The sequence below is a fragment of the Rhodanobacter sp. BL-MT-08 genome (assembly GCF_054161255.1).
Window position 1 is genome coordinate 3989213 of sequence record NZ_CP167872.1, and the last position, 57671, is coordinate 4046883.

A 57671-nucleotide genomic window follows, 5' to 3' on the forward strand; every position below is an offset into this window, starting at 1 on the left:
GACGGCGAGTTCATCGTGCTGGTGGGGCCTTCCGGCTGCGGCAAGACCACCACCATGCGCATGATTGCCGGCCTGGAAAGCATCAGCGGCGGCACAATCAGCATCGATGGGCGCGACGTCAGCCAGGTGGCGCCCAAGGATCGCGACATCGCGATGGTGTTCCAGAGCTACGCGCTGTATCCGCACATGAGCGTGTTCGAAAACATGGCCTTTGCCCTGCGCCTGAAAAAACTGCCCGATGCGGAAATCACCGCGCGCGTGCAGGAGGCGGCCAAGGTACTCGACATCGCCCACCTGCTCGAGCGCAAGCCGCGTGCGCTGTCCGGCGGCCAGCGCCAGCGGGTGGCGCTGGGCCGCGCGATCGTGCGCCAGCCGCAGGTGTTCCTGATGGACGAGCCGCTGTCGAATCTGGACGCCAAGCTGCGTGTCGACATGCGCGCGGAAATCGTCAAGCTGCACCGCAGGCTGGCCGTCACCACGTTCTACGTCACGCACGACCAGGTCGAGGCGATGACCATGGGTCAGCGCATCGTGGTGATGCTCAACGGCAAGATCCAGCAGATCGACACGCCGCAGCGCCTGTACGAATGGCCGGCCAACATCTTCGTCGCCGGCTTTATCGGCACGCCGTCGATGAACTTTCTGCGCGGCAAGGTCGGCGCCGACAAGCGCAGCGTGGCGAACGAGCATTTCAGCTTGACCCTGACCGGTGCGCGCGGCGAAGCTTTGGCGGCGCACGCGGGCACCGAGGCGGTGGTCGGCATCCGCCCCGAGCATCTGAGCTATCTGGTACCCAACGACCCGATCACGGAGAACGTGCTGTCCGGCGTCGTCGAAGTGGTCGAGCCGCTGGGCTCGGTCACCATGATCCAGGTGCAGGTTGGACCGTATCGCGTCACCGCACAGATCGAAAGCCATCTGACGGTCGCGATGGGCGAGCCGATCCGCCTGCGCTGCCAGACCGACAAGCTGCAGGTGTTCGATGCCACCAGCGAGCAGTCTCTGCTGCAGGCGCCCGCGGCCAGCTGACAGGCACCGCATCGGCTTCGTTGTGCGCCGTTGACCCGCGCCCCCTTTCTCGATCCAAGAAGATTTTTCCATGCACAAGCTCAATGCCAGCACGCTCCATCAACTCGATACCGCCGTCGCCGTGCCCGGCTACGATCGCAGCAAAGTCGGCGTCGGCATCGTGCACTTCGGTGTGGGCGGCTTTCACCGCGCGCATCAGGCCATGTATCTCGACCGGCTGATGAACGACGGCAACGCGCTCGACTGGGGCATCTGCGGCGTCGGCGTGATGCCGGCGGATCAGCGCATGAAAACCGTGATGGACGCGCAGAACGGGCTTTACACGCTGGTCGTCAAACATCCGGACGGCAGCTACGAGCCGCGGGTCATCGGTTCCATCGTCGAGTACCTCTACGCGCCGGACGACGTCGAGACAGTGCTGGAAAAAATGGCCAGCCCCGAGGTGCGCATCGTGTCGCTGACCATCACCGAAGGCGGCTACAACTTTCACCACGTCAGCGGCGAATTCAATTTCGATAACGCCGACGTCAAGCACGATCTCGCCGAAGGCGCCGAACCGAAGACCAGCTTTGGCCTGGTAACGGAAGCGCTGGCACGGCGCAGGGCTCGCGGCATCACGCCATTCACTGTGATGTCGTGCGACAACATTCAGGGCAACGGCGATGTGGCCAAGGCTACTTTCACTGCCTACGCGCGTCGCAAGAACGCTGAACTTGGCGAGTGGATCGCCGAGCACGTGAAGTTTCCCAACTCGATGGTCGATCGCATCACGCCGGTGACCACCGATGCCGATCGTGACGAGGTGAGGCAGCACTTCGGCATCGACGACGCGTGGCCGGTCGTGTGCGAGCCGTTTACCCAGTGGGTGCTGGAAGACCATTTCAACGAAGGCCGCCCCGCGTTCGAGGACGTCGGCGTGCAGATCGTCGACGAGGTCATGCCGTATGAACTGATGAAGCTGCGGCTGCTCAACGCCAGCCATCAGGCGCTGACGTATTTCGGCTACCTCGCCGGCTACCGCTACGCGCACGAGGTCTGCCACGATCCGCTGTTCGTCGACTTCCTGCTCGGCTACATGGTCGAGGAAGGCTCGCCCACGCTCTCACCGCTGCCCGGGGTTGATCTCGATCTCTACCGCAAGACGCTGATCGAGCGCTTCGCCAACCCGCAGATCCGCGACACCCTGGCGCGCCTGTGCGCCGAAAGCTCGGACCGCATTCCCAAATGGCTGGTGCCGGTGATTCGTCACCAGCTGGCGCACAACGGCGAGATCAAGCGTAGCGCCGCCGTGGTCGCCAGCTGGGCGCGCTATGACGAGGGCATCGACGAACAGGGTGAGCCCATCGAGATCGTCGACCGGCTAAAGGATCAGCTACATGCAATTGCGCGGAACAATCGCCGCCATCCGCTGGCCTTTATCGAAAACCGCGAGCTGTTCGGCGATCTTGTCGAGCATCCGCGCTTTGTCGCCGCCTATACCTGGGCGCTGGACTCGCTGCATCGGGTTGGGGCGCGGGCCACGTTGGAAGCGTTGCGCTAGGCGATGTGGTAAACCTCTTTCGTATAACCACGCGGCAGGAGCACGCTGACTGATAAAATTTCAATATGGGACGGAATGACTGCGAGCGATCAGCATTCGCGCGCCTCCCCTGGTCAGCAGCAAGATCGCACGTTCGTGATACACCATCAAACAGACAGCAGTCGCATTAAAGAAAAAGCTGCCTCATGGCGCAATGCTGTTCACTTAAGCGGAGCAGCCTTTCGATTCACGGGGTAGCGAGTCTTGGATATTTTGACGGACCTCGGCCTGGAAGGCCGAGGTCGTCTATCCAGAAACAGGTTGCCGATTCCGGCCCTGAGTTGAGCCAGTCGTACTCCGGTGCGTGATAGAGGTTGCGCTGCCGCCATGACAATGAGTTGGGCGGCGATGTATTGATAGGCGAACTTGAAGCGCACTCGGGCTGGCTCTTGGCCGTGCGCTACGGCGGCCTGACTGGCCTCGCGACGGATCACGTTGTAGCCCAGGAGCAAACCCCAGACTTCCTGATAGATCAACGCGACGGTCTTGCTGCGCAGCGTGACGGCATTGTGTTGCAGGGAGCTCTTGATGTCCCGGAAGCCCAACTCGATTTCCCAGCGCTCCCGATACAACTGTGCAACGGCTTCGCTGGAGTAGTGCTCGGCTGGCAGCGAGGTGTAGACCGTTCTTCGCTGTCCCTTGTGCATGTAGCTCACGGCTCGCACTTCCCAGACCGCAGGCAGTTCGGGGTTACGTTTGCGTGCCTGCGGCGAGACCTTCATCTGCACCCACTGATCATCGGCGTGGTAAGTCTCCCGTGTCTCGCACACCAGATTTTTGCGAGCAGGAATCAGCCAATGCCGTTGTTGGCCGCCACCGGCCAGACGCAGCAGCAGGTCAGCGCTCCAGAAGCCCTTGTCCAACAGGGTGATTGAGCGGTCCGGTATGCGGTCGATGAACTCATCGGCCAAGCGAATTTCGCTGCGCCGATAAGGACTAAGCTGGGCATCCAGCATGACGTGCGAACGGACATTCATCAGGGCGACCAGTCGCATCATCGGGAACGGTGTCTGGCGATCGGTGCTGGTATTGCCCGAGCCGAAGTGTTCACGCAATGCCGGGGTGTCCGGGGTGCGCAACACCGCGCCATCGGCGGCCAGCACCTGCAAGCCGTGCCAGTCATCGCCGGGATAGCGCTCCTTGCCCCAGCACTCGCCGGTCTGACGGAACAGGCATTGCAGCGGCTCGGCGCCAAGGCGCTGACGCGCCTGAGAGACGCCACTGCGCGCCAACAGACTGTCGCTGGCCAAGCCTTGTGCGCAGATGTTCAGCCGACGAGCCACCTCCGAGATCGGCTCGTTACGAAACAGTGCCATGCCCAGCACCAGCCACAGCACCTGATCCAACGGTAAACGCCGGCGGCGAATTGTGGCCGAGGAGGAAAGGTCCAGCGCCGAGGCTACCCACTCGACAGGAATGTGCTGCGCGAAGGTACTCAGATCAGAGAACGAGTGCAGCTCATCGATATCAAACAGAACACTTTGCAGAGACACAAAAAAATCCGGCCTTCAACACGTGAAGGCCAGATTCTTGGGACGCCCTGGCTACGATGCAATGCTTAAGTGAACAGCATTACGGCATCTGCCGGGCTTTTTCTTTTTTTGGCGCTAAGCTCAGAGAATGTAGACGAACATGAAAAGGCCGAGCCAGACCACGTCGACGAAATGCCAGTACCACGCTACCGCTTCGAAGCCGAAGTGGTGCTCCTTGTTGAAATGACCTTTCAACACGCGGAACCAGATCACCGCCAGCATGATCGTACCCAGCGTCACGTGCAGGCCGTGGAAGCCGGTCAGCAGGAAGAACGTCGAGCCGTAGACGCCGCTGTGCAGGGTCAGGTTCAGTTCGCGATACGCCTCGATGTATTCGTGCGCCTGAAAATTCAGGAATAGAGCGCCCAGCAGCACGGTCAGGCCCAGAAACACCAGAATTTTGCCGCGATGCCCCGCGCGCAGCGCATGGTGAGCAATCGTGACGGTGACGCTGGACGAAAGCAGGATCAACGTATTGAGCAGCGGCAGACCCCATGCCGGCACGGTGCGGAACGCGCCGCCGATATGCTGCGGGCCGTTGCCGGCGTTGGAGCCCCAGGAAGCCGCGTAGTCGCTCCACAGAAACTCATGCGTCAGCACGCCATGGCCCTCGCCGCCGAGCCAGGGCAGGGAAAACATGCGGATATAGAACAGCGCGCCGAAAAACGCGCCGAAGAACATCACCTCGGAAAAGATGAACCACATCATGCCCATGCGGAACGAGGTGTCGACCTGATGATTGTAGCTGCCCGCCTGGGATTCGTTGATCACCGAACGGAACCAGCCGAAGAACATGCCCAACACGCCGATCACGCCGACGATCAACACCGTCTTGCCGAAGCCGGAATCGCCCGGAGGCGCATTGAGCCAGTGCGCGGCACCGAACATGGTGGTGAACATGACCACCGCGGCCACGAAGGGCCAGTAGCTTTTGTTCGGAATGAAATACGCGTCGTGCGACTGACCCATGGTTGAAACCCCGTGGACTTCTCTTGATGACTTTACCCCGCGTGGTAGCGCGGGGAACTGCAAACGGATCGGCCGCTGCCAGCGACCGAGCATAACCTGCCACTGCGACGATACGGCTACTTCATCAGCACGATCTGGATGAACGACAGCAGAAAGAACGCCACGACGATCGACACCAGGATCGTCACTGTGCGCCGCACACCCTTACGGCGCTTTTCGATCTCGTCACTGGTCAGCACGGGCGTCATGGGTGGTGGCTTGCCGATCAATCGTTGACGTGGCCGTGCGCGAGATCTTCATCGCGGATCACCGGCGGCACGTCGAAGGTATGGAATGGCGCCGGCGACGGTACCGTCCACTCCAGACCCTTGGCACCTTCCCAAACGCGGTCGGTGGCCTTCTTCTTGGAGAGCCACACGGCATGCACCAGCACGCCGAGGAAGATCAGCTGCGAGGCGCCGAACAGAAAGCCGCCGATCGAGCTGATCATGTTGAAGTTGGCGAACGCCACGTTGTAGTCGGGGATGCGACGCGGCATACCGGCCAGACCCAGGAAGTGCTGCGGGAAGAACAGCACGTTGACCCAGATTACGCTGTTCCAGAAATGCATCTTGCCCCAGAACTCGCTGTACATGTGACCGCACCACTTCGGCAGCCAGTAATAGGTTGCCGAGATGATTGCGAACAGCGCGCCGGTCACCAGCACGTAGTGGAAGTGCGCCACCACGAAGTAGGTGTCGTGGTACTGGAAATCCGCCGGCACCAGGGCCAGCATCAGGCCGGAAAAGCCGCCGATGGTAAACAGGATCACGAACGCGATGGCGAACAGCATCGGCGTTTCGAAGGTCATCGAGCCGCCCCACATGGTGCTGACCCAGTTGAACACCTTCACGCCGGTCGGCACCGCAATCAGCATCGTGGCATACATGAAGAAGATCTCGGCGCCCATCGGCAGGCCGACCGCAAACATGTGATGCGCCCACACGATGAACGACAGGAAGGCGATCGACGCAATCGCAAACACCATCGCCTTGTAGCCGAAGATCGGCTTGCGCGCGAAGGTCGGAATCACCTCGGAGATAATGCCGAAGGCCGGCAGAATCATGATGTAGACCTCGGGATGCCCGAAGAACCAGAAGATGTGCTGATACAGCACCGGGTCGCCGCCGCCGCCGGGGTTGAAGAAGTTGGTGCCGAAGTACTTGTCGGTCAGCAGCATCGTCACCGCACCGGCCAGCACCGGCATTACTGCGATCAGCAGGAACGCCGTGATCAGCCAGCTCCACACGAACACCGGCATCTTCAGCAGATCCATGCCGGGCGCGCGCATGTTGAGAATGGTGGCAATGATGTTGATCGCGCCCATGATCGAGCTGATGCCCATCAGATGCACAGCAAAAACCACGTAGGCCAGCGAGCTGCTCTGCAGCGACAGCGGCGGGTACATCGTCCAGCCGCCGGCCGGGCCGCCGCCGGGCAGGAACAGCGTGGACAGCAGCAAGATGAAGGCGAACGGCATGATCCAGAATGACAGGTTGTTCATGCGCGGCAGCGCCATGTCCGGCGCGCCGACCATCAGCGGAATCATCCAGTTACCGAGGCCGACGAAAGCCGGCATGATCGCGCCGAAAATCATCACCAGCGCATGCAGCGTGGTCATCTGGTTGAAGAAGTACGGCTGCACCAGCTGCAGGCCCGGCTTGAACAGTTCGGCGCGGATCACCATGGCGAAACTGCCGCCGATGAAGAACATCACCAGGGCAAACACCAGATAGAGCGTGCCGATGTCCTTGTGGTTGGTGGACATGCACCAGCGCTGGAAGAAATTCTTCGGCGCGCCGTGGTGATCATCGTGGTGATCATGGGTGGCTGCGTGGGACATGGGCTTGACCTCAACCTGATGGGAATGCGACGACGTGGATGACGTGTGCGAAAGCGTGTTTACAAAAGCGACGTTCAGCCCTGCTTGGCGACCGGGGTTTTAGCTGCTGCGGACACCGGCGCAATCTGCGCCGTCTTCGGCGCAGCAGCGCTCGCTGACGATGCCGGGGCAGCAGGCGGCGGATTGGCCTTCGCCTGCTCGTCGGCGAGCCATTTCGCAAAGTCCGGCTTGGACTTGGCCACCACGACGATCGGCATGAAGCCGTGATCCTGACCGCACAGCTCGGCGCACTGGCCGCGGTAAATGCCGGGCTCCTTGATGTTGGTCCATGCCGCATTGACGATGCCCGGGATCGCGTCGAGCTTCCAGCCCAGCGCCGGCACCCACCACGAATGGATCACGTCGGCGCCGGTGATGACGAAGCGGATCTTGGTACCGACCGGCACGACCAGCGGCTTGTCGACATTCAGCAGGTAAGTGCTTTCGTCGCCGACCTTCACCGCATAAGGATCCATGCCCGAACCGAGCTGGCGGGTCTGGTCGCTCTGCGTGTCGAGCTTGGACATGAAGCCGACCTTGCTGATCGGCTTGCCCAGATAATCCACGTAGTCGTAGCGCCACTTCCACTGATAGCCGGTCACCTTGACAGTCATCTGCGAGCCGGTGGTATCGGCCCAGGAGGTGATGCCGCCGGTGGCGAAGTAGGCCAGCGTAATCAGGATGAGCACCGGAACGGTGGTCCAGATGATTTCCAGCTTGGTGTTGTGCGACCACTTTTCGGCGACCGCGCCGCGCGATTTGCGAAAGCGGAACATCGCGATGAACATCGCGCCGAACACCAGAATGCCGATCACGACACACACACCGAACGACCAGTTGTTCAGCTCGTACGGCACGTGCGACCAGGTCGAACCGCCCGGCGCCATGTTCAATTGATATGGCTTCGGATCCGCGCTGGCCGCGCTGCCGAACAGCGCTGCCGCAAGGGCCGCCGCTGCCGTGATTGATCGCCTGATGCTGCCAGATGTCATGTGTTGCACCTTTGATGAACCTACTTGCGCTGCTGGTCGTTGATCGTGGCCAGCAACACCCTGAGTTTCTTTGACAGCTCGACGCGTTCCTGCTCTCCCAGAAAAACGCCGATCTCCATTTCGCGCCCGTGCGATGAAAGCAGCAGGCGCTGACGACCGTTACCCGGCTTCAGCAGCACGCGCACCCAGTAGGACTGGAATTGCATGCAGCGTCGGCTCGGCAGCAGCTGCACCTCCAGCGACGACGCGTCGAGGGTGATGCGCTCACTGCGATCGCCGGCCCGCCAGGCCACGCTCAACGCACACGCTACAGCGACAGATTCCACCAGGGCGAACAGCGGTGCAAACACATTGCCCTGCCACGCGCCCAGTCCCGCCGTTGTCAGCGCCAGTAACGCCAGCACCCCGATCAGTCGACGCATGCCGCGGCGGCTGAGCGAGCGATTGGGCTTGAGCCACATCGTCACACCCAGCAGATCGTCAGCAACCGGTCGAAGCACGATCATGAGGATCCAGCGTGCCAGTAACGTTGGAATGATAGGCCCCGGCGCGGCAGCGGGCAACAATGCCGCAGCAGACATTTGACAAATGATCTGCGCGTGCGGGCTCCCGCACACATCCACATGGCGCCTCGCAATGCACCGCACGGCCTGCACGATAAGACCGCGGGGTCTGGCTTTCCCGCCGGGGATGCGCCCGGATGACGCACGCAAAACGCGATGGCCAGCGTACAATCCCGCGCTCCCGTCCGCCTGCGCGGATTCTTTAGAAAAGCCCGTGACCCAGCCTATTCTCAGCTCCGAACTGCCCGGCGATCCGTCGCCTGCGCGTGCGCGCATCACTGCCGCCTGGCTGCGCGACGAAACCGAAGCGGTCAACGACCTGCTCGCCCAGGCCAGCCTGCCACCGACCGAGCGCGAAAAAGTCATCGACGTGGCCGCCGACCTGGTCAGCCGCGTGCGCCGGCGCGCCAAGGACCAGAGCGTGGTCGAGTCCTTCATGCGCCAGTACGACCTGTCCAGCGAGGAAGGCGTGCTGCTGATGTGCGTGGCCGAGGCGCTGCTGCGCATTCCGGACAAGGCCACCGCCGACAAGCTGATCCGCGACAAGCTCGGCGACGCCAACTGGAAAAAACATCTGGGTCAGAGCGAGTCGGTCTTCGTCAACGCCTCCACCTGGGGACTGATGCTGACCGGGCATCTGGTCAACCTGGCCGAAGAAACCCGTCATGACGTGACCAGCGCGCTGCGCCGCTTGGTCGGCCGCGCCGGCGAGCCGGCGATCCGGCTGGCGGTGCGCCAGGCCATGCGCATCATGGGCCACCAGTTCGTGATGGGCCGCACCATCGACGAGGCGCTGGATCGCAGCGCGAAGAAGGAGCATGCGGTTTATCGCTATTCCTACGACATGTTGGGCGAGTCGGCGCTGACCAGCGCCACCGCCGAGCGCTACCAGCAGGATTACCGCGACGCCATCGCCGCCATCGGTCGGCGCGGCCCGTTCGCCAACCACACCGACGCGCCGTCGATCTCGGTAAAGCTGTCCGCACTGCACCCGCGCTATGAGGTCGCCAAGCGCGAGCGCGCCCGCCGCGAACTGACCGAAAAGCTGCTCGAACTCGCGCAGCTCGCAATGAAATACGGCATTGCGCTGTCGGTCGATGCCGAGGAAGCCGATCGTCTCGAGCTGTCGCTGGACATCATCGGCGACGTGTTCGCGCACCCGTCGCTGCAGGGCTGGAACGGGCTGGGCATCGTGGTGCAGGCGTACGCCAAGCGCACACCGTTCGTGATCGACTGGCTGATCGAAACGGCCCGCGCCGCCAACCGCCGCTGGTACGTGCGCCTGGTCAAGGGCGCCTACTGGGACGCCGAGATCAAGCGCGCGCAGGAAAACGGCCTGCCCGGCTATCCGGTGTTCACCCGCAAGCCGAACACCGACGTGTCCTACCTGGCCTGCGCGCGGCGCCTGTTCGGTGCCGGCAGCGACCTGATCTACCCGCAGTTCGCCACCCACAACGCGCACACGATCGCGGCGATCCATCACCTGGCGCAGGGGCGGCCGTACGAGAACCAGCGCCTGCACGGCATGGGCACCGACCTTTACGCCGAAGTGATCGGCCCGCAGAACTTGAACGTGCCCTGCCGCGTCTACGCGCCGGTGGGCACGCACGAGGACCTGCTGCCGTATCTGGTGCGCCGCCTGCTCGAGAACGGCGCCAACACCAGCTTCGTCAACCGCGTGGTCGACGAGAGCGTGCCGGTGCGCGAGCTGGTCGCCGATCCGTGCGAAACGGTTCGGTCCTTTACGTCGATCCCGCACCCGCGCATTCCGCTGCCGGTGAATCTCTACGCTGAGAATGCCGCGCTGGCGCCGCATTCCAATGCTATTTCCAGGAAAAATTCCATGGGCGTCAACTTTGCCAACGACAACGAACTCAAAGCCCTGGCCGACGCGGTGAATGCCCACGCCGGCCCGTGGAAGGCCGGCCCGCTGGTGCCCGGCGCCAACGCCAGCGGCCCGACCGTGACGGTGACCAATCCGGCCGACCGCCGGCAGACCGTCGGCAGCTACGTCAGCGCGGACAGCGCCACGGTCGACCACGCTATCGCCAGCGCAGCAGCGGCACAGCCGGGCTGGGATCGCCTGCCGGCGGCCAGCCGCGCCGCGATTCTCGAGCACGCGGCCGACCAGCTTGAGGCGCGCCGCGCCGAGTTCGTCGCGCTGTGCGTGCGCGAGGCCGGCAAGAGCCTGCCCGACGCGATCGCCGAAATCCGCGAGGCGGCCGATTTTCTGCGCTACTACGCCACCATGGCGCGCCGGCTGTTCGGCCAGCCCGAGCAGCTGCCCGGCCCGACCGGCGAGAGCAACCAGCTGTTCCTCCATGGCCGCGGTGTGTTCGTCTGCATCAGCCCGTGGAATTTCCCGCTGGCGATCTTCCTCGGCCAGGTCAGCGCCGCGCTGGCCGCCGGCAATGCGGTCATCGCTAAGCCGGCCGAACAGACCACCCTGATCGGCCACCTGGCCGTGCAGCTGCTGCATGCCGCCGGCGTGCCCGCCGACGTGCTGCAGTATCTGCCCGGTGACGGCGCCACCGTCGGCGCGGCACTCACGAAAGACCCGCGCATCGCCGGCGTCGCCTTCACCGGCTCGACCGACACGGCCTGGGCGATCAACCGTTCGCTGGCCGCGCGCAACGCCGCCATCGCCACCCTGATCGCCGAAACCGGCGGGCAGAACGCGATGATTGCCGACTCCTCCGCCCTGCCCGAGCAGATCGTCAAGGACGTCATCGCCTCGGCCTTCCAGTCTGCCGGCCAGCGCTGCTCGGCCGCGCGCATCCTGTTCGTGCAGGAAGACATCGCCGACAAGGTCGTCGCCATGCTCGCCGGCGCGATGGGTGAGCTGACGGTTGGCGACCCGGGCCAGCTCAGCACCGACGTCGGCCCGGTGATCGACGAGGACGCGCGCAAGCTGCTGGTCGAGCACGCCGCGCGAATGGACCGCGAAGCGAAAAAGATCGGCGAAGTGAAACTGGATGCCGCCGTCACCGACCACGGCACCTTCTTCGCCCCGCGCGCTTACGAGATCGCCTCGCTCGACGTGCTGCAGCGCGAAGTGTTCGGCCCGATCCTGCACCTGATCCGCTGGAAGGGCAGCGAGCTGGAAAATGTCGTCGCGCAGATCAACGCCACCGGCTACGGCCTTACGTTGGGCATCCACAGCCGCATCGACGACACCATCGACTACATCAGCAGCCACGCCCGCGTCGGCAACTGCTACGTCAACCGCAACCAGATCGGCGCGGTGGTGGGCGTGCAGCCGTTCGGCGGCGAAGGCCTGTCCGGTACGGGTCCCAAGGCCGGCGGCCCGCACTACCTGCTGCGCTTTGCCAACGAGCGCACGCTCACCGTCAACACCACCGCGGCCGGCGGCAACGCCTCGCTGCTGACCATCGGCGAATAAGCAAACCTTCGCCGGAAAACTAAGGCGCCGGAGCGACAGGCTTCGGCGCCTTTTCTTTGCCTCCGCGCAAATGCTGCTGTGCAACCGCAGCGACGCCTGCGGTGTGCTACAGATAAGGCCTCCAGTAACGCCTTCAACCTAGCGAGAACGACCGATGAGTCTCACCGACGCCAGCCTTGCCGACCGCCTGCAGCAGCTGCGCGCCGCGCACGCGAAAGACCCGACGCCCGCCTGGCCGGCCCGCGCCAACCGGTTGCGCGCGCTGGAGACCATGCTCAACGAGCAGCGCCACACGTTTGCCGCCGCGATCAGCGCCGACTTCGGCCAGCGGCCGACCGAGGAAACCGACCTGCTGGAATTTTTCCCCAGCCTGTCCGCCGTGCGCCACGCGCTGAAGAAAGGCCGCGCCTGGATGCGTCCGCTGCGTTCGCTGCCGGGCCTGACGTTTCTGCCGGCGCGCAACGAGATGATTCCGCAGCCGCTCGGCGTGATCGGCATTATCGTGCCGTGGAACTACCCGCTCTATCTGGCCATCGGCCCGCTGGTCGACGCGCTGGTCGCGGGCAATCGCGCCATGGTGAAAATGAGCGAATTCACGCCAGGCTTTTCGGCGCTGTTCGCTGAGCAGATCGCCAAGTACTTTCGGCCCGATGAAGTGACCGTAGTCACCGGCGATGCCGACGTGGCGCAGGCGTTTTCGTCGCTGCCGTTCGACCATCTGCTGTTCACCGGCTCCACCGCCGTCGGCCACCACGTGATGCGCGCCGCGGCAGCCAACCTGACGCCCGTGACGCTGGAACTGGGTGGCAAGTCGCCGGCGATCATCGGCCCCGGCGCGCGCTTCGACAACGCGGTGGAGCGCATCCTGTTCGGCAAGCTGGTCAACGCCGGACAGACCTGCATCGCGCCGGATTACGTACTGCTGCCGCGCGCGCGCATGGCCGAATTCATCGACGTGGCCAAGCGCACGGTGGCAAAAATGTATCCGCAGCTGGCGCAGAGCAAGCAGTACGCCAGCGTCATTTCCGATCGCCAGTACGCGCGCCTGGTCGGCCTGCGCGACAAGGCCGTGGCGGCGGGCGCGAAAGTACATCTGCTGGGCGACGCGCCGGATGACGCCTCGCGTCGACGCCTGTCGCCGCAATTGGTCAGCGACGTCAGCGACAGCATGGACATCATGCGCGACGAGATCTTCGGCCCGCTGCTGCCGCTTCTGCCGTACGACTCGATCGACGAAGCAGTCGCGTACGTCGCCGCCCATCCGCATCCGCTGGCGCTGTACCTGTTCGAGGAAGACGGCGCGCTGATCGACTCGGTATTGGCGCGCACCGTGGCCGGCGGCGTCAGCGTCAACGACACGCTGTACCACATCGCCCAGCACGGCCTGCCGTTCGGCGGCGTGGGTCCGTCGGGCATGGGCGGCTACCACGGTGAAGCGGGCTTCCGCACCTTTTCGCACATGAAGCCGGTGTTCCGGCAGGCGCGCCTGAACGGTGCCGGCATGCTCGGGCCGCCGTACGGCGCGTTTTTCCATCGCATGGTGAATCTGCTGATCAAGCGCGGCTGAGCGCCTGCCACTGCGGCGCCATCCGCTGCGCTGCGGCCAGCGGCCCGCTTTTTTTCTGAACGCGGGTGGCGCCGGAGTGGAACGGCCGAGCATCCGGCCGCCAGCGCTGTTACCCTCGGGATCGTCTTGAGCAGCACGACCGGTGTTGGCATCACCAGGGGAGTACGGCCATGCAGTGTTTCGTCTACGCCAGCCAGCGCAAGCTCGACAGCTACGTGTGGCTGGCGCGTCGCGATGGGTTCGATGTGCTGTCCGAATCGCTGCTGCTGCTGCTGGGCGAGCTGCGTTTCGTGGTCGAGGTGCACCTGGACGAGCAGCGCAAGCTGCCAGTGGAAGACACCGAACAAGTGCTTGACCATCTGCGCACGCAGGGCTGGCATCTGCAGCTGCCGCCGCAGCAGACGCTCGCTGTTTCCAATCATCCGTCGTATCGCGAATCGGCCACGCGCGACGATCGTGATGACTGAGGGCGAGCAAATGAATGCTCCGGCTATGTGGGATGAATCGCCGAAAAATAGTGCGGGTGTTAACACCAGGTTACCGTCTGAAGTCGCCGCGATTTCTATACTGTCGGCATGACCCAGCCCAAATCACGACGACGCCCTCCTCTTGTGCCATCGCTCGCCTGGTTCATGCCCGGCCTGCTGGCGATCGTCGCCGCCGGGTTCGTCAATCATCCGCTGACGCTGATTCCCCTGCTGCTGGCCAACGCTCTCACGATGGCCGCGGTGTGCCACGCGATCGGTTTCGATCCCGAGCCGCGTTTTGGTCGCACGGTCCTGCGCCGCGGTGCGGCCCACCTGGTGATGTTTACCGGCTATACCGTGCTGGTGTTTTTGCTGGTGGCGTGGCCGATGCTGCAGCTCAGCCACGCGCCAAGCCTGGGCGCGGCGCTGATTCTCGCCGCGGCGCTGGTGCTTGCGCTGGCGGCGCTTTGGCGGCTTTGGCCCGCGTTCGGGCTGGTGTTTGTCTGGGACGACGCCTACCCGGCGCAGCGCGACAGTTCATGGATCTTCACCGCGACCCTGCGCAGCCTGGCGTTCGGTCGGCATCTGTCACACGAGGAGCGTTTTTTCAGCCACTACCTGCCGGCCGCGCTGGCGCTGCTGGTGCTGGCGTTTGGCGCGGTGGCTTTGACCGGCCTGTACGGCGTGTTGCCGCCCGAGCCGCGCATTGCGGCGCTGGCGATCTACGGCGTCGTGCTGCTGCCGCTGGGTTCTCTGATCATTGCCAACCGCACGCTGCGCGCGCTGCTGTGTGCGAAAAACGTCAAACCGGCGACGACGGCAACACCCGAGGCGATCAAGTCCATTCCCGCTAGGCCGCCGGCCGTGGTGGTGTTGAACGAGCAGGAGCGCACCGCCGGTACGCCCGAGCAGGCCAGGGCGCTGCTGCTTGCCACGCGCGAGGGCGATATCGATCGCGCGCTGGCCCTGGTCGAGGCCGGCGCCGATCCCGACACCGCCCCAGCGTCGGATGATCGCGACCAGCGGCCGGTGCTGATGCTGGCCGCGCTGCTGCCCGACACGCGCCTGCTGCGCGCGCTGATCGCCAAGGGCGCGGACGTGAATCGTGCCAGCGGCGGCATCACGCCCCTGCTCGCCGCCACCCGCGACAGCTGGCACGGCCGCGCCGAAGCGGTGATGACGCTGCTCGCCAACGGCGCCAATCCGCTGGCCGCCGATGCCGAAGGCAGCACGCCGCTGCACGGCGCCGTGCTCAGCGCCGAGGCCGGCGTCGCCGCGATGCTGCTGGATGCCGCCGCGCCGATCAACGCGCTGACGCGCTCGGGCGTCAGCCCGCTGGCGGTCGCCTGCCGCGCCGCCAACTGGCCGCTGGCCCGATTTCTGCTGGAGCGCGGCGCCAAGCCTGCCCCGGCCAACGGCGAGCCGGCGCTGGTCGCGGCGGCCGGCATCGCCGATGACGACGTCACCGGCGTCAAGCTGCTGCTCAAGCATCGCGCGGCCGTGAACGCGGTGGACGCACGGCATCGCAGCGCGCTGCTCACCGCGGCCGCCGAAGGCCACGAACAGATCGCACGCGTGCTGTGCGCTGCCGGCGCCGACGTCACGCTGGCCGACCACCGCGGCAGCACCGCGCTGATGGAAGCGGCGCGCGCCGGCGCCGGCGGCATCGTGCAGCTGCTGGCCGAATCCCAGCCCGATGCGCGCGCGCGCGATCACCACGGCCGCGATGCGCTGACCCTCGCCTGCCAGTCGCCGCACGCCCGCGGCGAAACCATCAGCGCCCTGCTCGCCCTCGGCGCCGAGCCGAAGGCGGTAGGCGGCGACGGCCGCAGTGCGCTCGATCATGCCGCGGCCGCCGGGCGTTGGGATCTGGTGGCGCTGCTCGATCCCGACACCCCGCTGCCGGCTACGCATCGACGTGACGTGCTGACGGAGGGCTCGGACACGCCGGCGCATCTGCTCGACGCGCTGCGCTTCTCGCACTGGGCGATCGTGTCCAGCTTTGCCGAACGCGCGCGCGAGTGGCCGCAGGCACAGCTGGCGCAGCTTTATCTGGACCTGGCCACGCCGGGCCTGAGTTCGGCGCGGCGCTGGCTGCTGGAGCACGGCCTCGACGCCGAGGCGCGGCTGCCGCCGCAACTTCCCGACGATGCCGAAGCCGCGCAGGCCGGCACACCAACGCTGCCGCCATTGGGCCGACGCCTGTTTGACGCGCTGCTGCAGCAGCTGCCAACCTCGACGGAGGCGCTGGACGATCTGCTGCAGGCCGGCGCCAGCCCGGCCGGCGCGGGCTTGCTGGCGCAGGCGCTGTCGCGCCTCAACGGTTCGGCCGCATGCGCCGCCCTGCCGCTGAATCTGCTCGAGCGCGGCGCGGATCCATTTGGCGTCGACGCGCGCGATCGCACGCCGCTGCACCTGGCGGTAATCAACGGCCAGCTGACCCTGCTGCAGGCCCTGCTGGCGCGCGGCTGCGATCCGAACACGCGCGACCGTGATGGCCGCACGCCGCTGTTCGCCGCGCTGGAACACGGCGCCGATGCGCTGCCACTGGTGAGCGCGCTGATTGCCCACGGCGCCAACCCCGAAGCCGCCGATAGCAATGGCGAAACCCCGCTCGGGTTGGCGCTGGAACACCCGACGGTCGAACGCTGGCTCGACTGGCACGACTGGACACGCCCCAGTCGGCCCCTACGCGCCACCGATCTGCCGGCCGCCGCGACCGCTGGCGCGCTGCCGAGCGTGCAGCGATTGCTGGAGCTCGGCTTCGCCGTCGATACGCGCGACGGCCAGGGCGCCACCGCCTTGCTGCGCGCTTGCGGCGCCGGGCATCGCGAGATTGCCGCCTGCCTGCTCGATGCCGGCGCCGATTCGTCGGTTGCCGCCGGCAGCGGCGTGACGCCGCTGGCCGCGGCGGTCGCGGCGCGGCGCGACACTCTGGTGGCTTTGCTGCTGGAGCGCAAGGCGGCGGTTGATCAGCGTCTTCCGAACGACACCACCGCGCTGATGGTGGCCGCCGCGATGGGGCATCCGGAAATTGTCGAGGCCCTGCTCGACGGCGGCGCCGAGGTCAACGCGGTGGATACCGGCGGCCGTAGCGCCCTGCACGCTGCCGCGCAGTTCGGCTTCGAACACAACGACAGCCTGCGCGCGCGCCGGCTGTTCGACGCGCTGCTTAAGCGCGGCGCCGACATCAATCAGGCCGACCGCGAGGGCAAGACGCCGCTGCTGCTGCTGCTGGGCGCGCAGCTGCGGCCCGGCAGCGACTGCGACGCCACGCATATCGGCGCCCTGGTGCCTGTACTGCTGGATGCCGGCGCGAAGGTCGAGCACGCCGATCAGCGCGGCGTCACTGCGCTGCACGCCTGCGCCATGCATGCGTTGCTGCCGCCGGCGCGCGTGCTGCTGTCGCGCGGCGCCGACCGTCTGGCCGCCGATGCATTCGGGCGCACCGCGGCGGATGTGGCGCGGCAGGTGGGCTATATTGACATCGCGCACGAGCTGGCGCCGCGCGTCGGCGCCGTTCCCAGCGTGCGGCAGACGCTGCGCCAGCCGGCCGCGCCGGCCGACTGATGCGCCGGCCGACCTGCGCCTTTACTCAGCCGCAGAGGCCCCAGCGGTGAACGGAGCACCGTCGCGTGGCGGCAAGGTCCGCCAGGCAGACACCACCGGCGCCGTATCGATCTCGTCGACACGCCGGGTTTCCGGCAACCCGCCAATCACCGTGACCGCGCTGCCGTGCCCGCTGCGCGGCGCCCACATCGACGGGAATCGGCCGCCGAACAGCACTACCAGTGGACAGCCCATGGCCGCCGCCAGATGCGCCGGCCCGGTATCCACCGAGACCATGCTGTGGGCAACTTCAAGCAGCGCCTTGAGCCGACCCAGCGGCAGCACCGCGGTCGCGATACGCAGTGAATGCGTTTCGGTCGCGGCCAGCAGCGATTCGATATAGCCGGCTTCGGCGGCCGATCCGCAGAACAGGATCTGTGCCTGCGGCAGGTGATAGCTGATCGCACGCGCCAATGCGCCCCAGCGCTGAGCCGGCCACGACTTTTCGTCGTCATCGGCGTGCCGCACGCCGTTCCAGCGTATCGTGCGCTTGTTCGCCGGCTGCAGCAGCACCAGCGGCCGCCCGAGCATGCCCTGCACGCGCAGCCAGGCGTCACGATCCTGTCGTTCGGCGTCGGTGACCTGCAACTGCGGCGCGATGCTTGCGTTTTCCATGGGCGGCATCGCGATGTGACTGACGCGAAAAGCGGGTGGCGTCTGACTGCCGAAACGAAGCAGCCAGTCGATCCAGTGCTCGTTCTCGCGCATCGTCATCGGTTGAATGAACTCGCAATTTTCCAGCGGCACGCCGGCCAGTGCCAGCAGCGGACGCACCTTGGTACTAGCCCGGGGCTCGGGCTCGCAGACGTAGATTGGTGAATTACGGAATTTCCGCAGCGCCATCGCCGCCCGCCAGCGCGCCGGACTGAACAGCAGCGAGCCGTACTGGCTGCGCAGCGGAATGCATCCATCCACCTCCGGCTGCGCGGAAAAAAGCACTGGCGGCCAGTCGCCCAGGGCCAGCACGCGGCAGGGCTTGCCATAGCGCAGCTGCAGTTTGCGCAGCAGCGGCTGCAGCAGAATCGTGTCGCCCAGACGTCCAAAACGGATCACGACCGGTGTCACACCCGTCGGCAACAGCGACAGCCCTGCTGCCGCCATATTTCCCATCGGTGCGGCCAGCTCTTCGCGCGGCGAGGAATCTGTTGCGGTCATCGGCATGACTCCAAGCAACGCCGGACTGGGTTTGCGGTTGACGGCATGCGCGTGATCTCACTGAGCCTGCCCGATGGTGACAGCTCTCCCTGAGCAATACCTTTTCCGCCCGCTCGATAATCCGCAGCGGGCGAACGCGGCGCTGGATCGGATCAATCCTCGGCGCTGAGCGTCTTGTCCCGGTCGCGCTGGCGCTGGCGCTGCGCACCCGGCTCGACGTCGGCATCGAACAGCTGCTGCAGGTCGGCCATCGCGTCGCGGCTGCTCTGGATCAGCTTGGTTTCGTCGTCGTAGACCAGCGCCTGCTTTTTCAGCAAATCTTCGTCGTACCGGCGGAACCGCTCCACCCGATCGACCGCCAGCTCGTGCGACAGGCCCAGCGCCTCCAGCGTCTTGCGCGTCATCTTGAGGCTGGAGTGGAAGGTCTCGCGCACCGGCTCGTCCACGCCCATGTCCATCAGCCGGAACACGTGCTGGCGATTGCGCGCGCGGGCAACGATCTTCAGATGCGGGTACTGCCGCCTGACCAGTCGCGCGGTGCGCAGGCTGGTTTCCGGGTCATCCGTCGCCAGTACGAACACCTCGGCCTTGTCCGCCTGCGCCGCGCGCAGCAGCTCGGGACGGGTCGGGTCACCGTAGAAGATGTTGATGCTGCCGAAGCGGCGCGACGCGTCCACCTGGTCGACCGAATGCTCCAGCGCCACGAAGGGAATGCCCTGCGCACGCAGCATGCGGGCAACGATCTGGCCCATGCGGCCAAAGCCCGCGATGATGACGCGCGGCGTATCGGCGTCGATGGTGTCGTATTCGCGCGTGGGCTTTTTCGGTTTGACGTTCAGGAGGCGGGCCGCGATCACGACCAGCAGCGGCGTCAGCGCCATCGACAGGGTGATCGCCAGCACCAGCGCATCGCGCTGGCCGTCGTCGATCAGCTGCTTCTCGGCGGCCAGCTTCAGCACCACGAAGGCGAACTCGCCGCCGCTGGCCAGCAGCACGATCAGGCGCAAGCTGTCCGACCGATTGAGCCCGGCCGGCAGGCGTGCCAGCGGCCACAGCAGGATGCTTTTCAACACCAGCAGGCCCAGCACCAGTTCCACGATCAGCAGCGGTCGCGACAGCAGCAGCGACAGATCCATCGACATGCCGACGCTGATGAAGAACAAACCCAGCAGCAGCCCTTTGAACGGCTCGATATGCGATTCCATCTCGTGCCGGTATTCCGAATCGGCCAGCAGCACGCCGGCGAGAAACGCGCCCAGCGTGGCCGAGACGTGCGCCAGCTCCATGATCAGCGCCGTGCCCATCACCACCAGCAGGGCGGTGGCCGTGGACACTTCCACCGAGTCGGCCTTGGCCACAAAGCGGAACACCGGCCGCAGCAGGTAGCGCCCGCCCACGACCACCGCCACGATGACCCCGACAGTGCGCAGAACGCTATGCGGATCGATGCCGTGCGAGGCCGAGGTCATCGCCAGCAGCGGCACCGCGGCAATCAGCGGAATGGCCGCCAGATCCTGAAACAGCAGTATCGAGAACGCCTGCCGGCCGTAGGCCGAGCCCGCCTCCTTGCGCTCGGCCAGTATCTGCAGGCCGAACGCGGTGGACGACAGCGCCAGGCTGCCGCCGACGATGGCCGCCGCCCGCTCGGTGAGACCGAACAGAAAATAGCCCACCGCGCCGATTGCCAGCGCCGCGCTCAGCACCTGCAGCAGGCCGGTGCCGAAGACCGAGCGACGCATCACCCACAGCCGCTGCGGCGACAGCTCCAGGCCGATCACGAACAGCATCAGCACCACACCGAACTCGGAAATCGACGCCACGCCCTCGGTATCGCTGATCAACGCCAGCAGCTGCGGCCCGATGACCACGCCAGCGATCATGTAGCCCAGCACCGAGCCCAGCCGGAAGCGCTTGGTCAGCGGCACGGCGATCACCGTGGCCAGCAGAAATACCACCGCGGTCTTCAGAAATTGCGAGCTGTCCACGCGCGGGCCACTTCCGTTGGATCGATGGCGTTCGATTATTTCACGCGTGCAGCGGCCGTGCCGGATCTGTCACAACTTTCTGCGCCACACGAACCGCGCCATCGCCGCCGCAAAAAAGATCAGGCCCGCACGTGGCGGGCCTGATCGGGATGATGTGACATCAAAACGCGCAGATTATTTTTTCGGCGCGTCCTTCAGCCCGCGATCGATCAGCATTGGCTCGATGCTCGGCGCCCTGCCGCGCCAGTCCTCGTACATTGTTTCGAGGTCCTGGGTGTTGCCGCGCGACAGCACCATAGCGCGGAAGCGATCGCCGTTTTTGCGGGTCAGGCCGCCGTGCTCCTTGAACCATTCGAAGCCGTCGTCGGCCAGCATCTCGGTCCACAGGTAGGCGTAGTAACCGGCCGCATAGCCGCCGCCCCAGATATGCGCAAAGTAGCTGGAGCGGTAGCGCGGCGGCACGTAGCTCAAATCGATCTTGTCGTCCTTCAGAGTCTTTGCCTCGAAGGCGTCGGCGTCCTGCTTGGGCGCGTCGGCACCGAGCGTGTGCCAGCCCATGTCGAGCAGCGCGGCCGAGACCAGCTCGGTCATGTCGTAGCCCTTGTTGAAGGTGGCGGCCTTCTTGATCTTGTCGACCAGCGCCTGCGGCATCGGCTCGCCGGTCTTGTAGTTCTTGGCGTAGTTGGCGAACACCTTCGGATCGGACGCCCAGTGCTCGTTGAACTGCGACGGGAACTCGACGAAGTCGCGCGCCGTGTTGGCACCCGAGAGGCTCGGGTACTGCGAGTCGGCGAACATGCCATGCAGGGCGTGGCCGAACTCGTGGAACATGGTGACCACGTCATCGAACGAAAGCAGCGCCGGCTGGCCCGCCGCCGGCTTGGTGAAGTTGGCGACGTTGTAGATCACCGGCTTGGTGCCCAGCAGCTTGGACTGGGTCACGAAGTTGCTCATCCAGGCGCCGCCGCTCTTGTTGTCGCGCTTGAAGTAGTCGCAGTAAAACAGCGCCATCGAGGTGCCGTCCTTGTCGAACACCTCGAACACGCGAACATCCGGCTGGTACACCGGGATGTCCTTGCGCTCTTTGAAGGTCAGGCCGTACAGCTGATTCGCCGCGTAGAACACGCCGTTCTGCAGCACGTTGTCGAGCTCGAAGTACGGCTTGATCTGCGCCTCGTCCAGATCGTACTTGGCCTTGCGCACCTGCTCGGCGTAGTGCTCCCAGTCCCAGGCGGCGACCTTGAAGCCGCCCTTCTGCTGGTCGATCACCGCCTGGATATCTTTCGACTCGCGCTCGGCGCGCGCCGTGGCGGCAGGCACCAGGTTCTGCATGAACTTGATCGCCGCGTCGGGCGTTTTCGCCATCTGGTCATCGAGCTTCCAGGCCGCATAGTTCGGATAGCCGAGCAGCTTGGCCTGCTCGGCGCGGATCTGCGCGATGCGCTCGATCATGTCGCGCGTGTCGTTGGCGTCGCCCTTTTCAGCGCGATTCCACGAGGCGTTGAACAGCGCCTCGCGCGTGGCGCGATCGTTGATGTCCTGCAGCGCCGGCTGCTGGGTGGTGTTCTGCAGCACCACCACCCACTTGCCGTCGACCTTGCGCTGTTTCGCGGCGCCGGCGGCGGCAGTGATGTCGGCATCGGACATGCCGTCGAGCTTGGACTTGTCGTCCACCACCAGCGCACCGGCCTTGGTCGCGGCCAGCAGCTTGTTGCTGAACTGCGTACTGAGGGTGGATTCCTCCTTGTTGAGGTCTTTCAGCTTGGTCTTGTCGGCGTCGGACAGCTTGGCGCCGTCGCGGACGAAGTTCTTGTACGTCACTTCGACCAGGCGCAGCGACTCGGGATCGAGCTTGAGCGAATCGCGCTGGTCGTACACCGCCTGCACGCGGGCGAACAGTTTGCTGTTGAGGCTGATCGCGTCGCGATGGGCAGCCAGCTTCGGCGCCTCTTCCTCCTCGACCTTCTGCAGCGTGTCGCTGGTGTTGGCCTGGGCCACGCCTTCGAATGCCATCATGGCGCGGGTCAGCAGCGCGCCGGATTTCTCCATCGCCACATAGGTGTTTTCGAAGGTCGGCGCATCGGGGTTGTCGGCGATCTTCTCGATCTCGGCCAGATGCTGCTTCATGCCCTCTTCGATCGCCGGCTGGTAGTCAGCCTCGGTGATCTTGTCGAATGGCGGCGCCTGGAACGGCAGCGTGCTGGCAGCAAAAAATGGATTGCTCGCGCTCGCGGCGGGCGCCGGCGCCGCGGCGGTGCTGGCGTGCGCCACGGTGGCGCTGGCCGCGGGCTGCTTGCTGCTGTCGTCGGACGGCTGCGAGCAGGCGCTCAGGGCAATGGATGTGGCGATAACGATCATGCGTAGACGAAGCATCGAGTTTCCCCAGGAGTTGTGCAAGATAGCGCGTCCACGGAACGGTTGGACGATGGTCAGCTGCCGACTCTAACCATTCCGGCGCGATTCTTCCAAGGGCCGAAAGTCAGGGGCGCCACGCAAAGAGGCCGGCTGCCACCGCAGGCAGGGGCACTCCCTGCGGACCGTCGGATAAAACATGGCCTGCTCTATTTCGGAGTAACGCGATGAGCAACGCGCCAGCGCTCAAGCCGAGCGCATGTCGCGCAGCTGCCACGCGCTGCCGATGAGCAGGTTCAGCCGCTGGCGCACCACGCTCATCGGCAGGGTGGTGAGGAGCTCCACGTCGATGTGCAGGTCGCTGACCTTGGCGCTTACGTCGGCCTGCGGATCGGTCGCTGCCAGGTTGTCATCGACGGCATCGGGATCGGGCTGCGCCGCGCGCCAGCGGTTGAACAGATCGGCATCGCGCAACGCCTGCTGCAGCGCCGAGGCGAAATCACCCGGGCCGGCGCCGCTGAAGGAAAACTGCGGATCGCTGCCGCGCGCCTTGGCGAGGTCGGCAATGGAAAGATAGTAGTGGCTGCGTGCCATGGTGTCTCCGACGTTGCGTGCGGTTGAAGGGATGATGCGTGGCGGGTCAGCGCGACATCGAAGCACGCGCCGTGTGAAGCTCAGCCCAAGGCATCGACGGCGGCATTCAGATGCGCTGCCGCCTGCCGGGGCGCCACGTTATTCGGCAACACGCCAAGGCAGGGCGCCGGCATCAGCGCGCGCAGCGTGGCCAGATTCTCGCCCAGCGCCAACATTTGGGGATCGATCGTGTTGCCGATCCAGCCCAGCAGCGGGCAGCCGTCCGCGGCGATGGCGCGCGCGCTCAGCAGGGCGTGATTGATACAGCCCAGGCGCAGTCCGACCACCAGAATCACCGGCAGCTTCCACTCCTTCGCGATAGCCGCCGCCGACAGCCCCGGCGCCAGCGGGACCAGCCAGCCGCCCACGCCTTCGACAACCACCCGCTGATGGTCGCCGCGCAGCTGATCGAACGCGCGGCGCAGCGGCGGCAGGGAAATCACCACGCCCTCATGCGCGGCGGCCAGATGCGGTGCCATCGGCTCGATCAGCGCGATCGGGTTGATCAGGTCGTAGTCGACCGTGGTGCTGCTGGCCGCCTGCAGCGCCAGCGCATCCTCGTTGCGCAGACCCTGCGGCGTCGATTCGCAGCCGCTGGCCACCGGCTTCATGCCACAGGTGATGTGGCCGGCGTCGCGCAGGGCGTGGATCAGCGCGCAGGCGGCATGTGTCTTGCCGATACCCGTGTCGGTGCCGGCGATAAAAACAGCAGGGTGACTCACGCAATGACTCCCTTGGTGTAATGCCGGCGGGCCGCACGCAGCATCGGTCCGGTCAGCATCAGCAGAAAATACAAATAGCCCGGCAGTGGCCACAACCAGCCCGGCGTGCTGTCGGGCAGGCTCATCGCGGTGATCGCCGAGATCAGCCCGATGACCGCGGGCATGCTCCAGGTCACCGCTTCCATGCGCGGCTTCAGCGCGTCGTGACTGGCCGCCAGCGCCTGCGCGGCCGCATGCCGAAAAAGCAGCACTAGCGTGCCCGACATGCAGGCGTACGCCAGGCCGTAGCAGGCGAACACCGCCCGCACGTCGGTCGGCGTACGCATGACGAAATCCGGCGACAGCACACCTTGGCTCAGCGCGCTGCACATGCTGGCGTAGACCATGTGCACGGGGTAGACAAAGATCAGCGCGAAAAACACCAATACCAGCGACAGCACCTGTCCGCGCCCCGTATTGGCGTGACAGATCTGACGCCAGCGCACATGGGCGTGCCACATCAGCGCGATCTGGATAAAGCACATCGCCGAGGCAGGGATGTCACGCAGCAGATGCAGCAGCTTCGCGCTGCTGTCGGGAATCGACTCGCCACCGATCGCCAGCAGGGTCAGCGTAAAGGCAAACGCGCCGTCGACGAAGGCGTCCAGCCGGCCCGCCTCGATGCCCTCGCGCTGCTCGGTAATGCTCATCGCCGCTACTCCGTGGGTGGCAGCGGGCATAATACGTATCTTTAGCGCATAGACACCCGCCATGTTTGAATCCACCACCGCCACCTACACCAGCAAGCGCGAACAGTACGACGATCTGGTAGAGCAGGCGCGCGGCCTGATGCTGGGCGAGTCCAGCACGATCGCCAACGCGGCCAACTTCAGCGCGCTGATCTTCAACAGCCTGCCCGAGGTGAACTGGGCCGGGTTTTATCTGTTCGACGGTAGCGAGCTGGTCGTGGGTCCGTTTCAGGGCAAGCCGGCCTGCATCCGAATCGCGCTGGGCCGCGGCGTTTGCGGCACGGCCGCGCAGACCCGTGAAACGCAGCTGGTGCGCGACGTGCACGCGTTCGAGGGACATATCGCCTGCGACGCCGCTTCGCAGTCGGAAATCGTGGTGCCGCTGGTCAAACCAGATGGCTCCCTGCTGGGCGTGTGGGACGTTGACAGCCCGGTGACCGGTCGCTTCGACGACGACGACCGCGCCGGCATGGAAGCGCTGTGCGCGGCATTTATGGAAACCCTGCCGCGCTAATGCCGTGCCACCTGGCGGCGCTCGACTAGCGCGCCCCAAGAACACGCGGCTGGCGCAGCAGCGTCATTACCGCCTCGCGCGCTTCGTCCACGCCGGTGCCGGCCGATGACGAGAAAATCTGCGCAGTGGCGTGCAGCCCTTCCGCCACGAACTGCTTGCGCAACGTCGCCAGCGCCTGGATCGCCTGATTGCGCGAGAGCTTGTCGGCCTTGGTCAACAGCAGATGGCAGGGCAGCTGCGTGGCCAGACAGAACTCAAGCATCTGCCGGTCGAACTCCTTCAACGGATGGCGGATGTCGACGATCAGCACCAGCCCGCGCAGGCTCTGGCGCTGATGCAGGTACGCATCGATCTCCAGCTTCCAGTGCTCGCGCATTTCCAGCGGCACCTTGGCGTAGCCGTAGCCGGGCAGATCGATCAGCCGGATATCCAGCGGCGGCTGGCCGCCGACCTGGACCGGCGGAGGCAGGCTGAAAGCCACCATCTGCTGGGTGCGCCCAGGCGTCTTGGAGGTGCGCGCCAGCCCCTTGTGATTGGTCAGCGCATTGAGCGCGCTGGACTTGCCCGCGTTGGAGCGTCCGGCGAACGCCACTTCGGCGCCCTGATCGGCGGGCAATTGACTGATGCGATGGGCGGCCAGCACGAACTGCGCGCCTTGTAAGGGATTGGACATGAGAATGGTTTGACCAAGGGACGGTGGCACAGGGATAATTCTTGAGTTACTGCCTGATGCAAGCCGAATGGCGGCGATCCGCGGCGGTGTTCGCAAGTTTCTCGGGAGTCCAGTGTATGAGTTTTCGGTCCGCCGGTTTTCGCAGCGCTGTTCTCGGCTCCGCCACCGTTCTCGCTTTTGCCCTGTCCGCCGGCGTCGTGATGGCCCAGGCCGACGCGTCGAAACCGGCCGCCGCCACTACAGCGTCCAAGCCTGCCGTCGCCGGCACCGCAGCGAAACCCGCGGCCGCAGCGAGCGCCGATAACGCCGCCGCCACCGCCGCCACCACGCCGCCGTCGACCAGCACCGCCGCCGCTCCCGCCGTGGCGGTGGCCGTCAAGCCCGGCGACGCGACCGTCGGCCAGGGCAAGGCCGCGGTCTGCGGCGCATGCCATGGGCTCGATGGCAATTCCAGCGATCCGCAGTATCCAAAGCTCGCCGGCCAGAGCGAGGCCTACATCGCCCATCAGCTGGCCAACTTCAAATCCGGCAAGCGGCAGAACCCGATCATGCTGGGTATGGCCACGCCGCTGTCGCCGCAGGATATGGAGGACATTGGAGCCTATTTCGCCAGCAAGAACTCGCTGCCCGGCGTCGCCGACCAGGCGCTGGTGGATCACGGCCAGACGCTGTTTCGCGAAGGCGACGCCACGCGCGGCATTCCCGCCTGCATGGCCTGTCACAGCATCGACGGCCGCGGCAATCCGGGCGCGATGTATCCGCAGCTCACCGCCCAGCACGCGCAGTACATCCAGGCCAAGCTGAAGGCCTGGCACGACGGCGCCAGCTGGGGTGACGACGCGCACTCGCAGATCATGCCGGCGATCGCGCAGAAGCTCGATTCCAACGACATCGCCGCGCTGGCCAGCTACGTCGAGGGCCTGCACAGCGCGCAGCCGACGGCGGCGCCCGCAACGCCCTGATTCTCGATCCCGGCGCGGATCGCGCGTCGAACTCGCGCCGGTGCCAGCGGTCTGAGCTCGGTCCGTGTTTTGCGATTCACCTGATTCAAGGCCGCCTCCGGCGTCGTTCCCCTTCCGTTTCGAGGTTCTCATGCTGAAGCGTTTACCGTTCCTGTGCGCCGCCCTGCTTGCACTTGCCGCCTGCAGCCACGATGGCGACAACAGCGCGGCCACATCGGCGCCGGCCGCATCGACCACCGCCACCACCACGGCTGCCGCCAGTACCGCTCCGGCGCCAGCCACTACTTCACCAGCTACTGCAGCCAGCGTTGCCGCGGCCGCCAGCGCGCCAACGGCCGCCAGCGCCGACGACAAACCCGCCAAGCCGGCTGCGCCGTTCGTCGATAACGGCAAATGGGTCGAGGGCAAGAACTATTACCTGGTCGATCCGGCGCAGCCGACCAGCCATCCCGGCAAGGTCGAGGTGACCGAGGTCTTCTCCTACGCCTGCCCAGCCTGCAATTCGTTCCACACCACGATGGATCAGCTGGTCAAGAGCCTGCCCTCGAATGCCGTGGTGGTCTACCTGCCTGCCTCGTTCCGCCCGGACGAAAACTGGCCGCTGTTCCAGCGCGCTTTCTATGCCGCCCAGGCGCTCGGCGTCGCCGACAAGACCTACGACGCCATGTTCGACGCCTCCTGGAAGACCGGCGAGCTGGCTACCTACGACCTGCAGGCCGGCAAGCCCAAGCCGCATGAGGCCTGGCCCACCCTTGACGATGTGGCCAAGTTCTACGCCAAGTACGGCGTCGACCCGAAGCAGTTCATCGGCGTTGCCAACTCCTTCAGCGTGAACACCCAGATGAAGCGCGCCGATGACGAGCTGAAGGCGCTGGGCGTGGACAGCACGCCGACCCTCGTGGTCAACGGCAAATACCGGTTGACGCCGAAGGACGCGGGCGGCCTGCCGCAGACCATCGAGCTGGTGCAGTGGCTGGTCGCCAAGGAAACCGCCGGCAAGTAATCACTCGATACCGTCGGCTTTGGATGGCCGGAGCCGGTGTGGTTTTGGCCACCGTTGTTGCAAGGAGGTGCCCCATGCTCAAGCGTTTACCGTGGCTGTGCGCCGTCATGCTCGCCGCGCCTGCCGCCTGCAGTCACCATGGTGACAATGACACGGCCACATCGGCGTCTGCCGCTTCGACCACGGTATGGACGGCCGCTGCCGCAAGTACGGCTCCGCCAGCAGCAAGCAGCGCGCCAGCCGTTGCGGCCAGCGCAGCACCGGTCAGCAACACCGCCGCTCCAGCGGCCACCGAGGACAAGCCGGCGAAGCCGACCGAACCGTTCGTCGATAATGGCAAATGGGTCGAGGGCAAGGATTACCAAGTCATCGATACCGGCACCAAGCTGACCGACACCGACAAGATCGAAGTGGTCGAGGCGTTTTCCTATGGATGCCCCGCCTGCAACGCCTACCATCCGACCATGAACGAGCTGGTCAAGGAAATGCCCTCGAACGTGGTTGTGGCTTACCTGCCCGCCTCGTTCATGCCCCAGGAAAACTGGGTCACGCTGCAGCGCGCTTATTACGCAGCACAAGCGCTGGGCGTTGCCGAAAAGGGCAACGACGCGATGTACGACGCCGTCTGGTCCACGCGCGAGCTCAGCTCAGAAAACGCCAGCGGCACGGGCCTGAAGCCAGAGGACGAACTTCCCGGCATCGATGACATCGCCAAGGTCTACGCCAAAGTCGGCGCGAACCCCAAAGATTTCGTCGCGGTCGCCAACTCGTTTGCGGTAAACCTCAAGATGAAGCGCGCCGATGACATGATGAAAGCCTATGGTGTCGAGGGTACGCCGACGCTGATCATTGACGGCAAATACCGCGTCAATCCGCTCAAGTTAGGCGACATGAAGAAATCCATTGAACTCACCCGCTGGCTGGTGGCGAAAGAAGCCGCCGCGAAATGAAGTAAGTTTGCGGGTGTCGTGTTCTGCACCGCTGCGACCGTCTGTTTTCATACCATCCAACGGCTTCTCAAGCCGTCACGAAAAGAGAAATTCCATGCTCAAGCGATTTGCCCGTCTACGTCTGCTTGCTCTGCTAGGTGGCCTGCTAATGACCAGCGCCTGCGGCGCGCAGTCCAGTTCAACGGCGGTAGCGCCCTACACCGAAGGCAGCCAGTACGTGACACTGCCCGCACCGGCGCAGCGCTACAGCGCCGAGGGCAAGGTGGAAGTGGTCGAGGTGTTCTCCTACGGCTGCATCCACTGCGCGCATTTCGCGCCGATCGCCGAGAAACTGCGCAAGGAGCTTCCGCCTGGCGTGGTGTTCAAGCTGATGCCCGCACCGTTCAGCGCCGAGTGGCTGCCGTTTGCACGCGCCTACTATGCGGCCAAGCAGCTTGGTGTGGTTGACCGCACGCACCTGGCGCTTTTCGATGCCAAGTTCAACGAGCACTACCCGATCAATTCGATCGACGAGCTCGCTGATTTCTATGCCAGACAGGGCGTCAATCGTGCTGACTTCCTGCGCATCGCAAACTCGGACGAAGTCACGGCGAAGATGAAGAGCGATCTGGCCCTGATCCAGAAGTGGCAGGTCGATGGCACGCCGACGCTCGTCGTCGACGGCAAGTACCGCGTCACTGGCGCCAAGGATCAGGATGAACTCGCGGACATCGCGCTCTGGCTGGCCAAGCGCGAGCTGGCAAACCACAAGAAGTAACCCCGGCTTCCGAAGTATCGCGTCACCTGGAGCGTCTGGCATGGTGTTCACATCGGTTACGGCATGCTGCGTGCGGTGGCTCGATGGCAGAACGGTCTGTTCTTGCGCGCCGGTCCGCCGCCTTCCTTCCCCGTGTAGTGTGCTGCAATGAACCGCGCCGCCAGTCCTCAAGCCCTGCCAGAGCGCCGCCTGCGCCTGTTGAGCTGCAACATCCTGGCCGGCGCCAGCGTGCAGCGCTACAGCGAATACGTTACGCGCAGCCTCACCGCCGTGCTGCCCGGGCGCAGCAAGATGGACAACCTCGACCGGCTGGCCGGGGTGCTGCCGCAGTTCGACGTGATCGGATTGCAGGAAGCCGATGCCGGCAGCCTGCGCTCGGGCTTTCTCAACCAGACGCGATACCTCGCCGAAACCTCCGGCATGCCGTTCTGGAGTCATCAGCCCAATCGCCCAATGGCGCGGCTGGCGCATTCGGCGAACGGATTGATCAGCCGGATGGAACCGAGCTCGGTGCTGGATTATCCGCTGCCCAGCCGCATTCCCGGACGCGGAGCGCTGCTGGCGCAGTTCGGCGAGGGCGACAACGCGCTGGCGGTGATGGTGGCGCATCTTTCGCTCAGCGCCCCGGCGCGGGCGAAGCAGCTGGGGTTTATCGCCGAGCTGCTGCAGGATTTTCCGCACGCGGTGCTGATGGGCGATCTCAACACCGAGCCGCACAGCGCGGAAATGCGCTACCTGTTTTCCAGGTGTGGCCTGCAGCCGCCGGCACAGTCGACGCCGACCTTTCCCAGCTGGAAGCCGCGGCGGGCGCTGGATCATATCCTCACCACGGCGGCGATCCAGCTGGACAAGACCTGGACGCTGCCGCAGGCGTTTTCCGACCATCTGCCCATCGCCGCAGAGATCCGGCTGCCGGCGCACGTCGGCACCGCGACGCGGGGACGTTCGCGATGAACGGCCTGCCCATCGCAACCTCCGCGCCGCAACCCGAATGAGGCTTAGCGTATGACGTCATCTGCGAAACCTGTCGGCCGGTCGCGCAACGCGCTGCCCTGGCTGCTGCTGGTCTTTATCGGCGTGCTCTCGGCCGTGCTGCGTTACGGCGTGGTCGAACCCAGCGCCATCGTGGAGCTGTGCGAAAGTGGACGCGGCCCATGGTGGTGCACTGCGCGACAGGCGATCGTGCTCGGCTTTCTGAACAATGATTTCGGCATTGCTGCCCTGATCGCCGCCGCGCTGGCGCTGCTGTGGAAACAGCCTTGGGCCGCGTGGCTGGCCGCCGCGCTTGGCGCCTTTGCGCTGGAAATGTACTGCTTCGAGGCGGGCGCGCTGGCGCTGCTGATCGGCTGCCTACGCCTGCTGCGGATCCAGGCGCAGCTGCTGCCGCGCCTGTCGCCAGCCGAGTAGCACCGGCGCAGCAATCGCCGCGTTCAAGAGCAGCCAGAGCCAGGCCACCGGCATCACGCCGGCCTCCTGCACAACCACCACGGCGGCAAGTATTGGCAGGCATGCCGCCAAAAAGCGCTCCTCCACCATCGGCATCCTCGCCTCATGCCGATCCGACAGCAGCGCCATCAGGGCGTAGCCAATACACGGCAGCGCGAACAGGCCCAGCGGAAAATCGCGATAGCGCCCGTCGAACACCTGCAGCAGGCCGAAGTATGTCAACAGAAATAGCCATCCAAACCGCAGCCACGCCGATGGCTGCATCAGCGGCGTAAAGCCGGCCAGACGCGCCGCGATCCATCGCGCCAGCTGCAGCGCGGTGGCCAGAGCCGCCACGCAGGCGGCGATCGACAATGACCACTCGACCGCATTGCTGCAGGCAAACCACATCTGCCGCCCTTGCCAGGCCAGCGCAAAGCCGCCGCCAAATCCCAGCAGCAATAAGGCAAGCCAACCACGCCGGCTCTTCCAACGTCGGCGCCAACCGCCTGCCAGCAGAAAGACGACCGCACCGACCGCACCCGCCAACCAGCCATACGCCCAGTGCGGCTCTTCGGTCACCGGACCCTGCATGGGAAATTTCGGTTTGGCATGGACGTCGAAGATGCCCCAATAGCCGCCCACCGTGCCTTCAAGCACACGCTGCCACGGCTGATCAAAAGCCGCAAACACGTTGTAAGGCATGCGCGCGGTCGTCGCGTAGCGCATGAATTCGCGCAGATAACGCGCCTCGTCGACCACGCTCGCCGTCACACCCTGCCGCGGACGTCCTTCGCTGGGCCAACCGGTCTCGCCGATCATTATCTGGCGCCCGGGAAAGGCGCGCTCGACTCGCGCGGAAACGTCCTCCACGTGCTGGACAGCCAGCGACGACGGCACCGGCTTATCTTCCCAGTAAGGCAAAATGTGGATGGTGATGAAGTCCACCGACGAGGCCAGTTCGGGATGGCGCAGCCAGAATTCCCATACGTCCGCATAGGTCACCGGCACACTGACGGCCGCTTTCACCTGCCGCAGATAGCCGGCTATTTGCGCCGAGGACAGCTCTCCGCGCAGCAGCACTTCGTTACCCACGATAATGCCGCGGATGGCCTGCGGATTCGCCTTGGCCGCTGCGATTCCGAGTCGGACCTGCTCATCGTTCAACTTGGGATTGCGGCTGAGCCAGATGCCCATCAGCACTTTCATGCCATGGCGAGCGGCAATCGCCGGCACGGCGCTCAGACCCTGGCCCTGCGAATAGGTGCGCACGCAGTCGAAACGCCGGGACAGCATGCGCAAATCCGCATCCACGCGCTCCGGACTGATGAAGGCTTTGGGATCGAGCGGCGACTCACCGCTGCGACGAAAAGGTCCGTAGGACACGCACGCAATGCGCGATGACGGCGCATCGGGCAGGTCAACCGGACGCCCGATCGACCACCACCACCACGCGCCAGCCACGGCGGCCATGACCATCAGCAACCAGGTGAATCCGTGCCGGCGATGCGTTGGCGAGGGCGCTTGAGGCATGCCGAATCCATCTCGTATCAAAGCGGTAAGCCTGCGAGTTTAGCAGGCCCATGCCGGCTCACTATCTTGCGATGCCTGCCATCATGAACCGCGCAGTCATGCGCCGGCGGGCCATCCACTACACTGGCGACCGAACGATTGCAGGAGTTCCCATGTTCGTCGCTGCTGCGCCCCGGCGCGTTTCGATCCCCGGTTTATTGTTGAGCCTCACCGTGCTGTTTGCTGCTACCTCGGCGCGCGCCAGCGAGCCCACGGACGCGCAGCGCGCCGCGTTCAAGCAGGCCTACGCCAGCGCGCAGCAGCAGGGCGGCGATGACTGGCGCCAGCTGGCAAGCACCCTGCGCGATTACCCGCTGTATCCCTACCTGCAAGCCGCCGCGCTGGAGCACGACCTCAAGCAGGATGATCTTGCCACGGTGCAGGCGTACATCAGGCAGTACCCGGACTGGATTCCCGCCGCCGACCTGCGCCGCGATTTTCTGCTGGAGCTGGCGCGCCGGCAGGACTGGGACGATTTTCTCGCGCTCTATCAGCCCAACCTCGGCGACGCGCTGACCTGCGATGCGCTGCAGGCAAAACTGTCGCGCGGCGCCACGCTGGATTTCGACCGCGATCTGACCAACCTGTGGAGCAAGCCCAGCCTGCCCGACGCTTGCGATCGGGTGTTCAACGCGGCGCACGATCAGGGCCTGCTGACAAGCACCCGGCTCTGGTCGCGCATTGATGCCGCCGCCGAGGCGGGGCAGCCGGGCACCATCGGCAAGCTGGCCGGCTGGCTGCCGCAGGGCGATCAGGCCACCGCGCAGCAGCTGGCGCAGGCCCTGCGCGATCCCGCATCGGCCGTTGCCGCGGCATCCAGCTGGCCCGACACGCTGCGCACGCGTGAGGCCGCCACCCTGGCGCTGACGCGGCTGGCGCGGCGGCAATCCGCCAGCGCCGACGCGGCCTGGCAAAACCTGCAGACGCATTTCGCTTTCAGCCCATCGCAGCGCGATCAGATCCTGCGCACGCTGGCGCTGTTTCACGCCACCGACTTCGACGAAAACGCGCTGACCCGTCTGATCGACCTGCCCGCCGCCGCTCAGAGCGACAGCACGCGCGAGTGGCGCGCCCGCATCGCGCTGGCGCAGCAGGACTGGAACGCCGTGCTGGATGCGATCGCGGCAATGAGCGACACCCAGAAAGCCGACGGCGAGTGGCGCTACTTCCGCGCCCGCGCGCTGGCCGCGCTGCATCGCGACGGGGAAGCGCGGCCGGTGTTCGCCATGCTGGCCAAAGAGCCGACGTTTTTCGGCTTTCTCGCCGCCGACAAACTTGATCAGCCCTATGCGATCTGTCCACTGCAGCTGGCCGACGATCCGCAGCGTGAACAGGAGCTGCTGAGACGTCCCGGCCTGCTGCGTGCGTTCGAGCTTTACGCGGTCGGGCTGCCCAAATATGCCCGCCGCGAATGGAACCGCGCGCTGCAGGGCGACGACCAGACCACGCTTCGGCTGGCCGCCGATCTGGCCAGCCAGCGCGGCTGGTACGACCGCGCGGTATTCACCTTGAACAGCGGCGACGCGCTGCGGCTCTACGACCTGCGCTTTCCGCTGGCCAGCCAGGACGGCGTGGTACCGCAGGCAGCGCAGGCCGGCATCGAGCCGGCCTGGGCCTATGGCATCCTGCGCGCGGAAAGTGCGTGGATGACCGACGCCCGCTCCGGCGCCAATGCACGCGGACTGATGCAGCTGGTGCCGGGCACGGCGGCGATGGTCGCGCGCAGCAACGGACTGAACTGGAACGGCGGCGATTCGCTGTACGACCCGACGGTGAACATCACCCTGGGCACGCGCTATCTCGCTCAGCTGGCCGGCCGCTACAACGGCGCGCCGTGGCTGGGCAGCGCCGCCTACAACGCCGGCCCGAACAAACTCGACCAGTGGCTGGCGGCGCGCGGCACGCTGACGCCGGACGTGTTCGTCGCCACCATGCCTTATAAGGAAACCCGCGAATACGTGGCACGCGTGATGGCCTTCAGCGTGATCTACGACTGGCGACTCAACGGTAACGCCGTGCCGCTGGCCAGTCGCATGAGCCCGATCGGGCAGGCGTATGAACTGCCCAACGCGATGACCGTGAAGCGTTCCATCGACTGCCCGGCCAGCGCAGTGACCGACAAACCGGAAAGCACGCCGGCACCTATTCCCGCGCCAGCACCAGCCATCACGCCGGCTGGGGCATCATCCACTCCCGGCTCGCCGTAGTGAAGCGCCATACTCGCTGACGTCGTCCATCCCTTTCGAGACATCGCAGGATCCACTTCATGGCCGCACAGAAAATCGTCATCCTCGGCGGCACCGGTTTCGTCGGCAGCCATCTCGTTCCCCGACTCGCCGCCGACGGCCACCATATCGTGATGCTGAGCCGCAACCGCGAGCAGCATCGCGCGCTGGGCGTACTGCCCAACGTCGTCGTCCGCACCGCGAACGTCTATAACGACGAGACGCTGCGCAAGGAGTTCACCGGCGCCGATGCGGTGATCAATCTTGTCGGCATTCTCAACGCCAGCGGCCCGCACAGCTTTCAGCGCGCGCACGTGGAACTGACCAGACGCGTGATCGCTGCCTGCCACGCCAGCGGCGTCGCGCGCCTGCACCAGATGAGTTCGCTGAAGGCGGGCCAGGGCCTGTCGCAATACCTGAAGACGCGCGGCGAGGCCGAATCGCTGGTCAAGGCCTCCTCGCTCGAGTGGACAATTTACCAGCCCAGCGTGATCTTCGGCCCCGGCGATGGTCTGGTCAGTCGCTTCGCGTCGCTGCTGAAAAAACTGCCGGTGTTTCCTCTGGCGCGGGCCAAATCGCGGATGGCGCCGACCTATGTCGGCGACGTCTGCGAAGCCATCGCCCGCTGCGCTGCCAGCGACAAGCTCGGCAAACGCAGCAGCTTCGAACTCTACGGACCCGAAGTGCTCACTCTGGGCGAGATCGTGCGCAGGATCAGCGACGCGTCCGGCTTGAAGCGCACCATCATCGCGCTGCCCGACAGCCTCGGCCGCCTGCAGGCGCAGGTCGCCGGCCTTTTGCCCGGCAAACCGTTTTCGCTCGACAACTTTCTTTCACTGCGCACCGACTCCGTCGGCAAGATCGACGGCTACGCCGCGCTCGGCATCGTGCCGCAACCGTTTACCCCCTGGCTGCCGCGGCTGATCCACGGCTCGCCGCTGCAAAACCGGTTGAACCAAGCACGCGCGGCACGGCGCTAAGACGTCGTCCGTCTCAAACTGGGCTGATTGGCATTTAGTCCAGCCGGCCCCATTCATTATGGCAACCACTAATCATTTGCTATGCGATGGCGCGCTCGATACCGCACCTTGCACACCAATCGCCCCTCGCGAAATATTGGAAAAAGCGAAAGATGGATTGGATGGCGCGCGATTAGGGTTTATGTCTTCGTCGTCGGCAATCGCCAGCCGGTTACCATCGAGCGTTACCCAGTGCGACGATGGAAACGGAGATGCACTACTCGAAACGTAGGAAAACTGCGTGTCGTATTTGCCGTCTCCGCGCGGCGAAACCTGCAAAGCAACGTTGACGATCATTTCGCTATCCATCGCACGACCCTTAATGATCGCCGGTCCGGTGATCCATGCATTGAGGTCGCTCGCAAGCAATCGTTCAAATGCTGGCGAGAGATTCGACGACGGCGAAATCTTCGTCACTTTGCCGTGCGAATTCACGCGCACCAGCACGGGCATGACTCTCGGGACAAAGCCAGAAAGGGACTCTGGGCCAGACGCCGCTGCAACCCCGATCGACACCACAAGCACGCCAGCAAAAGCCACTCGATAGAAACGTTTCATACCTTTCTCCTTGGCAATACCGTTAAGGATATTTAGTAAGTCGCGTGTCGAGTTTTATGAACGCGGCAGTTCAATTATTCGCCTGAATAAGCGGATCGTCAATATGCCTGCTTTAAGCATCGCAGAAGGGGTTTTGATGCGCCTGCCAGCTCTACTTCAAGGCTTCAACTCCGCCAGAACTTAAGGCAACGGGCTGTCAATCGCGCGATAAACCACCTTCACATGGCAAACTTCTCTCCATGCAAATTTATTTAGTCGGCGGCGCGGTTCGCGATGCCCTGCTCGGGCGAGCGGTGGTCGATCGCGATCACGTAGTGGTCGGCGCGACGCCCGACGATTTGCTTGCGCAGGGCTACCGGCCCGTCGGCAAGGATTTTCCGGTATTTCTGCATCCGCGCAGCGGCGAGGAATATGCGCTGGCGCGGACCGAGCGCAAGACCGGCCGCGGCTATCACGGCTTCGTGTTTCAGGCCGATGCTGCGGTCACGCTGGCGCAGGATCTGGCGCGGCGCGACCTCACCATCAACGCGATCGCGCGGGACGAAAACGGCGCGCTGACCGATCCCTATCACGGCGTGCGCGATATCGAGGCGCGCGTGCTGCGGCACGTGTCCGAGGCGTTTGTCGAAGACCCCGTGCGCGTGCTGCGGGTAGCACGTTTCGCTGCGCGCTTCGCGCCGCTGGGCTTCACCGTAGCCGACGAAACCATGGCGCTGATGCGGCAGATGGTGCGCGACGGCGAGGTTGATCACCTCGTGCCCGAGCGTGTGTGGGCGGAAACGCGCAAAGCGCTGGCCGAGCCGCAGCCGTCCGCCTTTTTGCGCGTACTGCGCGCATGCGGCGCGTTGGCGGTGCTGTTTCCCGAGGTCGACGCGCTTTACGGCGTGCCGCAGCGGGCGGAGTTTCATCCCGAGGTCGACACCGGCGTGCATCTGGAAATGGTGCTCGACGCCGCGGCGCGCATCGCGCCGGGTAACGACATCGTGGGCTTCTGCGCGCTCACGCACGATCTGGGCAAGGCGCTGACACCGGTGAATGAACTGCCGCGCCATGTGGGACACGAGCATCGCGGCGGCGTGCCGCTGCGGGCGCTGGCCGAGCGACTGAAGGTACCGACCGAGCATGCCGCGCTGGCCGAGCAGGTATGCCGCGAACATCTCAACGCGCACCGCGCCTTCGAGCTGAAACCGGCCACGGTGCTGAAGCTGATCAATGCGCTGGATGCACTGCGACGGCCCGCACGACTGGACATGTTTCTCGCAGCGTGTGAGGCCGACAAGCGCGGCCGACTGGGCCACGGCGACGATGCCTACCCGCAGGCCGACTACCTGCGTGCAGCGCGCGCCGCGGCGGCGGCGGTCGACGCCGGCAACTTCGTCACTCAGGGACTGGTCGGCCCGGCTATCGGCGCGGCAATGAACGCTGCGCGCGTCAAGGCCATTGCGCTAGTGAAAACTGAACATCCGTAAAGGCCCCGCGTTGTATAAAGTGCGGATAAACGGCGCCTGGATCGAGCGCTGATCCATTCATTCTGTCGAATTCTTTTGGAGTTGCCGGTGTCGCAGGCTTTCACCACGGTCTCACCCATGCGTCAGCGTTTCCGCCCGCTGCTGTGGCTTGCCATTACTTTTGTCGCGATAGCGCTGGTGACCCGCGTGGCGCTGCTGATCATGTCTGGCGTCGAGGTATCGCACCGTCCGTTCAACCTTCTCTACAGCTTTGGCGTAGGGCTGGGCTATGACCTCATCACGTTCATCTACGTGGCGTGGCCGATGGTGCTTTTCCTGTGGCTGGTACCAGCACGGCGAGCGCTGATTTCCGGTGTCGGGCAATGGCTGCTTTACCTGCTGGGTATGGCGCTTCTGTATGCGGCCTGCCTGGGACTGGTGTTTCTATGCTGGCACGTGCACGTGCACGAGTCGTGGCCGCTGGTGATTCTGTTTCTGTTTTTTCTGCCGATGCCGGCACTCGCCTACTCCGGACGCAGCGGCCAGTGGTCGATGTATCTGATGGGCATTGTGCTGCTCTACGGCCTGCTGTTTGTGGCGGCCTGCGAGCTGGTGTTCTGGAACGAGTTCAGCGTGCGCTTCAATTTTATCGCGGTGGATTATCTGGTCTATACGACCGAGGTGATTGGCAATATCCGCGAGTCGTATCCGATCTTCACCTGGCTCGGCCTGCTGGTGCTTGCCACGCTGGTGGTGTTTGCGCTGAGCAAGCGCGGCCTGCGCACGCGCGATGACGGCAGCCGCTTCTGGCAGCGCGGCAGCGTGGCGCTGCTGTGGCTGGTGCTCACCGTCGCGTCGCTGTTTGCCGTCAACGGCAGCATGAAAGACCAGACCCGCAACAGCTACGTCAACGAACTGGCCGGCAACGGCATCTACCAGTTCTTCGCTGCATTCCGCAGCTCGCACCTGGACTACGCCAAGTTTTATCGCACCCTGCCCGACGACAAGGCCTTCGGCATCCTGCGCGAACAGTTGAAAACGCCTGACGCCACGTTCGTCAGCAACGATCCACAGGACCTTGCACGCGAGATTCGCCACACCGGCGACGAGAAGCATCTCAACGTGGTGCTGATCAGCGTGGAGAGCCTGTCCGGCGATTACCTGGGCACCTTCGGCAACAAGGAAAACCTCACGCCGTATCTGGATTCGCTGGTCGGCCAAAGCGTTTTCTTCGACAACCTCTACGCCAACGGCACCCGCACGGTGCGCGGGCTGGAAGCGCTGTCGCTATCGGTGCCACCAACGCCGGGGGATTCGCTGATCCGCGAGCATCACAACGAGAATCTGTTTTCGCTGGCCGACATCTTCAACGATCGCGGCTATCAGTCGGATTTTGTCTATGGTGGCTACGGCTACTTCGACAACATGAACTATTTCTTCAGCCACAACGGCTACCGCACGGTCGACCGCGGCGACATTCCCAAGGATGCGCCGATCCACAGCCAGAACGTGTGGGGCGTGTCGGACGAGGATCTGTACACGCTGGCGCTGCAGCAGATGGACGACATCCACAACGATGGCAAACCGTTCTTCCTGCACATCATGACCACCTCCAACCACCGGCCGTACACCTACCCGGCCGGCCGCGTACCGCAAGTCAGCCCTTCGCGGCCCGGGGCGGTTGCGTACACCGACTGGTCGATCAAGAATTTCATCGAACGCGCGCGCAGCAAGCCGTATTTCGACAACACGGTGTTCGTGATCACCGCCGACCACTGCGCTTCCAGCGCCGGCAAGACCACTTTGCCGATCAACCGTTACCACATTCCGCTGTGGATCTACTCGCCGAAAAATTTTCCGCCGCAGCGCGTGAAGCAACTGATGGGCCAGTTGGACATTCCGCCGACCCTGCTGGGCATGCTCAACTTCAGCTATCGCACGCGCTTCTTCGGTCAGGACGTGTTCCAGCTGTCGCCGAACGAGGGGCACGCCCTGCCCGGTACCTACGAAAAGCTCGGCTATCTGCGCGACAATGCGCTCACTGTGCTGGAGCCGCAGCGCAAGCTGGAGCAGTTCACGCCGGACTACGCCACCGGTGACGCCACGCCGATCAATCCACAGAACCAGACCCTGATCGATCAGGCGGTGGCGTATTACCAGGTGGCCAGCGAGCAGTTCCGGCGCGGCCAGCTGGCGCGTCGACCCAGCGATTCGACAACGGTAACACCGTTGCCGGCTCCGCCAACCGTACCGGCCAAACCGGAAACGGCGCCTGCCCCGGCAGCAAGCGCGGGCAAGGTTCCAAGCAGCATGTAAGCGTCACGACATCATCCTGGCGCACGCTGCTGCCGCACGGCGACGGGCAAACGAGTTCCACGCCATCCGTGCAACGCCTCGAACGTTTGAGCCTCTTTATCGCAGCCTGACCCGGGACCAAAATCAGATGGTGCAGCACCGTCCCTTCGTGCGGCTGTTCGGCGGCCTGTGCCTGATCTGGGTGGCGCTGAATCTGCCGCTGCTGCTGAACATCCGTGTTCTGCCCTGGGACGCGATGATCTCGTCCTATCCGACGGTCTATTTCAACACGCATAGCCTGCGCATGGGCGAGTGGCCGTGGTGGAATCCGGCCATTTACTCCGGTTATCCGCAGATCGCCGACCCGCAGGGCATGCAGTTCTCGCCGCTGCTGATGGCGTGGATGCTGCTGCGCAAGGCACCCGGCGCCAGCTGGTTTACCTGGGGCGTGCTGCTGCATGTGCTGATGGGCGGCACCGCCATGCTCGCGTTATTGAAGCGCAGCGGCGCCAACGCCTTTGGTGCGCTGGTCGGCGCCACGGTATTCATGGCCGGCGGCGTCGCCGCGTCGCGGATGGAGCACACGCCGATTCTGCTGGCCTATGCGTACGCGCCGCTGGTGCTGCTGGCGCTGCGCCGTTTCTTCCAAGCGCCGGACTGGCGCCGAGGCCTGCTGCTGGGACTGGTCGCAGGCGCCATGGTGACGCAGCTGGTGCAACTCACGTATCTGCTGACGTTGATGGTGATCGTCTATGCGGCCGTCGCCAGCGTCATGCATTGGCGGGGCTACAGCACGGCGGCGCGATGGCGCTGGTTCGCCTGCGTGCTACTCGCAATGAGCTGCGCATCGGCTATCGGTTTGCCGCAGCTGCTTTTTACCTGGGCGTATACCACCCTGTCCAACCGCGCCACGCTGCCGCTTGCGGCCTCGGCAGGTGCGTCACTGGATTGGCGCGCGCTGCTCGCATTCTTCGATCCCAACGCGCTGCATGCCCTGCGCGGTGGCTACAGCGGACCGGCGGATCGGGTCGAAGCGTACCTGTACATCGGCGCCTTACCGACCTTGCTGCTCGTCGGTGTCGGCGCGGCTTGGCGTCAGCCGCTACAGCGTCGGCAGCTGACGTTTTTCGCGGTCGTGGCTGTGCTCGCCTTTTTCTACATGCTGGGCGTGAACACGCCTTTCTATCCGTGGCTTTATGGGTGGCTGCCGGGCGTGCAGCAGTTCCGCCGGCCATCGGATGCAGCCTACCTGCTGAATTTTTCCCTGGCCATCTTCGCCGGACTGGCGGCCAGTCATTTTCGGCTGGATTCGCGACGCCACGTCGGCTTTTTGCTCGCCATCGCTGCGCTGTGGCTGACGCTGTCCAGCCTGCCCATGCACCGCGCCGGCGTCCGCTGGCACGGCGAAACCCTGATCGCGGCCATCGTCGCCCTGCTCGCACTCTGGCGGTTGCGCCGGGCGGGCACGACGCTTCGCACAGCGACGTGGCTGCTGGTACTTCTCGTGGTGGATTACCGCTGCTTCAACCTCGACAGCACGTTCAACGAAGGCCAAGACAAGGCGAAAATCTTTCTGCGCGACGCCACCGCCAACTTTATCGCCGAACGCATGCCGTCGCCGCCCGGCGCGTTGCCGGCGCGTCTGGAATCCATTGATGCGGGCACGCAGTGGGACAACCTCGTGGTCCTGCGCAACCTGCAGTCGACTCAGGGTTATAACCCTCTGCGCTACGGGCTCTACGATCGCTGGTACGGCGCCAGAAGCAACGGTGGCGGTTTCGACGGTGCACCGTCGCGGGTCAACACGCCGTTCAACCCGACGCCCGACAGCAAGCTGAGTGATCTTCTCGGCGTACGCTACGTCATCAAGGGGCACAAAAGCGATGCAGCTCCGTGGTCAGCGCCCTCAGGCTACGAAAGAATCTTTGCCGATAGCCAAACCCGCAACGAAGTCTGGCAAAACGACAGGGCCTACCCGCGATGGCTCAACCCGACGCACGCGATCGCTTTGTCACCTCGACAATTCCCCTCGCCATTAGCCTTCGACGCAACGGATTTTCGCGGCACGCTCTGGCTGACCCCACGCAATACAGAAGATCAGCGAACCGGCGAGATATTGGTAGCTGCGTGCACTGCCCAGCTGGCAGTTACCGACGTGCAGGCCGCGCCGACGCGGCTGTCCTTCCGCACGCGGTCTTCGGGAGACGCCTGGCTGGTGCTGGGCGAGCTGGATTTCCCCGGCTGGGTCGCCGATGCCGATGGCGTGAACCTGCCCATTCATCGGGCCAACGGCATGTTCCGCGCGGTGTGCGTGCCCGCCGGCGATCACACCGTCCGCTTTGTGTTTCATCCCTGGACGATGGTGGCCGATGTCTGGCGGGAGCGCTCGCAGTGATCCGGCGTGCCCGCTACAGACGGCCGGACTGATCAGCCGCGAGCAGGTCAGCCGACAGCGGCAGCGTATCGAGTCCGCGGCAAAACAACATGGCCTGGAAGCGCTCGCCCATCTGGTCCGGCAGCATCAGGCGCTTGACCTGCTGGGCGAGCTGGTACGCGGCGTGGTCGTCGTCGGCCTCGCCCTGCATGCTCTGAAAAACGTCCTGCAGACCCGCACCGATCAAAAACGATGCCTGCGGCAGATAGACAGCCAAATCGAAGCCCGCACTTTTGCCGGCCTCGGCGAGGGCGGTAAAGTCGACGGAAGCGGTGAGGTCGTTGAGGCCGGGCAGATACAGCGGATCGTTGTGCGCGCGATGACGGTAATGCGCCATCAGCGTGCCATCGTCTCGCTCGGGCAGATAGAGCTCGCGACGCACGTAGCCATAGTCGATGAACAACATGACGCCGGCGGTGAGCGAGCCGGCAATTGCCTGAATCCACAGCGGCAGCTGCGGCAGCACTTCGGAGCGATAGCCATCGACGAAGGGCGCGCCCAGATCGCGTTCGATATGCCGTACCGCGCCGGATACCAGCGCATCGGCCGGACGATCGATACGCTGCAGCCGACCGTCGTTATCGAAACCGACATGCTCTTCCAAGATGTCGCCTCCTCGTACGGTAAAGCGCGTGGTCGGCAGTGCATCGATGACTTCGTTGGCGAACAGCACGCCGCACCAGTCATCCTCTGGCGGGCGATCAAGCCAGCGCACGCGGGCATTGATCTCCGGCGGAAGATGGGCCAGCAGCCGCGCGCGCTGACGCTCGCGCAGATCCGCGCTCGGTTCGAGAATCAGGTATTGGCGCGGCAGCGTATGGCTCGCTGCCAGCGCTCGAAGCGCCGCCTCCGCGAAGGCGCCGCTACCGCCACCGAGCTCCAGAAAATCCGCTTCCTCGCCCAGCGACGCCAGCGTGGGTTGCACCGCGTTGACGACGCAGCGGGCAAACATCTCGCCGAGCTCCGGCGCCGTGACAAAATCGCCGGCGGCGCCGAACTTGGTGCGCCCGGCGCTGTAATAGCCCAGGCCGGGCGCATACAGGCAGCGCTCCATGTACTGGGCAAACGAGAGCGGTCCCTGCGCCGCGATCATCTCGTGCAGCAACTGCACAAGACGATCGGAATGCGCGCGCTCGTCGGCGCTAGGTTCGGGGAGTCGGGATTGCATGGGCGGCGTTGCCAGTGGCCAGAAGCGCGGCAAGCATAACGGATGGGCCGATCATGGTTGATGGGGCCGCCCTTGGCTGAGCACTTTGGCCAACAGCATCCCTTTACCTCAATCCTCTCCCCGCGGGGAGAGGAGGCAAAAGCCGTCAGAAATCTTTCTGCAGCGTCACATACAGGCCCCGTCGCGGGCCGTACTGCGGCGCGCCCACGCCGATGCCGGTGCCATCACGCAGCTCGTAGGTGCGATCGAGCGCGTTGATCACCGCCAGCTGCGTGTGCAGTTTGCCGATGCTGGCAAAGTTGAAGTCGTGCGACACGTTGAGATTGAGCTGGAAATAATCCGGCAGCGACAGGCCGTTCGGCGTGTCCCCGTCCTTGCGCAGGCCGGTGCCGAACAGGTAATCCGCGCCCACTTTGGTGGTATCGGTCAGCGCGTAATTGATGCCGCCCGAGGAAGTGATCTTCTGATCGTGATCGAGATGGATGTAGTTGTCGTAGATATAGGCCAGGTCGACAGGCGAAAAGTTGTACTGGCCGGTGATCACGCGCTCGCCCATCGCGCGATTGAACGAGATGTTGGTGTAGAAGTTCAGCGGACCCTGATCGTAGTTCAGGGTGAACTCGTTGCCGCGAATGCGGCCGGCGTTGTAGTTGAAGGTGGAGAAGATCAGCGCCGCGCCGAACTGACCTTCGTCCTGCAGGCGGTCGACCTTGCGGTAGTAGCTGTCGAAGCCGACGGTCCACGCCGAGCCGAAGTTCTGCGAAATACCCGCGTCGTAATAATTGGAGCGTTCGGTCAACGGCGTGTTGTTGCCGTTGTTGGGCAGCGCGTTGGTGGTGCCCTGGAATTTGGCGATGGCGGTGGTGGTGATCGCCTCGGTCGCCGGCGGCGTGAAGTAGCGCGAGTAGCCGGCGTGCAGCGTGGTGCTGTCGGTGGCCTGATAGACCAGGCCCAGGCGCGGGCTCAGCTGGCTTTCGGTGCGAAAGGCCTGATATTCGTCGGCGCGCAGGCCGTAGTTCATGGTCAGCTTGTCGCTGATGCTCCACTCGTTCTGCAGATAGGCCGCGTACGTCTTGGCGACGATATGGCTTTCGTCAAAGATATTGAATGGCACGGTGCTGGTCTGGTTGCCGTCGGCATCGGCCGGAAACACCAGCGAGTTGTTGCCGCTGATCGCGCGCTCGAAGCTGCCGTAAACGCCATAGCGCAGCGTGTTGCTGTCACCCAGCGGGGTGGAAAAATCTGCCTGCAGCGTGCTGGCCACGTTGCTGCGATGGATGGTGGCCGCGACGCCGTTGAACATCAGATCGCCGATGTTGTCCGGCGAAAAGCCCACGCTGGTGTAGCGCCTGCCGACAGACACCTGATAGTCGGTATCGGCAAACTTGCCCTGCAATGCCAGCACGCCGAAGCGGGTTTTTTCGTTCTGCTGTTCGTTGAGATTGGCCGAATTGAAATCGACCGTGTCGAGATAGCCAAACGGCGGCGTCTGACCCGGATTATTCGGAATCTGGAAGCGGTTGTTCGAAACGCCGAAGAGAAAACTCAGGCGCGTGTCGTTGTTGATCAGGTACGACACGTCGCCAAAGGCCTTCACCTGATTGGTGTGGTCATGGATCGGCGTGCGGCTGGCGGTTGGGTTTTCGATGCCGACGTCGCTTTCCATGTAATTGGCGGTGAGGAAGTAGCTCCAGCGGTCGTTACTGCCCCAGATCGAGGCATTCGGATTGAACGTGCCGAACGAGCCGGTAGTGACGCCGACGCTGCCGCCGTTGCCGAGGTCGTGGCCGCTCTTGGTGGTGATGTCGACCACGGCCGCGGTGCGGTCGCCGTACTGTGCCGGCAACGCGCCGTCGAGCAGCTTCACGTTCTGGATCGTGCGCGCATCCAGCGCCTGACCAAAGCCCGAGATCGATTCGGGGATGATCACCCCGTTGATGCGGTACTGCAGGTTGGCGTGATCGCCGCGCACGTGGATGCCGCCGTACGAATCCTGCACCACACCGGGCGCCTGCAGCAGCACCTGATTGATCGGCGTGGACGCGCCCAGCGGCAGCTGCTCGATCGCCTTCTGGTCGATCACGTACTGGCTGCTGCCGGTGTCCGGCGAGAGCGAGTTGCGCGACTGGTCGAGCGCCGCCGTCACGTCCACCGCGCCGAGGTTCTTGGCATCTTTCGACGCCTGTTTGTTGCGCGCGCCGTGGTCGACCGTGGCGTCGTCATCTGTCGCGCCCTGGCCGGAGGCAGCGTCGGTGCTGACGGGCGCAGTCGCCTTGGTCGGCGGCGTGGTGTCGGCGGCCTGAGCGGACAGTGTGCCCAGGGCAAGGGCAAGACTCAGGGCAAGCAGGGAGGGCTTCATCGGGGTTTCCATCGGCAATAAAAAAAGAGTCGTATATGTAATGTTATAACATTACTTAAGCCTCGTGCGCGGCGTATGCGCCAGAAGTCATGTCCGAAGTCATGCCGGTGGACTGCCAGCAGCCGCCGATGTCGGTCCCCTCGCGCACCCGGACCCGGCGCCGGCAGAATGCCGCTCCTTGAACCGGGCTTCACGCCGTTCGCCTAGACTGCGATCTACCCTCTGGGGAAACCGGCCCGCGCACCAGGCGCATGGATCGGGCGAATCAGGCACTCGGGAGCCACGCATGAGCAAGACCAGCAAGAACGTACCGGCCGTCATCGAGCCGGTAGAGCACAACAAGGTCACACAGGCGATTCTCGATTTCGTCAGCAAGGTGCCGGCGAGCAAGATCGAAGGCAGCAGCGATCCGGATGCCGAAGCGCGCAAGATTGCCAGCGCCGCTGCCCGGCGTGCGGCACTCACCGCCGGCTCGCTGGCGCTGCCGCCCGGCCCGCTGGGCTGGCTGACCATTCTTCCGGAGCTGACGCTGATCTGGAAAATCCAGGGCCAGATGGTGAGCGATATAGCGGCGGCCTACGGGCACCACGCTTCGCTCGGCCGCGAGCAGATGCTGTGGTGCCTGTTCCGGCACACCGCCGCCCAGGCTTTCCGCGACTTGGTGGTGCAGATGGGCGATCGGCTGGTGTTTCGCCGCATGTCCCACGGCATCGCACAGCGCGTGGCCAAGCAGGTGGGCATCAAACTGACCCAGCGCACCGTCGGCGAAGGCATCTCGCGCTGGCTGCCGGTCGTCGGCGCGCTCGGCGTGGGCGCCTATGCGTATTACGACACCGGACACGTCGCTAGCACGGCGATTGCACTCTTCAGCGGCGATATGGAAATGGCGGATGACGGCGATGATGCAGTTGCCGCAGCAGGTGCCGCCGCAGCCACCGCGGCCGTGCTGAAACCCAAGGCGAAGACCGTCAGCAGCGCGGCCAAGTCCGCGGTGAAAAAGGCGGTGAAAAAGGTCGCGAAAAAGGCCGCTGACAAGGCGCTGGCAAGCACCGCGCGCAAGATCGCCAAGAAGGCCGACAGCGTAAGCAATGCCGCCAGCAAACGGGCCGCCGCCAAACCGCGCAAGCCGAAGTCCGAATGAATACGAAAACCTTCGCATTCCACGTGGTAGCCGACGCATGACCGCAGCACATCCCCGACCCGTTGCGCTGATCACCGGCGCCAGCCGCCGCGTTGGCGCCGTCGTCGCACGCACCTTGCACGCGGCTGGCTATGACCTGGCATTGCATTACCGCAACTCCAGCGACGATGCCGAAGCTCTGGCAAAAGATCTAGAAGCGCAGCGTCCCAACAGTACGCTGCTGCTGCAGGCCGATCTCTCGAATCTCTCAACGCTAAAGCCCCTGATCGAAAAACTGCTCGCGCACTTCGGGCGACTCGATGCGCTGATCAACAATGCCTCCGCGTTCTATGCCACGCCGCTGGAAAGCGCCACGCTCACGCAGTGGGATGAGCTGTTTGCCTCCAATGCGCAGGCGCCGTTTTTTCTGACCCAGGCGGCCATACCGGCACTGCGTAAAGCCGGCGGTGGCATCGTCAACATGCTGGATATCTACGCCGAGCGGCCGCTGGCCGGCTATACGCTCTACTGCATGGCCAAGGCCTCGCTGGCCGCCATGACGCGCTCGCTGGCGCTGGAACTCGGCCCGGACATTCGCGTCAACGGCATCGCGCCCGGCGCCGTGCTGTGGCCGTCCGAAGGCAAGAGCGAGGAAGAACAGAATGAACTGCTTTCGCGCACACCGCTGAAGCGCGCGGGCAAGCCGGAAGATGTTGCCAGCGCCATTCTCTGGCTGCTGCGAGATGCGCACTACACAACGGGCCAGGTCATCCATGTGGACGGCGGGCGCATCCTTTCCATCTGAGACCTGAAAACAAAAGGCCTCCCGATGCGGAGGCCTTTTGTTTACGCGGAGACGTCAGCTGCAGCGATTATTTCTTGCTGCGAAACGCCTGATCCAGCAGCACCGTATCGAAGCCCACGCTGGTTTCGCCGGACTCCGCATAGCGGTACAGGGCCGCGGCGTAGATGCCGTGCAGCGATGCCTGAATCAGCCCGAGCAGGGTCAGGCCGAGCACCACCACGACAATCGCGACAACCAGCGCCGCCACAGACTGCAATGCCATCGCGCCGCCGATCAGCACCGCCGCCACCACGACAGCAAGCACCATGAAGAGGCCGAACACCACGCCGATGCCGCCGTTGCCGATCAGGTTTTCGCCCCAGCTGCGCTTGAGCAGTTCCACGCTGTGCTTGACCGCATCGACCGGCCCCACTTCCTGGCTGGCGAGAATCGGCACGACGAGAAACGTCGCCACCGTCCAGGCCAGGCCCAGAAAGCCGACGACCAAACGACCGATCAGACCCAGCCGCTCCTGCACCATGCGCAGCACCAGTCCGACCGTCGCGGCGATCAAGGCATAGCCAAGAATCTGCGTGATCTTGCCTCGGGCCAGCGCGAAACCGGCCGACACACTGGTCGGCTCGCCGCGTAAATGCATCAGCGCCACGCCGGTCAGCGCCGTTTGAAAAAAGATGATGACGAAGTACTGCACCAGATAAAACGCGAACATCAGCAGATACGAGCCGGCCGACATGCGCTGGTGAAAGTCCTGTCCCACATGCTCACCGCCGACCATCATCAATAGGACCGGCAGTAGAAAACTCGCCGCCACCAGCAGCGTGCACGCGCCGGAGAGCAGCGGAAAGATCAGCAGCGACTTGTCCGACTGCAGGACGGCCGCGCTGGCCTTCATCAAGGCCCAGCTTCGCGAAAACTTCCCCGCCATAACTATTCTCCCCCGTGGATGACGCTGCTTTTTTAGCACCGATGGCGGCGGCGCAACAGTGAAAGAAGCGGGAGATACCTGTGGCGCGAACGCCGAGGGCGGCCCGGAGGGCGAGCGGCGCAGCCGCGAGTAAACGGAAGATCATCGGCACTTCGGCTCCGACGCCATCCACTTATCCTGATCGGTGCAAAAGATAGGGTCCGCCGCTTAGGCGTTCGACAAATCCATCGACGTATCGACGGTCATCGGCTCGCTGTCGGCAGGAAACGCCTGCCACAGTTCGCGCATGCTTTTGCCACTGAGCGGATGCCGGAAATCCGGCGCGATATCGGCGATGGGTCGCAGCACGAAGGCGAACTGCAGCTCGTTGCGCGGTATCTGCAGATGGCCCGTGCCGTCGACGATCAGATCGTCGTAGAAGACGATATCCAGATCCAGCGTGCGGTCGGCGTAGCGCGGCACGTCGCGGCGGCGGCCGTGGCGGTCTTCCAGCGCATGCAGCCATTCGTTCAACGCCGTCGGCGAAAGATCGGTGTCCAGCCCCACGGCCAGATTAACGAACTCCGCACCCTCGAAACCGACTGCCTTGCTGCGATAAGCGGGCGACACGGCGAGCGCGCCGAAGCGTTGGCGCAGTTCGTCGACAGCGGCACGCAGATAGCGCTGCGGCTCCACGTTGGAGCCAAGGCTGAGATAGACCCGCGCCATCAGTCCGGCCGCGTGCCGCGTTCGATGCGCACGCCCACCGACTTGGCGCCACGCACTGCGCCGGGCTTGGACAGCTTCAGGCGCACCCAGCTAACGCCGAACTCCTCGCGGATGATCAGCGCGCAGCGCTCGGCCAGCGTCTCGACCAGACCGAAGCTGGATTCGGCGACGTAGCCGATCAGGCGCTTGGACACGTCCTTGTAGTTGAGCGTATCGGCAATGTTGTCGCTGGCGGCCGGGCGGGTGTTGTCGAACGCCATCTCGATGTCGAACGACAGCGTCTGGCGCACGCGCCGTTCCCAGTCGTAGATACCGATGACGGTATCGATACGCAGGTCTTCGATGAAAACGATATCCATGGAAAGCATTGCCCGTTGATCAGGGACACAGGTTCGGCGAGCCGGCGTGCGGATGCAAGCCGCCGATTGCCGCAGCGGCGGTCATGCGATCATAGGGGCATGACCACCTTCCATACGCTTGCCCTCAAACCCGCCCTGCTCGACAGCGTCGAAACGCTGGGCTATGCCGATATGACGCCGGTGCAGGCGCAGAGCCTGCCGCCCATGCTCGAAGGTCGCGACGTGATCGCGCAGGCGCAGACCGGCAGCGGCAAGACCGCCGCTTTCGGCCTCAGCCTGCTGCAGACGCTGGACGCCGACACCATTCGCCTGCAGGTGCTGGTGCTTTGCCCCACGCGCGAGCTGGCCGATCAGGTGAGCAAGGCGATCCGCCGGCTGGCGATCAATATTCCCAACGTGAAGCTGCTGACGCTGTGCGGCGGCATGCCGCTCGGCCCCCAGCTGGCCTCGCTGACCCACGATCCGCATATCGTGGTCGGCACGCCGGGCCGCGTGCAGGAGCATCTCAAGCGCGGCAGCCTGCACGGCGGCGGCATCAAGGTGCTGGTGCTGGATGAAGCCGACCGCATGCTCGACATGGGCTTCAGCGACGCCATCGACGACATCGTCGGACGCATCGCCAAGCATCATCAAACCCTGCTGTTTTCCGCCACGTATCCGCAGGAGATTCGCGCCGTCAGCCAGCGCCTGCAAAAGAATCCGGTCGAGGTCACGGTGGACGCGCCGGCCAACGAGGTGCCGGCGATCGAGCAGCGCTTCCACGAAGTGGAGCCGGCGCAGAAGATCGATGCGCTGGCGCAGCTGCTCAGTGGCGAGCGCGGCACTGACGTATCCGGCCAGCAGGCGCTGGTGTTCTGCAATATGCGCCGCGAGGTGGATGCAGTCGCACTGGAACTCGACCGCCGCGGCTTTTCGGCGCTGGCCCTGCACGGCGACATGGACCAGCGCGACCGCGACGAGGTGCTGGTGCGCTTCGTCAATCACAGTTGCAGCGTGCTGGTGGCCACTGACGTCGCCGCGCGCGGGCTGGACATCGTCTCGCTGCCGCTGGTCATCAGCTACGACATCGCGCACGATCCGGAAACCCATACGCATCGCATCGGACGCACCGGCCGCGCCGGTCAATCGGGCCTGGCGATCACACTGTGCGCGCCGCGCGAACGGCCCAAGGCACTCAACATCGAAGAGCTCAACGGTACGCCGCTCGCCTGGCGGCCGCTGAAAGTAGCGCCCCAGCGCAGCAAGACCCTGCATTTGGCGCCGATGAAAACCCTGGTGATCGACGCAGGACGACAGGACAAGCTGCGCCCCGGCGACATTCTCGGCGCGCTGACCGGCGACGCCGGCCTCGCCGCCAAGGACATCGGCAAGATCGACGTCTATGCGACGCGCGCCTACGTGGCCATCAGCCGCTCGCTCGCCGCCAAGGCGCTGGAGCGCCTGCGCGCCGGCAAGATCAAGGGCCGCAGCTTTCGCGTTCGCCCGCTGGGTTGATTGCGGACTATCTATTATCTAAACAGACGACGGAATGACTCCGATGATTCGACGGCTGACTTATCTCTTCGCGCTTGCCCTGCTGACCTGCTGCGCGCCCGCCGGCGCGGCGATACCCACGTATAGCTACAAGGTCGTGCACGTCTATCCTCACGACATCACCGCCTATACCGAAGGCCTGTTCTACAAGGACGGCTTTCTCTACGAGGCCACCGGCGAAGAGGGCGAATCGACCGTGCGCAAGGTCGAGCTCGAAACCGGCAAGGTGCTGCAGCGCTACGACGTGCCGCCGCAGTATTTCGGCGAGGGCATCGTGGACTGGAAGGGCAAGCTGCTGCAGCTCACCTGGAAAAGTCAGATCGGCTTCGTGCACGATCTCAGCACGTTCAAACTGGAGCGCAGCTTCACCTATCCGGGCGAAGGCTGGGCGCTGACGCGCGACAGCAAGAAGCTCTACATGAGCGACGGCACGCCGACGCTGCGCGTGCTCAACCCGGATACGCTGCAGCAGATCGGCAGCATCGACGTCACCGCCGACGGCGAGCCGGTGAAGAACCTCAACGAGCTGGAGTGGGTGAAGGGCACCCTCTACGCGAACGTGTGGCTCACCAGCAAGATCGTCCTGATCGATCCGGCCACGGGACACGTGACCGGCATCCTCGATCTCGCCAGCCTGTTCGACGTGAGTCAGCTACCGGAGCCGGTCAACGACTGCCTCAACGGCATTGCCTACGACGCCAAGCACGATCGACTGTTCGTCACCGGCAAGCGCTGGCCCAAGCTGTTCGAAATCAAACTCGTGAAGCAGCCGGCAACGTAAGGACTCGCCTCACCGGCCCATGCTTGGCGTCGACGTAGCGAGGCCAACGGCGTCACGGCGAATCGGATAGCTAGTCGCGGTTCCTGTCGGGACTGCCAGCCGCATCGCGCCCCATTTCGTCCTGCCGCATTGGCATCGCATCGATGATGCCGAACAGCTCGTTCAGTTCGATCGGCCCATGGCGCTCGAGCTTTTTGCCACCGTCCTTGCCGACGAGTATCACCCTGTGCAACGGACCCGGGCGCAGCCTGAGTTCTTCGATCAGCGCCTTGCTTGCTGCAACGCTCATGTCGCGGCCATCGCGCTGGCCGTGGCCGTCGATCACCGTGAATAAAATCATGTCGCGCTCCGCGAAAGCGCGCTGGTTGTCCGGTTCGCTCAGTGACGTTTTCAGCTTGAGCAGCACTGGATCCGCGGCGCTTGCCGCGATGACGATAAGCGGGCGCGTTTTACCGAATTCCTGAGCCAGCGGCGCGTCACTGCTCGCTGCAAAGCTGTGCGTGCCGACGATGGACGCCGCGGCAAAGATCAACGTTCGGATAAGCATGCGAGACTCCTCGGTGAATCGGCCTGCACTGCGCGCATCGCTGCGAGGCTGCTGTCAGCAATCGGCGCTTGAGAAGGATTGCCCTGCCCCTGTGAAGCGCGAGTCACCTGAAAGGGCGAGCTACAACTGCGCACCAATCGCTCGGGTTCGAACGTGCCTTAGCCCGTGCTGGCCGTGTCAGTAGCGCGAGCCATGCTCCCGCCTTGATCCAGCCACTGCGCCGCGCCGCGGCCGGCCATCAAGCCGCTGGCGAAGCACGCGGTCAGCAGATAGCCGCCGGTCGGCGCTTCCCAATCCAGCATTTCGCCGGCGAAAAACACGCCGGGCTTCGCGCGCAGCATCAGCGCGTCGTCCAGCGATTCCAACTGCACGCCGCCGGCAGTGCTGATCGCCTCCGCCATCGGTCGCGGCCTGTGCAAATGCAGCCGCAGTGCCTTGAGCTGCGCCGCCAGCGCTACGGGATCGGCCAGCGTGGGCTTGTCGACCCGTTCGAACACCAGCGCGCTCTTGTATGCATCCAGCCCCGCGCGACGACGCAACCAGTCGCCGATGCTGTGCTTGCCGCGAGGCGCCGCCAGCCGTTCGGCGAGTACCGCCTGCGTGTAGCCTGGCACCAGATCCAGCGTCAGCACGGCTTCACCGTTCTCGGCGATCTGCTCGCGCAGCTCGGCGCCGATGGCGTAGATCAGGCTGCCCTCGATGCCGTACTCGGTCAGCACGAACTCACCCTGCCGCGCATGCGCGATGCCCTGCCGATCGGTCCAGTGCGCGATCACCGGCTTCAGCGGTGCGCCGGCGTAGCGGCCGATCAGGTACTCGCTCCAGGGGATTTCAAAGCCGCAGTTGGCGGACTGCAGCGGGGAAACCTCGGCACCTAGCTGCTGCATGGCATCCACCCACGCGCCGTCGGAGCCGAGCTGCGGCCAGCTGGCACCGCCCAGGGCGAATATCACCGCATCGGCTTTCGCCGTGCACTCGCCATGCGACGTGCCGAAGCGCAGCACGCCATCACGCTGCCAGCCAAGCCAGCGGTGATGCACATGAAAGCGAACGCCGGATTCGCGCAGGCGATGCAGCCATCCGCGCAGCAGCGGCGCGGCCTTCATATCGGCAGGAAACACGCGACCGGAGCTGCCCACAAACGTTTCCACGCCGAGGCCGCTCGCCCACTCTCGCAAGGCCTGCGCGTCAAAAATTTTGAGCCAGCGGCCGATTTCTGCGTGGCGCGAGCCGAAGCGGCTGATGAAGTCAGCCGCGGGCTCCGCATGCGTAAGGTTGAGTCCGCCCTTGCCGGCGAGCAGAAATTTTCGGCCGACCGAGCCCTTGGCATCGTAAAGATCGACCACCGCGCCGGCGGTCCGCGCCGCTTCAGCAGCCATGAGCCCCGCAGGGCCGCCGCCAATGATCGCCAGTCGGGGAATGGTGGCCTCAGTCATTGCTCCATGGTGGCACGTCGGCTGGATGGACCAAAGTAATAGTGGTACTACGCCAGAAGTGCTCCCGCATCAGCCCATTTTTTTCGAAGATCCGATAAAAACCATCGCACGCCTATTATTCGATCCTTTCAAAAGCCTGTAAATCATTATCGAAACTATTTATTTGCCTTGGCTCTTCGCTTATTCAGAAAAATTCTTCATAGGCTTATTACATTTTATATGGGTGGATAAACCACGGATGTCGCGTGCAACAGTCGGCGTCAAAGCAAGGCATGAAGTTTATATCGATCTAACCGTAACTATTTGCGATTTAGCAAGTTATTACCTGCGAGCGGCATGACACCCTGGGATCGCTCGTCGAAATATCGGGCACCAACGACGCCTAAATATTACATAATACATTGTTTGTAATGGATAAACGCAGAGACAAATTGCAGCCTTCTGGAAGGCTGACGACAGGCCGCGTAAGTTGCCGCAAGCGTTCGGACCGCTGATTTTCCTGCGAAAACGGTTGCGCCTCGCGGATCATTTCAAACCGTACGGCGATTGTGTGATTGCAATCACTGGATACTTCAAAAAATCCTATTGACGCTACTTGAGCATTCGCCATAACGTCGAATGGTTGGCCAATGGGGATTTTGGCAAACGGTCTCGTCACGACGCCAGTTCTTATTTTGGCGTCGCCCTGTCAAAACGTTCGTATCAACCCTTTCCAGGGACATCAAAGAGGCTTACGCAACGTCGACGGGATCGCAGGGCAATCCAAGAAAAACCGCTGGTGCCGCGTCTGTCCGCGGCACTCCATTACATGAGGTGTTCGTGCCCCGTGCGGGGTCGTTTTGCCTCAAAAACTTCGGGAGTTCCAATGCAAAGTCATTTCCGTCTCAAGCTGCTGGTCGCATCCATGGCTCTGGCCACTACGGCATCTGTCTGCGCCTCGCCCGCGAGCAACGTCAGCACGGCATTTGTCGGGCTGGCTCAGGCACAGCACGCCACCACCCTGCGTCAGGGTGAAGTTGTCACCGGCCCGCTGGCCGCCTCGCAGTCGGTGCCGGTTGTCGTGGCGCTCAAGCTGCGTAACCAGGACCAGCTCGACGCTTTCCTTGCCAATGCGCAGAAGCCCGATACCCCGGTAGCCCAGCGCACGATGAGCCCGGAGCAGTTCGCCGCGAAATTCTCGCCGACCCAGGCACAGGCCCAGGCCGTGGCGGATTACCTGACCAAAGCCGGCTTCAGGAACGTGGCGATCGCGCCGAACCGTCTGCTGGTCACCGCCGACTCCACCGCCGATACCGTGCGTGCCGCCTTCCACACCACGTTTGAAAGCGTGCGCACGCCGGACGGCCGCAACGCTTATCACAACACCAGCGACGTGATGATCCCTGCCGCGCTGAAGGACAGCGTGCTATCTGTGGTCGGCCTTGATACCGTGCACGTGTCGCACACCTTCGCCAAGTTCGCCAAGACCAATGCGGTGACCACGCAAGCCACCGGCACGGCCACTGGCCACAACCCGGTCGATTTCGCCACGATCTACGGCGCCAACAGCCTCGCCACGGCGTCGACCATTCCGGTCGGCATCATCGTCGAAGGCAGCCTGACCAAGGTGCTGAGCGACCTGAAAACCTTTGCCTCTAACAACGGCCTTCCCGCGGTCACGACCCAGGTCGTTGGCAGCGGCGGCAGCGACACCAGCGGCGACGGCGAATGGGATCTGGACAGCCAGGACATCGTGGGTATCTCCGGCGGCGTGCAGAAGATCGTTTTCTACGACACCACCTCGCTGACCGACGCCAACCTCACCGCCGACTACAACGCCGCCGTGACCGCCAATGCGGTGAAGGTGATCAACGTCTCGCTGGGCGAATGCGAAACCTCGGCACAGCAGGCCGGCACCGTGTCGGCGGAAGACCAGATCTTCAAGCAGGCCGTGGCGCAGGGTCAGACCTTCTCGGTCTCCTCGGGCGATTCCGGCGCGGATGAGTGCGGCACCGGCGGCGTCACGCCGAGCTGGCCCGCCAGCTCGCAGTATGTGGTCGCCGTCGGCGGCACCGAGCTGTACACCTCCGGCACCACCTGGGGCAGCGAGACCGTGTGGAACAACCTGAGCGCCAGCGAAGGCGCCACCGGCGGCAGCCCCAGCACCTTCGAGCCGCAGCCGAGCTGGCAGTCGGGTGTCGGCCAGAACGCCGGCCACACCACCCGCGGCGTGCCGGACATCGCGTTTGACGCGAGCCCGGTCAGCGGCGCGCTGGTGATCGTCGACGGCGCGGCCAACCAGCAGATCGGTGGCACCAGCCTGGCCTCGCCGCTGTTCGTCGGCTCATGGGCACGCACCATGGCGGCCAAGGGCACCGGCCTCGGCTTTGCCGCACCATTGATCTACAAGCTGCCGACCTCGGCCTTCCACGACGTCACCTCGGGCAACAACGCCGGCGAAACCGCCGCCGCCGGCTGGGACTACACGACCGGCTTCGGCAGCCTCATCGTGAGCCAGGTGGTTGCCAATGTCGGCAGCTCCGGCGGTGGCGGCGGCACGGGCGGCACGCCGACGGCCAACTTCAGCGACACGGTCAGCGGCCTGACGGCCACCTTCACCGACTCGTCCACCGATTCGGGCGGCACCATCAGCTCCCACGCGTGGACTTTCGGCGACGGCAGCACGTCCACCGCCACCAGCCCAAGCCATACGTACGCCGCGGCAGGCACGTACAGCGTGACCGAAACCGTGACAGACAGCGTCAGCGGAGCCACCAGTTCCAAAACCGCATCGGTCACGGTGACGGCTTCGGGTGGCGGCTCGTCGCAGCTGATCGTCAACGGCGGCTTCGAAACCGGCGCCGCAAGCCCGTGGACGCTGAGCGCCGGCACGCTGTGCAGCAACAGCAC

The 57671-nt window shown here is 64.5% G+C and carries 45 protein-coding genes (2 of these 45 running past the window's edge); 23 read left to right on the forward strand and 22 right to left on the reverse strand.

Features of this window, described 5'->3' with window-relative positions; genetic code table 11:
- Both ACDK93_RS17820 and ACDK93_RS17825 read left to right on the forward strand, forming a co-directional pair.
- On the forward strand, positions 1-1029 hold the 3' portion of the coding sequence (locus ACDK93_RS17820) for an ABC transporter ATP-binding protein (RefSeq protein WP_458070358.1). Its footprint begins 99 nt before the window's first position; only the last 1029 of its 1128 coding nucleotides appear in the window; its start codon lies beyond the left edge, outside the window; it ends in the stop codon at positions 1027-1029.
- A gap of 70 nt (positions 1030-1099) precedes the next feature.
- Positions 1100-2569, forward strand: coding sequence for a mannitol dehydrogenase family protein (locus ACDK93_RS17825; protein ID WP_458070359.1), 1470 nt, complete (start codon positions 1100-1102; stop codon positions 2567-2569).
- A gap of 200 nt (positions 2570-2769) precedes the next feature.
- Here the strand turns inward: ACDK93_RS17825 and ACDK93_RS17830 are convergent, their stop codons facing one another.
- The 6 genes from ACDK93_RS17830 to ACDK93_RS17855 all read right to left on the reverse strand — a co-directional run bounded on the left by ACDK93_RS17830 (position 2770) and on the right by ACDK93_RS17855 (position 8483).
- Positions 2770-4101 carry an IS4 family transposase gene (locus tag ACDK93_RS17830; protein ID WP_458070360.1) on the reverse strand — a complete coding sequence of 444 codons (1332 nt, stop codon included), beginning with the start codon at positions 4099-4101 and terminating at the stop codon, positions 2770-2772.
- 120 nt (positions 4102-4221) lie between these two features.
- On the reverse strand, positions 4222-5109 hold the full coding sequence (locus tag ACDK93_RS17835) for a cytochrome c oxidase subunit 3 (protein ID WP_458070361.1): 888 nt from the start codon (positions 5107-5109) through the stop codon (positions 4222-4224).
- Between the two features lie 116 nt (positions 5110-5225).
- On the reverse strand, positions 5226-5357 hold the full coding sequence (locus ACDK93_RS17840; protein ID WP_458070362.1) for a hypothetical protein: 132 nt from the start codon (positions 5355-5357) through the stop codon (positions 5226-5228).
- Positions 5358-5374: 17 nt separating this feature from the next.
- Positions 5375-6991: a cytochrome c oxidase subunit I gene (gene ctaD, locus ACDK93_RS17845; protein WP_458070363.1), complete on the reverse strand. Its 1617-nt coding sequence runs from the start codon at positions 6989-6991 to the stop codon at positions 5375-5377.
- 74 nt (positions 6992-7065) lie between these two features.
- On the reverse strand, positions 7066-8022 hold the full coding sequence (gene coxB, locus ACDK93_RS17850; protein WP_458070364.1) for a cytochrome c oxidase subunit II: 957 nt from the start codon (positions 8020-8022) through the stop codon (positions 7066-7068).
- Between the two features lie 20 nt (positions 8023-8042).
- Positions 8043-8483 carry a DUF2244 domain-containing protein gene (locus tag ACDK93_RS17855; protein ID WP_458072523.1) on the reverse strand — a complete coding sequence of 147 codons (441 nt, stop codon included), beginning with the start codon at positions 8481-8483 and terminating at the stop codon, positions 8043-8045.
- 316 nt (positions 8484-8799) lie between these two features.
- On the opposite strand from ACDK93_RS17855, the gene putA reads away from it, so the two are divergent.
- From putA to ACDK93_RS17875, 4 genes are all read left to right on the forward strand, one after another.
- Positions 8800-11988, forward strand: a complete 3189-nt coding sequence (gene putA, locus ACDK93_RS17860; RefSeq protein WP_458070365.1) for a bifunctional proline dehydrogenase/L-glutamate gamma-semialdehyde dehydrogenase PutA — start codon at positions 8800-8802, stop codon at positions 11986-11988.
- A 154-nt stretch (positions 11989-12142) separates the two neighbouring features.
- On the forward strand, positions 12143-13555 hold the full coding sequence (locus ACDK93_RS17865) for a coniferyl aldehyde dehydrogenase (protein ID WP_458070366.1): 1413 nt from the start codon (positions 12143-12145) through the stop codon (positions 13553-13555).
- A gap of 170 nt (positions 13556-13725) precedes the next feature.
- The gene (locus ACDK93_RS17870; RefSeq protein ID WP_458070367.1) at positions 13726-14022 is read left to right on the forward strand and encodes a YcgL domain-containing protein; all 297 of its coding nucleotides are present in this window, start codon (positions 13726-13728) and stop codon (positions 14020-14022) included.
- A gap of 108 nt (positions 14023-14130) precedes the next feature.
- Entirely contained in the window at positions 14131-17592 is a 3462-nt protein-coding gene (locus ACDK93_RS17875; RefSeq protein ID WP_458070368.1) for an ankyrin repeat domain-containing protein, read from the forward strand.
- Between the two features lie 21 nt (positions 17593-17613).
- Here the strand turns inward: ACDK93_RS17875 and ACDK93_RS17880 are convergent, their stop codons facing one another.
- The 6 genes from ACDK93_RS17880 to ACDK93_RS17905 form a co-directional block, all read right to left on the reverse strand.
- A complete protein-coding gene (locus ACDK93_RS17880; protein WP_458070369.1) occupies positions 17614-18786 on the reverse strand; it encodes a glycosyltransferase family 9 protein in 1173 nt (390 codons plus the stop codon).
- 152 nt (positions 18787-18938) lie between these two features.
- Positions 18939-20771 carry a monovalent cation:proton antiporter-2 (CPA2) family protein gene (locus ACDK93_RS17885; protein ID WP_458070370.1) on the reverse strand — a complete coding sequence of 611 codons (1833 nt, stop codon included), beginning with the start codon at positions 20769-20771 and terminating at the stop codon, positions 18939-18941.
- A gap of 174 nt (positions 20772-20945) precedes the next feature.
- On the reverse strand, positions 20946-23144 hold the full coding sequence (gene dcp, locus ACDK93_RS17890; protein WP_458070371.1) for a peptidyl-dipeptidase Dcp: 2199 nt from the start codon (positions 23142-23144) through the stop codon (positions 20946-20948).
- 225 nt (positions 23145-23369) lie between these two features.
- A complete protein-coding gene (locus ACDK93_RS17895; RefSeq protein ID WP_458070372.1) occupies positions 23370-23717 on the reverse strand; it encodes a hypothetical protein in 348 nt (115 codons plus the stop codon).
- 80 nt (positions 23718-23797) lie between these two features.
- Positions 23798-24478 carry a dethiobiotin synthase gene (gene bioD, locus ACDK93_RS17900; RefSeq protein WP_458070373.1) on the reverse strand — a complete coding sequence of 227 codons (681 nt, stop codon included), beginning with the start codon at positions 24476-24478 and terminating at the stop codon, positions 23798-23800.
- A complete protein-coding gene (locus ACDK93_RS17905) occupies positions 24475-25197 on the reverse strand; it encodes a TMEM175 family protein (RefSeq protein WP_458070374.1) in 723 nt (240 codons plus the stop codon). Before ACDK93_RS17905 ends, bioD begins: the two co-directional genes overlap by 4 nt.
- A 31-nt stretch (positions 25198-25228) precedes the next feature.
- On the opposite strand from ACDK93_RS17905, the gene ACDK93_RS17910 reads away from it, so the two are divergent.
- Positions 25229-25720 carry a GAF domain-containing protein gene (locus tag ACDK93_RS17910; RefSeq protein WP_458070375.1) on the forward strand — a complete coding sequence of 164 codons (492 nt, stop codon included), beginning with the start codon at positions 25229-25231 and terminating at the stop codon, positions 25718-25720.
- Between the two features lie 25 nt (positions 25721-25745).
- Here ACDK93_RS17910 and yihA read toward each other — a convergent pair whose 3' ends face one another.
- Positions 25746-26393, reverse strand: coding sequence for a ribosome biogenesis GTP-binding protein YihA/YsxC (gene yihA, locus ACDK93_RS17915; protein ID WP_458070376.1), 648 nt, complete (start codon positions 26391-26393; stop codon positions 25746-25748).
- A gap of 116 nt (positions 26394-26509) precedes the next feature.
- Between yihA and ACDK93_RS17920 the strand changes: the two genes are divergently transcribed.
- The 6 genes from ACDK93_RS17920 (at position 26510) to ACDK93_RS17945 (ending at position 31472) form a co-directional block, all read left to right on the forward strand.
- Positions 26510-27355: a c-type cytochrome gene (locus ACDK93_RS17920; RefSeq protein ID WP_458070377.1), complete on the forward strand. Its 846-nt coding sequence runs from the start codon at positions 26510-26512 to the stop codon at positions 27353-27355.
- A 130-nt stretch (positions 27356-27485) separates the two neighbouring features.
- Positions 27486-28358, forward strand: coding sequence for a thiol:disulfide interchange protein DsbA/DsbL (locus tag ACDK93_RS17925; RefSeq protein WP_458070378.1), 873 nt, complete (start codon positions 27486-27488; stop codon positions 28356-28358).
- Between the two features lie 74 nt (positions 28359-28432).
- Positions 28433-29308, forward strand: a complete 876-nt coding sequence (locus ACDK93_RS17930) for a thiol:disulfide interchange protein DsbA/DsbL (protein WP_458070379.1) — start codon at positions 28433-28435, stop codon at positions 29306-29308.
- A gap of 94 nt (positions 29309-29402) precedes the next feature.
- Positions 29403-30065 carry a thiol:disulfide interchange protein DsbA/DsbL gene (locus tag ACDK93_RS17935; RefSeq protein WP_458070380.1) on the forward strand — a complete coding sequence of 221 codons (663 nt, stop codon included), beginning with the start codon at positions 29403-29405 and terminating at the stop codon, positions 30063-30065.
- A 147-nt stretch (positions 30066-30212) separates the two neighbouring features.
- The gene (locus ACDK93_RS17940; protein WP_458070381.1) at positions 30213-31019 is read left to right on the forward strand and encodes an endonuclease/exonuclease/phosphatase family protein; all 807 of its coding nucleotides are present in this window, start codon (positions 30213-30215) and stop codon (positions 31017-31019) included.
- Positions 31020-31070: 51 nt separating this feature from the next.
- Positions 31071-31472 (forward strand): hypothetical protein, encoded by a 402-nt coding sequence (locus ACDK93_RS17945; RefSeq protein ID WP_458070382.1) that lies wholly within the window; start codon positions 31071-31073, stop codon positions 31470-31472.
- Here the strand turns inward: ACDK93_RS17945 and ACDK93_RS17950 are convergent.
- Positions 31416-33023, reverse strand: a complete 1608-nt coding sequence (locus ACDK93_RS17950; protein ID WP_458070383.1) for a glycoside hydrolase family 17 protein — start codon at positions 33021-33023, stop codon at positions 31416-31418. The two genes, ACDK93_RS17945 and ACDK93_RS17950, sit on opposite strands and share 57 nt — an antisense overlap.
- Positions 33024-33175: 152 nt before the next feature.
- On the opposite strand from ACDK93_RS17950, the gene ACDK93_RS17955 reads away from it, so the two are divergent.
- Entirely contained in the window at positions 33176-35269 is a 2094-nt protein-coding gene (locus ACDK93_RS17955; protein WP_458070384.1) for a transglycosylase SLT domain-containing protein, read from the forward strand.
- Between the two features lie 59 nt (positions 35270-35328).
- Positions 35329-36267: a complex I NDUFA9 subunit family protein gene (locus tag ACDK93_RS17960; RefSeq protein ID WP_458070385.1), complete on the forward strand. Its 939-nt coding sequence runs from the start codon at positions 35329-35331 to the stop codon at positions 36265-36267.
- A gap of 72 nt (positions 36268-36339) precedes the next feature.
- On the opposite strand, the gene ACDK93_RS17965 is transcribed toward ACDK93_RS17960, so the two are convergent.
- Entirely contained in the window at positions 36340-36864 is a 525-nt protein-coding gene (locus ACDK93_RS17965) for a hypothetical protein (protein ID WP_458070386.1), read from the reverse strand.
- A gap of 239 nt (positions 36865-37103) precedes the next feature.
- Here ACDK93_RS17965 and ACDK93_RS17970 point away from each other — a divergent pair, with 239 nt between their 5' ends.
- The 3 genes from ACDK93_RS17970 (at position 37104) to ACDK93_RS17980 (ending at position 43002) form a co-directional block, all read left to right on the forward strand.
- On the forward strand, positions 37104-38333 hold the full coding sequence (locus ACDK93_RS17970; RefSeq protein ID WP_458070387.1) for a multifunctional CCA addition/repair protein: 1230 nt from the start codon (positions 37104-37106) through the stop codon (positions 38331-38333).
- A gap of 117 nt (positions 38334-38450) precedes the next feature.
- Entirely contained in the window at positions 38451-40628 is a 2178-nt protein-coding gene (locus ACDK93_RS17975) for an LTA synthase family protein (protein WP_458070388.1), read from the forward strand.
- Positions 40629-40755: 127 nt separating this feature from the next.
- Positions 40756-43002 (forward strand): hypothetical protein, encoded by a 2247-nt coding sequence (locus ACDK93_RS17980; protein ID WP_458070389.1) that lies wholly within the window; start codon positions 40756-40758, stop codon positions 43000-43002.
- Positions 43003-43015: 13 nt separating this feature from the next.
- Here ACDK93_RS17980 and ACDK93_RS17985 read toward each other — a convergent pair whose 3' ends face one another.
- Together ACDK93_RS17985 and ACDK93_RS17990 are read right to left on the reverse strand one after the other, a co-directional pair.
- The gene (locus tag ACDK93_RS17985; protein WP_458070390.1) at positions 43016-44209 is read right to left on the reverse strand and encodes a class I SAM-dependent methyltransferase; all 1194 of its coding nucleotides are present in this window, start codon (positions 44207-44209) and stop codon (positions 43016-43018) included.
- A gap of 145 nt (positions 44210-44354) precedes the next feature.
- Positions 44355-46568, reverse strand: coding sequence for a TonB-dependent receptor (locus tag ACDK93_RS17990; protein ID WP_458070391.1), 2214 nt, complete (start codon positions 46566-46568; stop codon positions 44355-44357).
- A 286-nt stretch (positions 46569-46854) separates the two neighbouring features.
- On the opposite strand from ACDK93_RS17990, the gene ACDK93_RS17995 reads away from it, so the two are divergent.
- Positions 46855-47709: a hypothetical protein gene (locus ACDK93_RS17995; RefSeq protein ID WP_458070392.1), complete on the forward strand. Its 855-nt coding sequence runs from the start codon at positions 46855-46857 to the stop codon at positions 47707-47709.
- A 37-nt stretch (positions 47710-47746) separates the two neighbouring features.
- Positions 47747-48493, forward strand: coding sequence for a pteridine reductase (locus ACDK93_RS18000; protein WP_458070393.1), 747 nt, complete (start codon positions 47747-47749; stop codon positions 48491-48493).
- A gap of 67 nt (positions 48494-48560) precedes the next feature.
- On the opposite strand, the gene ACDK93_RS18005 is transcribed toward ACDK93_RS18000, so the two are convergent.
- The 3 genes from ACDK93_RS18005 to folB form a co-directional block, all read right to left on the reverse strand.
- Positions 48561-49418, reverse strand: coding sequence for a DUF6159 family protein (locus ACDK93_RS18005; RefSeq protein WP_458070394.1), 858 nt, complete (start codon positions 49416-49418; stop codon positions 48561-48563).
- A gap of 207 nt (positions 49419-49625) precedes the next feature.
- On the reverse strand, positions 49626-50126 hold the full coding sequence (gene folK / locus ACDK93_RS18010; RefSeq protein WP_458070395.1) for a 2-amino-4-hydroxy-6-hydroxymethyldihydropteridine diphosphokinase: 501 nt from the start codon (positions 50124-50126) through the stop codon (positions 49626-49628).
- Positions 50126-50485 carry a dihydroneopterin aldolase gene (folB, locus tag ACDK93_RS18015; RefSeq protein WP_458070396.1) on the reverse strand — a complete coding sequence of 120 codons (360 nt, stop codon included), beginning with the start codon at positions 50483-50485 and terminating at the stop codon, positions 50126-50128. The genes folK and folB overlap by 1 nt, the downstream gene beginning before the upstream one ends.
- A 99-nt stretch (positions 50486-50584) precedes the next feature.
- Between folB and dbpA the strand changes: the two genes are divergently transcribed.
- Both dbpA and ACDK93_RS18025 read left to right on the forward strand, forming a co-directional pair.
- Positions 50585-51979, forward strand: coding sequence for an ATP-dependent RNA helicase DbpA (dbpA, locus tag ACDK93_RS18020; protein WP_458070397.1), 1395 nt, complete (start codon positions 50585-50587; stop codon positions 51977-51979).
- 43 nt (positions 51980-52022) lie between these two features.
- Positions 52023-52799: a glutaminyl-peptide cyclotransferase gene (locus ACDK93_RS18025; RefSeq protein ID WP_179480472.1), complete on the forward strand. Its 777-nt coding sequence runs from the start codon at positions 52023-52025 to the stop codon at positions 52797-52799.
- 70 nt (positions 52800-52869) lie between these two features.
- On the opposite strand, the gene ACDK93_RS18030 is transcribed toward ACDK93_RS18025, so the two are convergent.
- Together ACDK93_RS18030 and ACDK93_RS18035 are read right to left on the reverse strand one after the other, a co-directional pair.
- On the reverse strand, positions 52870-53346 hold the full coding sequence (locus ACDK93_RS18030; protein ID WP_458070398.1) for a DUF4174 domain-containing protein: 477 nt from the start codon (positions 53344-53346) through the stop codon (positions 52870-52872).
- A 158-nt stretch (positions 53347-53504) separates the two neighbouring features.
- Positions 53505-54782: a TIGR03862 family flavoprotein gene (locus ACDK93_RS18035; protein WP_458070399.1), complete on the reverse strand. Its 1278-nt coding sequence runs from the start codon at positions 54780-54782 to the stop codon at positions 53505-53507.
- Between the two features lie 865 nt (positions 54783-55647).
- Here ACDK93_RS18035 and ACDK93_RS18040 point away from each other — a divergent pair.
- On the forward strand, positions 55648-57671 hold the 5' portion of the coding sequence (locus ACDK93_RS18040; RefSeq protein WP_458070400.1) for a protease pro-enzyme activation domain-containing protein. It continues 388 nt past the right edge of the window; only the first 2024 of its 2412 coding nucleotides appear in the window; its start codon is at positions 55648-55650; its stop codon lies beyond the right edge, outside the window.

What these genes read in the sequence shown, in the direction of transcription:
- ACDK93_RS17995 (WP_458070392.1), top strand. Translation starts at nt 46,855, where the DNA reads ATGAGCAAGACCAGCAAGAACGTACCGGCCGTCATCGAGCCGGTAGAG.
- ACDK93_RS17835 (WP_458070361.1), bottom strand. Translation starts at nt 5,109, where the DNA reads ATGGGTCAGTCGCACGACGCGTATTTCATTCCGAACAAAAGCTACTGG.
- ACDK93_RS18030 (WP_458070398.1), bottom strand. Translation starts at nt 53,346, where the DNA reads ATGCTTATCCGAACGTTGATCTTTGCCGCGGCGTCCATCGTCGGCACG.
- ctaD (WP_458070363.1), bottom strand. Translation starts at nt 6,991, where the DNA reads ATGTCCCACGCAGCCACCCATGATCACCACGATGATCACCACGGCGCG.
- yihA (WP_458070376.1), bottom strand. Translation starts at nt 26,393, where the DNA reads ATGTCCAATCCCTTACAAGGCGCGCAGTTCGTGCTGGCCGCCCATCGC.
- ACDK93_RS17910 (WP_458070375.1), top strand. Translation starts at nt 25,229, where the DNA reads ATGTTTGAATCCACCACCGCCACCTACACCAGCAAGCGCGAACAGTAC.
- folB (WP_458070396.1), bottom strand. Translation starts at nt 50,485, where the DNA reads ATGGATATCGTTTTCATCGAAGACCTGCGTATCGATACCGTCATCGGT.
- ACDK93_RS17955 (WP_458070384.1), top strand. Translation starts at nt 33,176, where the DNA reads ATGTTCGTCGCTGCTGCGCCCCGGCGCGTTTCGATCCCCGGTTTATTG.
- ACDK93_RS18000 (WP_458070393.1), top strand. Translation starts at nt 47,747, where the DNA reads ATGACCGCAGCACATCCCCGACCCGTTGCGCTGATCACCGGCGCCAGC.
- ACDK93_RS17935 (WP_458070380.1), top strand. Translation starts at nt 29,403, where the DNA reads ATGCTCAAGCGATTTGCCCGTCTACGTCTGCTTGCTCTGCTAGGTGGC.
- folK (WP_458070395.1), bottom strand. Translation starts at nt 50,126, where the DNA reads ATGGCGCGGGTCTATCTCAGCCTTGGCTCCAACGTGGAGCCGCAGCGC.
- ACDK93_RS17840 (WP_458070362.1), bottom strand. Translation starts at nt 5,357, where the DNA reads ATGACGCCCGTGCTGACCAGTGACGAGATCGAAAAGCGCCGTAAGGGT.
- ACDK93_RS17825 (WP_458070359.1), top strand. Translation starts at nt 1,100, where the DNA reads ATGCACAAGCTCAATGCCAGCACGCTCCATCAACTCGATACCGCCGTC.
- ACDK93_RS17870 (WP_458070367.1), top strand. Translation starts at nt 13,726, where the DNA reads ATGCAGTGTTTCGTCTACGCCAGCCAGCGCAAGCTCGACAGCTACGTG.
- ACDK93_RS17905 (WP_458070374.1), bottom strand. Translation starts at nt 25,197, where the DNA reads ATGCCCGCTGCCACCCACGGAGTAGCGGCGATGAGCATTACCGAGCAG.
- ACDK93_RS18035 (WP_458070399.1), bottom strand. Translation starts at nt 54,782, where the DNA reads ATGACTGAGGCCACCATTCCCCGACTGGCGATCATTGGCGGCGGCCCT.
- ACDK93_RS17950 (WP_458070383.1), bottom strand. Translation starts at nt 33,023, where the DNA reads ATGCCTCAAGCGCCCTCGCCAACGCATCGCCGGCACGGATTCACCTGG.
- ACDK93_RS17940 (WP_458070381.1), top strand. Translation starts at nt 30,213, where the DNA reads ATGAACCGCGCCGCCAGTCCTCAAGCCCTGCCAGAGCGCCGCCTGCGC.
- ACDK93_RS17895 (WP_458070372.1), bottom strand. Translation starts at nt 23,717, where the DNA reads ATGGCACGCAGCCACTACTATCTTTCCATTGCCGACCTCGCCAAGGCG.
- ACDK93_RS17880 (WP_458070369.1), bottom strand. Translation starts at nt 18,786, where the DNA reads ATGACCGCAACAGATTCCTCGCCGCGCGAAGAGCTGGCCGCACCGATG.
- dbpA (WP_458070397.1), top strand. Translation starts at nt 50,585, where the DNA reads ATGACCACCTTCCATACGCTTGCCCTCAAACCCGCCCTGCTCGACAGC.
- ACDK93_RS17960 (WP_458070385.1), top strand. Translation starts at nt 35,329, where the DNA reads ATGGCCGCACAGAAAATCGTCATCCTCGGCGGCACCGGTTTCGTCGGC.
- ACDK93_RS17980 (WP_458070389.1), top strand. Translation starts at nt 40,756, where the DNA reads ATGGTGCAGCACCGTCCCTTCGTGCGGCTGTTCGGCGGCCTGTGCCTG.
- ACDK93_RS17965 (WP_458070386.1), bottom strand. Translation starts at nt 36,864, where the DNA reads ATGAAACGTTTCTATCGAGTGGCTTTTGCTGGCGTGCTTGTGGTGTCG.
- coxB (WP_458070364.1), bottom strand. Translation starts at nt 8,022, where the DNA reads ATGACATCTGGCAGCATCAGGCGATCAATCACGGCAGCGGCGGCCCTT.
- ACDK93_RS17920 (WP_458070377.1), top strand. Translation starts at nt 26,510, where the DNA reads ATGAGTTTTCGGTCCGCCGGTTTTCGCAGCGCTGTTCTCGGCTCCGCC.
- ACDK93_RS17985 (WP_458070390.1), bottom strand. Translation starts at nt 44,209, where the DNA reads ATGCAATCCCGACTCCCCGAACCTAGCGCCGACGAGCGCGCGCATTCC.
- ACDK93_RS17865 (WP_458070366.1), top strand. Translation starts at nt 12,143, where the DNA reads ATGAGTCTCACCGACGCCAGCCTTGCCGACCGCCTGCAGCAGCTGCGC.
- ACDK93_RS17970 (WP_458070387.1), top strand. Translation starts at nt 37,104, where the DNA reads ATGCAAATTTATTTAGTCGGCGGCGCGGTTCGCGATGCCCTGCTCGGG.
- ACDK93_RS17925 (WP_458070378.1), top strand. Translation starts at nt 27,486, where the DNA reads ATGCTGAAGCGTTTACCGTTCCTGTGCGCCGCCCTGCTTGCACTTGCC.
- dcp (WP_458070371.1), bottom strand. Translation starts at nt 23,144, where the DNA reads ATGCTTCGTCTACGCATGATCGTTATCGCCACATCCATTGCCCTGAGC.
- ACDK93_RS17975 (WP_458070388.1), top strand. Translation starts at nt 38,451, where the DNA reads ATGCGTCAGCGTTTCCGCCCGCTGCTGTGGCTTGCCATTACTTTTGTC.
- ACDK93_RS17990 (WP_458070391.1), bottom strand. Translation starts at nt 46,568, where the DNA reads ATGAAGCCCTCCCTGCTTGCCCTGAGTCTTGCCCTTGCCCTGGGCACA.
- ACDK93_RS17945 (WP_458070382.1), top strand. Translation starts at nt 31,071, where the DNA reads ATGACGTCATCTGCGAAACCTGTCGGCCGGTCGCGCAACGCGCTGCCC.
- ACDK93_RS17855 (WP_458072523.1), bottom strand. Translation starts at nt 8,483, where the DNA reads ATGTGGCTCAAGCCCAATCGCTCGCTCAGCCGCCGCGGCATGCGTCGA.
- ACDK93_RS18005 (WP_458070394.1), bottom strand. Translation starts at nt 49,418, where the DNA reads ATGGCGGGGAAGTTTTCGCGAAGCTGGGCCTTGATGAAGGCCAGCGCG.
- ACDK93_RS17930 (WP_458070379.1), top strand. Translation starts at nt 28,433, where the DNA reads ATGCTCAAGCGTTTACCGTGGCTGTGCGCCGTCATGCTCGCCGCGCCT.
- ACDK93_RS18025 (WP_179480472.1), top strand. Translation starts at nt 52,023, where the DNA reads ATGATTCGACGGCTGACTTATCTCTTCGCGCTTGCCCTGCTGACCTGC.
- ACDK93_RS17875 (WP_458070368.1), top strand. Translation starts at nt 14,131, where the DNA reads ATGACCCAGCCCAAATCACGACGACGCCCTCCTCTTGTGCCATCGCTC.